The sequence below is a fragment of the Neobacillus sp. KR4-4 genome (assembly GCF_042136325.1).
Classification (GTDB): domain Bacteria; phylum Bacillota; class Bacilli; order Bacillales; family Cytobacillaceae; genus Neobacillus.
Genome location: NZ_JBHHJU010000004.1, coordinates 1 through 56,937, shown reverse-complemented (window position 1 = coordinate 56,937; position 56,937 = coordinate 1). Strand labels below are relative to the sequence as shown.

62 protein-coding genes, 1 rRNA gene and 1 riboswitch (1 of these 64 only partly in view) are annotated in these 56,937 nt (G+C 37.3%); of the genes, 41 read left to right on the top strand and 22 right to left on the bottom strand.

From position 1 onward, the window contains the following. Positions 1–452, top strand: partial view of a nitroreductase family protein gene (locus ACE198_RS05375; protein WP_375374903.1) — the 3' portion only. The gene continues 34 nt to the left of window position 1, outside the view; 452 of the gene's 486 nt are visible here — the last part of the coding sequence; its start codon lies off the left edge, out of view; it ends in the stop codon at positions 450–452. 47 nt (positions 453–499) lie between these two features. Here ACE198_RS05375 and ACE198_RS05370 read toward each other — a convergent pair whose 3' ends face one another. Further along, positions 500–1,471, bottom strand: a complete 972-nt coding sequence (locus ACE198_RS05370; RefSeq protein WP_375374902.1) for an NAD(P)H-dependent flavin oxidoreductase — start codon at positions 1,469–1,471, stop codon at positions 500–502. Between the two features lie 205 nt (positions 1,472–1,676). Here ACE198_RS05370 and ACE198_RS05365 point away from each other — a divergent pair, with 205 nt between their 5' ends. Then, positions 1,677–2,918 (top strand): DHH family phosphoesterase, encoded by a 1,242-nt coding sequence (locus ACE198_RS05365; protein ID WP_375374901.1) that lies wholly within the window; start codon positions 1,677–1,679, stop codon positions 2,916–2,918. A gap of 299 nt (positions 2,919–3,217) precedes the next feature. Beyond that, complete coding sequence (locus ACE198_RS05360) at positions 3,218–4,204, top strand: acyltransferase family protein (RefSeq protein WP_375374900.1); 987 nt, start codon at positions 3,218–3,220, stop codon at positions 4,202–4,204. A 55-nt stretch (positions 4,205–4,259) separates the two neighbouring features. On the opposite strand, the gene ACE198_RS05355 is transcribed toward ACE198_RS05360, so the two are convergent. Together ACE198_RS05355 and ACE198_RS05350 are read right to left on the bottom strand one after the other, a co-directional pair. Next, positions 4,260–4,784, bottom strand: a complete 525-nt coding sequence (locus ACE198_RS05355; protein WP_375374899.1) for a MerR family transcriptional regulator — start codon at positions 4,782–4,784, stop codon at positions 4,260–4,262. Positions 4,785–4,824: 40 nt separating this feature from the next. Beyond that, positions 4,825–5,691, bottom strand: a complete 867-nt coding sequence (locus tag ACE198_RS05350; protein ID WP_375374898.1) for a MerR family transcriptional regulator — start codon at positions 5,689–5,691, stop codon at positions 4,825–4,827. Between the two features lie 244 nt (positions 5,692–5,935). Between ACE198_RS05350 and ACE198_RS05345 the strand changes: the two genes are divergently transcribed. Next, positions 5,936–6,772: a DMT family transporter gene (locus tag ACE198_RS05345; RefSeq protein WP_375374897.1), complete on the top strand. Its 837-nt coding sequence runs from the start codon at positions 5,936–5,938 to the stop codon at positions 6,770–6,772. Between the two features lie 59 nt (positions 6,773–6,831). On the opposite strand, the gene ACE198_RS05340 is transcribed toward ACE198_RS05345, so the two are convergent. Next, positions 6,832–7,623, bottom strand: coding sequence for a Cof-type HAD-IIB family hydrolase (locus ACE198_RS05340; RefSeq protein WP_375374896.1), 792 nt, complete (start codon positions 7,621–7,623; stop codon positions 6,832–6,834). Positions 7,624–7,771: 148 nt separating this feature from the next. On the opposite strand from ACE198_RS05340, the gene ACE198_RS05335 reads away from it, so the two are divergent. From ACE198_RS05335 to ACE198_RS05320, 4 genes are all read left to right on the top strand, one after another. Then, the gene (locus ACE198_RS05335; protein WP_375374895.1) at positions 7,772–8,506 is read left to right on the top strand and encodes a polysaccharide deacetylase family protein; all 735 of its coding nucleotides are present in this window, start codon (positions 7,772–7,774) and stop codon (positions 8,504–8,506) included. 103 nt (positions 8,507–8,609) lie between these two features. After that, entirely contained in the window at positions 8,610–8,957 is a 348-nt protein-coding gene (locus ACE198_RS05330; RefSeq protein WP_026563700.1) for a hypothetical protein, read from the top strand. A gap of 135 nt (positions 8,958–9,092) precedes the next feature. Next, positions 9,093–10,595: an aminotransferase class V-fold PLP-dependent enzyme gene (locus ACE198_RS05325; protein ID WP_375374894.1), complete on the top strand. Its 1,503-nt coding sequence runs from the start codon at positions 9,093–9,095 to the stop codon at positions 10,593–10,595. 60 nt (positions 10,596–10,655) lie between these two features. Continuing rightward, positions 10,656–11,144 (top strand): L,D-transpeptidase family protein, encoded by a 489-nt coding sequence (locus tag ACE198_RS05320; protein WP_375374893.1) that lies wholly within the window; start codon positions 10,656–10,658, stop codon positions 11,142–11,144. Between the two features lie 42 nt (positions 11,145–11,186). Here the strand turns inward: ACE198_RS05320 and ACE198_RS05315 are convergent, their stop codons facing one another. Continuing rightward, positions 11,187–13,562: an immune inhibitor A domain-containing protein gene (locus ACE198_RS05315; RefSeq protein WP_375374892.1), complete on the bottom strand. Its 2,376-nt coding sequence runs from the start codon at positions 13,560–13,562 to the stop codon at positions 11,187–11,189. 320 nt (positions 13,563–13,882) lie between these two features. Here ACE198_RS05315 and ACE198_RS05310 point away from each other — a divergent pair, with 320 nt between their 5' ends. Next, positions 13,883–14,824: an ATP-grasp domain-containing protein gene (locus ACE198_RS05310; RefSeq protein ID WP_375374891.1), complete on the top strand. Its 942-nt coding sequence runs from the start codon at positions 13,883–13,885 to the stop codon at positions 14,822–14,824. 68 nt (positions 14,825–14,892) lie between these two features. Here the strand turns inward: ACE198_RS05310 and ACE198_RS05305 are convergent, their stop codons facing one another. After that, entirely contained in the window at positions 14,893–15,426 is a 534-nt protein-coding gene (locus tag ACE198_RS05305; protein ID WP_375374890.1) for a YceI family protein, read from the bottom strand. A 417-nt stretch (positions 15,427–15,843) separates the two neighbouring features. Between ACE198_RS05305 and helD the strand changes: the two genes are divergently transcribed. Continuing rightward, on the top strand, positions 15,844–18,183 hold the full coding sequence (gene helD, locus ACE198_RS05300) for an RNA polymerase recycling motor HelD (protein WP_375374889.1): 2,340 nt from the start codon (positions 15,844–15,846) through the stop codon (positions 18,181–18,183). A 122-nt stretch (positions 18,184–18,305) separates the two neighbouring features. Then, positions 18,306–18,926 (top strand): DUF2238 domain-containing protein, encoded by a 621-nt coding sequence (locus ACE198_RS05295; protein WP_375374888.1) that lies wholly within the window; start codon positions 18,306–18,308, stop codon positions 18,924–18,926. A 44-nt stretch (positions 18,927–18,970) separates the two neighbouring features. Here ACE198_RS05295 and ACE198_RS05290 read toward each other — a convergent pair whose 3' ends face one another. Next, positions 18,971–19,105, bottom strand: a complete 135-nt coding sequence (locus ACE198_RS05290; protein WP_375374887.1) for a BA3454 family stress response protein — start codon at positions 19,103–19,105, stop codon at positions 18,971–18,973. Positions 19,106–19,291: 186 nt separating this feature from the next. On the opposite strand from ACE198_RS05290, the gene ACE198_RS05285 reads away from it, so the two are divergent. Then, entirely contained in the window at positions 19,292–19,756 is a 465-nt protein-coding gene (locus ACE198_RS05285; protein ID WP_375374886.1) for a GNAT family N-acetyltransferase, read from the top strand. 14 nt (positions 19,757–19,770) lie between these two features. Here the strand turns inward: ACE198_RS05285 and ACE198_RS05280 are convergent, their stop codons facing one another. Beyond that, positions 19,771–20,001 (bottom strand): hypothetical protein, encoded by a 231-nt coding sequence (locus ACE198_RS05280; RefSeq protein WP_375374885.1) that lies wholly within the window; start codon positions 19,999–20,001, stop codon positions 19,771–19,773. A 198-nt stretch (positions 20,002–20,199) separates the two neighbouring features. Here ACE198_RS05280 and ACE198_RS05275 point away from each other — a divergent pair, with 198 nt between their 5' ends. Both ACE198_RS05275 and asnS read left to right on the top strand, forming a co-directional pair. Then, positions 20,200–21,111 (top strand): alpha/beta hydrolase, encoded by a 912-nt coding sequence (locus ACE198_RS05275; RefSeq protein WP_375374884.1) that lies wholly within the window; start codon positions 20,200–20,202, stop codon positions 21,109–21,111. Between the two features lie 142 nt (positions 21,112–21,253). Next, positions 21,254–22,645, top strand: a complete 1,392-nt coding sequence (gene asnS, locus ACE198_RS05270) for an asparagine--tRNA ligase (protein ID WP_375374883.1) — start codon at positions 21,254–21,256, stop codon at positions 22,643–22,645. A gap of 236 nt (positions 22,646–22,881) precedes the next feature. On the opposite strand, the gene ACE198_RS05265 is transcribed toward asnS, so the two are convergent. After that, positions 22,882–23,055 (bottom strand): hypothetical protein, encoded by a 174-nt coding sequence (locus ACE198_RS05265; RefSeq protein WP_180230150.1) that lies wholly within the window; start codon positions 23,053–23,055, stop codon positions 22,882–22,884. Positions 23,056–23,214: 159 nt separating this feature from the next. Between ACE198_RS05265 and ACE198_RS05260 the strand changes: the two genes are divergently transcribed. After that, positions 23,215–23,439, top strand: coding sequence for a helix-turn-helix domain-containing protein (locus ACE198_RS05260; protein ID WP_375374882.1), 225 nt, complete (start codon positions 23,215–23,217; stop codon positions 23,437–23,439). An 84-nt stretch (positions 23,440–23,523) separates the two neighbouring features. Here ACE198_RS05260 and ACE198_RS05255 read toward each other — a convergent pair whose 3' ends face one another. Next, on the bottom strand, positions 23,524–25,005 hold the full coding sequence (locus tag ACE198_RS05255; protein WP_375374881.1) for an amino acid permease: 1,482 nt from the start codon (positions 25,003–25,005) through the stop codon (positions 23,524–23,526). 102 nt (positions 25,006–25,107) lie between these two features. Further along, positions 25,108–25,298, bottom strand: a riboswitch (Lysine riboswitch). A gap of 205 nt (positions 25,299–25,503) precedes the next feature. Here ACE198_RS05255 and ACE198_RS05250 point away from each other — a divergent pair. Then, positions 25,504–26,316 (top strand): YitT family protein, encoded by an 813-nt coding sequence (locus tag ACE198_RS05250; protein WP_251462827.1) that lies wholly within the window; start codon positions 25,504–25,506, stop codon positions 26,314–26,316. A gap of 42 nt (positions 26,317–26,358) precedes the next feature. Here ACE198_RS05250 and ACE198_RS05245 read toward each other — a convergent pair whose 3' ends face one another. After that, positions 26,359–26,718, bottom strand: coding sequence for a winged helix-turn-helix transcriptional regulator (locus ACE198_RS05245; RefSeq protein ID WP_251462825.1), 360 nt, complete (start codon positions 26,716–26,718; stop codon positions 26,359–26,361). A gap of 133 nt (positions 26,719–26,851) precedes the next feature. Between ACE198_RS05245 and ACE198_RS05240 the strand changes: the two genes are divergently transcribed. Beyond that, positions 26,852–27,484 carry a nitroreductase family protein gene (locus ACE198_RS05240; RefSeq protein ID WP_251462823.1) on the top strand — a complete coding sequence of 211 codons (633 nt, stop codon included), beginning with the start codon at positions 26,852–26,854 and terminating at the stop codon, positions 27,482–27,484. A 39-nt stretch (positions 27,485–27,523) separates the two neighbouring features. On the opposite strand, the gene ACE198_RS05235 is transcribed toward ACE198_RS05240, so the two are convergent. Then, positions 27,524–28,138 (bottom strand): PH domain-containing protein, encoded by a 615-nt coding sequence (locus ACE198_RS05235; protein WP_375374880.1) that lies wholly within the window; start codon positions 28,136–28,138, stop codon positions 27,524–27,526. 193 nt (positions 28,139–28,331) lie between these two features. On the opposite strand from ACE198_RS05235, the gene ACE198_RS05230 reads away from it, so the two are divergent. Beyond that, the gene (locus ACE198_RS05230; RefSeq protein WP_375374879.1) at positions 28,332–29,315 is read left to right on the top strand and encodes a DMT family transporter; all 984 of its coding nucleotides are present in this window, start codon (positions 28,332–28,334) and stop codon (positions 29,313–29,315) included. A 60-nt stretch (positions 29,316–29,375) separates the two neighbouring features. Here the strand turns inward: ACE198_RS05230 and ACE198_RS05225 are convergent, their stop codons facing one another. The 3 genes from ACE198_RS05225 to ACE198_RS05215 all read right to left on the bottom strand — a co-directional run bounded on the left by ACE198_RS05225 (position 29,376) and on the right by ACE198_RS05215 (position 30,739). Then, a complete protein-coding gene (locus ACE198_RS05225; RefSeq protein ID WP_098576715.1) occupies positions 29,376–30,236 on the bottom strand; it encodes a DUF421 domain-containing protein in 861 nt (286 codons plus the stop codon). An 18-nt stretch (positions 30,237–30,254) separates the two neighbouring features. Then, positions 30,255–30,461 carry a DUF1657 domain-containing protein gene (locus ACE198_RS05220; protein ID WP_098576716.1) on the bottom strand — a complete coding sequence of 69 codons (207 nt, stop codon included), beginning with the start codon at positions 30,459–30,461 and terminating at the stop codon, positions 30,255–30,257. Between the two features lie 74 nt (positions 30,462–30,535). Continuing rightward, positions 30,536–30,739 (bottom strand): DUF1657 domain-containing protein, encoded by a 204-nt coding sequence (locus ACE198_RS05215; RefSeq protein ID WP_098576717.1) that lies wholly within the window; start codon positions 30,737–30,739, stop codon positions 30,536–30,538. A 192-nt stretch (positions 30,740–30,931) separates the two neighbouring features. Between ACE198_RS05215 and ACE198_RS05210 the strand changes: the two genes are divergently transcribed. Then, positions 30,932–31,537: a hypothetical protein gene (locus tag ACE198_RS05210; RefSeq protein ID WP_375374878.1), complete on the top strand. Its 606-nt coding sequence runs from the start codon at positions 30,932–30,934 to the stop codon at positions 31,535–31,537. A 42-nt stretch (positions 31,538–31,579) separates the two neighbouring features. Here the strand turns inward: ACE198_RS05210 and ACE198_RS05205 are convergent, their stop codons facing one another. Continuing rightward, complete coding sequence (locus ACE198_RS05205; protein WP_375374877.1) at positions 31,580–32,833, bottom strand: erythromycin esterase family protein; 1,254 nt, start codon at positions 32,831–32,833, stop codon at positions 31,580–31,582. A gap of 218 nt (positions 32,834–33,051) precedes the next feature. Then, a complete protein-coding gene (locus tag ACE198_RS05200) occupies positions 33,052–33,180 on the bottom strand; it encodes a hypothetical protein (RefSeq protein ID WP_257148652.1) in 129 nt (42 codons plus the stop codon). 209 nt (positions 33,181–33,389) lie between these two features. Between ACE198_RS05200 and ACE198_RS05195 the strand changes: the two genes are divergently transcribed. Continuing rightward, positions 33,390–34,259, top strand: a complete 870-nt coding sequence (locus ACE198_RS05195; RefSeq protein WP_098576742.1) for a YitT family protein — start codon at positions 33,390–33,392, stop codon at positions 34,257–34,259. A gap of 270 nt (positions 34,260–34,529) precedes the next feature. Here ACE198_RS05195 and ACE198_RS05190 read toward each other — a convergent pair whose 3' ends face one another. Further along, on the bottom strand, positions 34,530–34,781 hold the full coding sequence (locus ACE198_RS05190; protein WP_098576720.1) for a sigma-G-dependent sporulation-specific acid-soluble spore protein CsgA: 252 nt from the start codon (positions 34,779–34,781) through the stop codon (positions 34,530–34,532). A gap of 135 nt (positions 34,782–34,916) precedes the next feature. Beyond that, entirely contained in the window at positions 34,917–35,630 is a 714-nt protein-coding gene (locus ACE198_RS05185) for a class I SAM-dependent methyltransferase (RefSeq protein ID WP_375374876.1), read from the bottom strand. Between the two features lie 244 nt (positions 35,631–35,874). Between ACE198_RS05185 and ACE198_RS05180 the strand changes: the two genes are divergently transcribed. Then, positions 35,875–36,144 carry a hypothetical protein gene (locus ACE198_RS05180; protein ID WP_098576722.1) on the top strand — a complete coding sequence of 90 codons (270 nt, stop codon included), beginning with the start codon at positions 35,875–35,877 and terminating at the stop codon, positions 36,142–36,144. 31 nt (positions 36,145–36,175) lie between these two features. Here ACE198_RS05180 and ACE198_RS05175 read toward each other — a convergent pair whose 3' ends face one another. Beyond that, complete coding sequence (locus tag ACE198_RS05175) at positions 36,176–37,063, bottom strand: VanW family protein (protein ID WP_098576723.1); 888 nt, start codon at positions 37,061–37,063, stop codon at positions 36,176–36,178. A gap of 175 nt (positions 37,064–37,238) precedes the next feature. Here ACE198_RS05175 and ACE198_RS05170 point away from each other — a divergent pair, with 175 nt between their 5' ends. From ACE198_RS05170 to ACE198_RS05110, 13 genes are all read left to right on the top strand, one after another. Next, positions 37,239–37,796, top strand: coding sequence for a helix-turn-helix domain-containing protein (locus ACE198_RS05170; RefSeq protein WP_375374875.1), 558 nt, complete (start codon positions 37,239–37,241; stop codon positions 37,794–37,796). Between the two features lie 354 nt (positions 37,797–38,150). Beyond that, positions 38,151–38,348 carry a hypothetical protein gene (locus ACE198_RS05165; RefSeq protein ID WP_098576725.1) on the top strand — a complete coding sequence of 66 codons (198 nt, stop codon included), beginning with the start codon at positions 38,151–38,153 and terminating at the stop codon, positions 38,346–38,348. Between the two features lie 123 nt (positions 38,349–38,471). Then, complete coding sequence (locus ACE198_RS05160; protein WP_375374874.1) at positions 38,472–39,038, top strand: TetR/AcrR family transcriptional regulator; 567 nt, start codon at positions 38,472–38,474, stop codon at positions 39,036–39,038. A gap of 194 nt (positions 39,039–39,232) precedes the next feature. Beyond that, a complete protein-coding gene (locus tag ACE198_RS05155) occupies positions 39,233–39,934 on the top strand; it encodes a response regulator transcription factor (protein ID WP_098576727.1) in 702 nt (233 codons plus the stop codon). Continuing rightward, a complete protein-coding gene (locus tag ACE198_RS05150) occupies positions 39,924–41,324 on the top strand; it encodes an ATP-binding protein (RefSeq protein ID WP_375375056.1) in 1,401 nt (466 codons plus the stop codon). The genes ACE198_RS05155 and ACE198_RS05150 overlap by 11 nt, the downstream gene beginning before the upstream one ends. Positions 41,325–41,487: 163 nt before the next feature. After that, a complete protein-coding gene (locus ACE198_RS05145; RefSeq protein WP_375374873.1) occupies positions 41,488–42,927 on the top strand; it encodes a S1C family serine protease in 1,440 nt (479 codons plus the stop codon). A 47-nt stretch (positions 42,928–42,974) separates the two neighbouring features. Beyond that, positions 42,975–43,832 (top strand): peptidylprolyl isomerase, encoded by an 858-nt coding sequence (locus ACE198_RS05140; RefSeq protein ID WP_375374872.1) that lies wholly within the window; start codon positions 42,975–42,977, stop codon positions 43,830–43,832. 27 nt (positions 43,833–43,859) lie between these two features. Then, positions 43,860–44,273 (top strand): hypothetical protein, encoded by a 414-nt coding sequence (locus ACE198_RS05135; RefSeq protein WP_098576731.1) that lies wholly within the window; start codon positions 43,860–43,862, stop codon positions 44,271–44,273. 225 nt (positions 44,274–44,498) lie between these two features. Further along, positions 44,499–44,660 (top strand): RAxF-45 family protein, encoded by a 162-nt coding sequence (locus tag ACE198_RS05130; RefSeq protein WP_375374871.1) that lies wholly within the window; start codon positions 44,499–44,501, stop codon positions 44,658–44,660. A 136-nt stretch (positions 44,661–44,796) separates the two neighbouring features. Continuing rightward, positions 44,797–46,800, top strand: coding sequence for a ribosomal protection-like ABC-F family protein (gene abc-f / locus ACE198_RS05125; RefSeq protein ID WP_375374870.1), 2,004 nt, complete (start codon positions 44,797–44,799; stop codon positions 46,798–46,800). Next, a complete protein-coding gene (locus ACE198_RS05120; RefSeq protein WP_375374869.1) occupies positions 46,797–48,122 on the top strand; it encodes a Na+/H+ antiporter NhaC family protein in 1,326 nt (441 codons plus the stop codon). Before abc-f ends, ACE198_RS05120 begins: the two co-directional genes overlap by 4 nt. 110 nt (positions 48,123–48,232) lie before the next feature. Next, positions 48,233–48,817 carry a YitT family protein gene (locus ACE198_RS05115; RefSeq protein ID WP_375374868.1) on the top strand — a complete coding sequence of 195 codons (585 nt, stop codon included), beginning with the start codon at positions 48,233–48,235 and terminating at the stop codon, positions 48,815–48,817. Positions 48,818–48,879: 62 nt separating this feature from the next. Next, positions 48,880–49,386 (top strand): mismatch-specific DNA-glycosylase, encoded by a 507-nt coding sequence (locus ACE198_RS05110; protein WP_375374867.1) that lies wholly within the window; start codon positions 48,880–48,882, stop codon positions 49,384–49,386. Positions 49,387–49,423: 37 nt separating this feature from the next. Here the strand turns inward: ACE198_RS05110 and shc are convergent, their stop codons facing one another. Beyond that, the gene (gene shc, locus ACE198_RS05105; RefSeq protein WP_375374866.1) at positions 49,424–51,289 is read right to left on the bottom strand and encodes a squalene--hopene cyclase; all 1,866 of its coding nucleotides are present in this window, start codon (positions 51,287–51,289) and stop codon (positions 49,424–49,426) included. Positions 51,290–51,417: 128 nt separating this feature from the next. Between shc and ACE198_RS05100 the strand changes: the two genes are divergently transcribed. The 6 genes from ACE198_RS05100 to ACE198_RS05075 all read left to right on the top strand — a co-directional run bounded on the left by ACE198_RS05100 (position 51,418) and on the right by ACE198_RS05075 (position 56,210). Beyond that, on the top strand, positions 51,418–52,500 hold the full coding sequence (locus ACE198_RS05100; RefSeq protein ID WP_375374865.1) for a DUF2515 domain-containing protein: 1,083 nt from the start codon (positions 51,418–51,420) through the stop codon (positions 52,498–52,500). Further along, entirely contained in the window at positions 52,427–52,879 is a 453-nt protein-coding gene (locus tag ACE198_RS05095) for a CBO0543 family protein (protein WP_375374864.1), read from the top strand. Before ACE198_RS05100 ends, ACE198_RS05095 begins: the two co-directional genes overlap by 74 nt. Positions 52,880–53,123: 244 nt before the next feature. Then, a complete protein-coding gene (locus ACE198_RS05090) occupies positions 53,124–53,564 on the top strand; it encodes a peptidylprolyl isomerase (protein WP_251462790.1) in 441 nt (146 codons plus the stop codon). 95 nt (positions 53,565–53,659) lie between these two features. Continuing rightward, complete coding sequence (locus ACE198_RS05085; RefSeq protein ID WP_375374863.1) at positions 53,660–54,460, top strand: divergent polysaccharide deacetylase family protein; 801 nt, start codon at positions 53,660–53,662, stop codon at positions 54,458–54,460. A 116-nt stretch (positions 54,461–54,576) separates the two neighbouring features. Then, a complete protein-coding gene (locus tag ACE198_RS05080) occupies positions 54,577–55,329 on the top strand; it encodes an exodeoxyribonuclease III (RefSeq protein WP_375374862.1) in 753 nt (250 codons plus the stop codon). Positions 55,330–55,439: 110 nt separating this feature from the next. Further along, entirely contained in the window at positions 55,440–56,210 is a 771-nt protein-coding gene (locus ACE198_RS05075; protein ID WP_375374861.1) for a class I SAM-dependent methyltransferase, read from the top strand. Between the two features lie 51 nt (positions 56,211–56,261). Here the strand turns inward: ACE198_RS05075 and ACE198_RS05070 are convergent, their stop codons facing one another. Beyond that, positions 56,262–56,405: a hypothetical protein gene (locus tag ACE198_RS05070; protein WP_180230280.1), complete on the bottom strand. Its 144-nt coding sequence runs from the start codon at positions 56,403–56,405 to the stop codon at positions 56,262–56,264. 437 nt (positions 56,406–56,842) lie between these two features. Here ACE198_RS05070 and ACE198_RS05065 point away from each other — a divergent pair. Next, positions 56,843–56,937 (top strand): 16S ribosomal RNA (locus ACE198_RS05065); the annotation flags it as partial.

The window sequence follows — 56,937 nt, the reverse complement described above, 5'->3', positions numbered from 1 at the left end:
ACATAAAAAAATTTAAATCCATGGAGATTGACCAAAATTTAATCGATACATGGTTAGAGGCTGCATCAATGGCACCCAATCACCGCATGACGGAACCATGGGAGATTTTTTTTATTGGAGCAGAAACGAGAGAAAAGCTAAACCATAAAACAAATTTTGGAAACGCACCAATGGTTATGATGGTCTTATCAAAGCGTGGAGCAACAACAGTAGAAACTGAGGAAAACGCAATGGCAACGGCGTGCTTTATTCAAAATTTTAATTTAGCTGCGTGGTCAGAAGGGGTTGGGACCTTTTGGTCATCTATCGGCATCACACCAAAAAACAGGGCTATCCTTCAAGTACCGGACGGATATGACATAATAGGCGTACTTGGAGTAGGATATCCCGAAGTGATTCCAGAGCCAAAACCACGGACACCAATTAAGAATAAAATAAGTAACTTGCCTTGATAGGAAAAGAAAGAGCCAACCGATGAATGGTTGGCTCTTAATATAAGCTAGATAGCCTCATTGTATTCTAATGTAAGAGTGTCGATAATTTCTTGAACAGGGAGAATATCTTGAATTTCGCCGACTCTCGCTCCAGCAAACACAAGCCCATTTTCGACGTCACCTTCCATCGAAACCAATAAAGAATCCATAGTACAGAATCGATAGGAACAGTTTTTTAAGCAATCAATGCATTTAGTGATTTTTAACTTGTCCTTTCCACTAATTAATTTAGCAAATTGATTGTTTATTGCCCTTCCATGAAGACCTACTGTAGTTTTAACTAAAACCAAATCATCTTTTCTTGCATCAACATATTTTTGCTTAAAAGCTAATGGGGCATCACATTCTTCGCTGGCGACAAAACGTGTCCCCATTTGAACTCCTGAGGCGCCCATAGCAAGCGCTCTTGCAATATCTCCGCCAGTCAGAATACCTCCTGCAGCAATAACCGGTATGGAAACTGCTTCAACCACTTCAGGTAGGATATCAAACATTGGGCGGTCGGTGCCAAGGTGACCACCTGCTTCAAAGCCTTCAACGACAACCGCTGCAGCCCCAAGTCTTTCGGAAATCCTAGCTAATTTAGCAGATGAGACGATTGAAATAACTGGAATTCCTGCTTGTTTTCCCCATGCATACATATCTCTTGAAATTCCAGCACCCGAGATAATAAAATCAACTTTCTCTTCAAGGGCAGCTTTCATTTTTTCAGCAAAGTCATTCATCGCGAATAGAACATTAACACCGATGTATCCAACATCTTTAACCAGACTTTTCGCCTTTCTAATATGTGTTCTCATTTCGTCCGTGGAAATCCCTGTTCCAGAGATAATCCCAATACCGCCAGCATTTGCCACAGCTGATGCCAATTTACTAAGTGATATACCTACACCCATACCGCCTTGCATAATCGGAACCTTTGGCATCATATGACCTATTTTAAGTTGTGGAAAGTTCAATTTATTACCCCGTTTCATTGTTTTTGTAGAAACTTCTCATGCATCATACCATTTCATTTTAGAGATGTCTGTGATTACTATCACCAGGTCATAATGGCAGGTGGTATGATTTTCTAATATGTTACAATAAACTTGATGTTAATTCATAACAACATTCCGTATAAAAAAATTGTTGAAACCAAACGATACGAAATGAAGTTAAAAATGGATGGTGGTAATTGTCATGATTTTATTTACTGATATAGACCTTGATGGGCTTGGATGCGGGCTAATCGCGAAACTTGCTTTTGGAGAAAAAGCGAATGTATTTTACTGTTCTTATAGGAATTTAAATCAAAGAGTGGAAGCAGTGATTAAAAACCCTGAGAATAATAATGTAGAAATATATATTACCGACTTGGCAGTAAATGAGCATGTGGAAAAAAAACTCGAGGAGCGGTTTAAACAAGGCAAACCTGTTCAAATGATTGATCATCATGTGACAGCCTTGCATTTTAATGAATATAAATGGGGAAGCGTTATTCCCGAGTATGAAACGGGCAAGAAGACATGTGCCACTTCATTATTTTATGATCACTTGATTTCAAATGGAATCATGGAGAGAAATAAGGCGCTTGAGGAATTTATTGAGTTAGTCCGCCAATACGATACGTGGGAATGGGATGAAAACAATAATGTAACGGCGAAACGCCTAAATGATTTATTTTACATACGGAATAGAGAGCAGTTTGAAGAAGAAATGCTAAAAAGGTTAAGGGAAAATACGGAATCGTTTATGTTATCTGAAACGGAGAATATGCTTCTAGATATTGAGGAACAAAAGATTAATCGATATATTTATTCAAAAAGCCGACAAATTGTTCAAACCTTTATTGATGATTATTGTGTAGGGATCGTACACGCAGAACAATATTTATCGGAGTTAGGAAATGCGCTAAATAATTTATATCCGCATATGGATATGATTATTCTATTGAATATGAGTGGAAAGAAAATGGGTTTTCGAACCATTCATGATGAAGTAAATGTCGCAAAATTTGCAAAGAGATACGGTGGAGGTGGACATCCAAAAGCATCTGGTTCTGAAATGACAAGTGAGGCGTTTAAGCAATTTGTGGTGGATGTGTTTGGAATTCTGCCACTTAAACCAGATGCGGATCGGAATGAATATAACGTGAAGACTTCTCATTCTGGGACAGCTTTTCAAAATCAAATGGGTGATATTACATACATCATCCCCAGCAGTGAGAGTGAATATTTTATTGTGCACAATAAGAAGAAACTGGATCAAACCTTTGCTACATTTGAAACTGCTGAGCGTTATCTCAAAAGAAATTTTTCTTCTTGGCTTCAGTATGATCAAGATTATCTCTATCAGTTATCTGCCACACTAAAGATGCCAATTGATAAGATAAAGGATAACCATGCGGAGATTATCAGCAATTACTTAGTCGATATAGTTTAGGAGTAAAAGAGAGCTTGGGATTCCCAAGCTCTCTTTGCGTCATAAATTGGGGATTATTAAAAATTAAGATTCCGTTAAGGCATGAATGGTAGTATAATCGTAGGTATTTGTTAGTGCTATTTCAGTATCGTAATTATCGTGAAACAGAAAGTAATTCCGTTAACATCCTCCTGTAATATTCAAACGGTATAATGGTTTTAGACACTATATTTTATGGTTTGGATAAGGGGAATTAATGGAGTACCAAATTTAACATTATTTCAAAATACCTTTTTGATAAAAAATAATGGGGTGATAGGATGGCTTCAACTTCAAAAAGGAGTAAGTATTTTGACAATGCCAAATTTATCTTGATTTTTCTGGTTGTCTTTGGGCACCTAATAAGTCCGTTAAAAGAGGAAGACGGGATTCTATTTACTTTATATACAGTCATTTTTCTCTTTCACATGCCAGCATTTATTTTTATCTCTGGATACTTTGCAAAGGGTTTTAAAAAGAAAAGCTATATTGTAAAGTCAATTAAAAAAATATTATTGCCTTATTTCATTTTCCAAATCATTTATTCGGTTTATTATTATTTAAATGGTCAGGAAGCTAGTCTGGAGTTCGATTTTTTACATCCACATTGGTCACTATGGTTTTTGCTGAGTTTGTTTTGTTGGAATTTATTACTTTATGTTTTTGCCAGATTTAGATGGGGCGGATTTTGTTTCTCCATCGGATTAGGAATAGCCATTGGATTTATTGATGATGTGGGTAGCTATTTAAGCTTGTCTAGAACATTTGTCTTTTTTCCGTATTTTTTATTGGGTTTTTTACTAAATGGCGATCAGTTGAAAAAAGCGATTCGTTCAAAATATTCACGTCATGTTGGATTAGTTATTATTCTCGGAACGCTGTTTTCTTTTGGGTTCAGTTTACCGCATAACGTCGTTCCATGGCTTTTGGGAGATACTTCCTATGCCAATATGGGACAAGAGGAATGGGTGGATGGACTTTATCGAGGCTTCCAATATCTGCTGACATTAATTGTCGTCTACGGATTTCTCACGGTTATACCTTCCAACCCACTAAAGGTATCGAAAATAGGTGAAAGAACGTTGTATGTCTATTTGTTACATGGTTTTATAATCAAATCACTTGAAGTAGCCGTTATTGACCAAAATTTATTTAATTTCTCAGGACAATATCTTTTACTGATTATCCTATCTTTCGTCATCTGTTTAATCCTTGGCAGCTACGTCACTAAAAAATATACGCGTCCTATTGTGGAATTAAAGATTTAAGTAATTAAGGGAATCGTAAAGAGCCGAACATATACCTGTTCGGCTCTTTTTAATGTTATAAGAATCCAAATAATGAGCTGACAATATTTTTCTTTTTTCTTTTACCCTTACTTGAATCAAATACCATAGGGTCATCTAATTGAGAAGGTATATTCACTTTACTAAGAAGCTTTTGGAATTGTTCAAGTTGCCTAGTTAATTCATTTACTTGAGATTGTAATTCTTCTATTTCACGCCGGTGCTGTAAGAGTTGATATGAAACAACAGAATCTGCCTTGGAATGAAGGGCAATTTCTAATTTACTAACTTTTGCAGTCAATTCTTCTAATGCGTTATTGTTTTCTACGGCCTTTACAGCACCTTTTCTAGGAATTTTGTTCTCTTTGATTGGTGTGATTTCCTGGATTAATGTTCCATTTTGGAGTTGTTCATGGATTTTTTTTAATACTTCGATATCCTCGTTGTTAAAATGATAATGTCCGCGCTCATTTCTTTCCATTGGTAACTCGAGCTGTTTGACCCAGCGTTGAATAGTACTGGTAGAAACACCTAATAATTTTGCTACTTCACTAGTATTCATTTCGAATCCCTCCAATGAATTAATTAAATCTTAACCCAAATTAAGACCAGAATTTCCACCATTTCTTTTCTTTTGTTGCTGCTACATCCCGATAGCTGTTCAACATTTGTTGAAAGGCAATTTCTCGTTGTGTAATTTCTTGTCGGTATTGATCTCGCTCTTCAAGGAAGAATTCGCGCTCTTTGTTCATGGCCTCCGTTAAACTTGAGATTTCGTTGTTTGTAACATCTACATAGTGGGATAATTCTTCTGATGTTTCTGATAACTGTTTGGAGAGTGTATAAATTTCCTGAGAAGTTTCGATTGCTGCGTTGGTAATATTGTTAGAAAGGTAGTGTAAGGAGTCTGCCGAGAGTTCAGATGCTTTTTCTAAACTCTTTGATAAATCTTGAATTTCTGCCTGTGTGTTAGCAGATGATTTATATATAGAGTCAGAGATTGACTTAACGGTTGTATAGGTCCCTTTGTTTATTTCCTTCTTTACTTCTTCCACTACTTCCTTTCGCACAACATTACGTATTTCATTTTTTACTTCGCTTAAGAAAGTTTCCTTATACGTATCCATTGCTTCGAAAAACTGATGCGCATCAATGGCATCCTGTATAGTAATTTGCGCGGAGGGTTCTGAAAGGACCTCGAGTGAAACTTGAGTAATCTCTTGTATTAATTCACTTTCGGGATGTAATTTCTTATGCATAATTTCTCTAATTTCTTCCTTAGTTAATTTATTTTCATACATTCTTTTAATTTCTACTAGTTTTTCAATTTCTAATTCTGTATAAATCCTTGCCCCTTGCTTTGTTCGGGGAATCTCGAGTAATTCCTCTAAATCTTTTTCCCACTGACGGACAACGCCTGGTTTGATATTTATTTTTTTTGCCGCTTCTTTTAAGGTATAGGTCTTCATTAGAACAGTCATTCCTTTCTATTTATCTAGGAAATAATTCATCTTCTGTAAGTTATTCACCATTTGGTATTACTTTTTCCTGCAAGATGACAAAAGCTATCAAAACAAGACGGAAACCATGAAATAACAACATTTTTTTTGCGAAAAGCATTTTCTAAAATAAATATTTGCAAAAAAACAATTGAGAGAAATGATATAGAGGTTTATTATATGAAGTGAAAAAGATAAAGAAAGAAGGAGCAACATGTGGATTGCAGCGGCCTTTATTACTATGGTTTGCTTCGGGGCAAATAATACGATTTTTAAGTGGAGTACGGGGATGAGGGTCTCGAAGGTACATATACAGTTCTTTTTTTATTTTGTTGCCTTTGTCTTAACATTAGGATTTGCGATTGTTAATGAAACCGTTCATCTAAACGTAATGACTATTCTGCTGGGAGCTTTAATTGGTATACTAAATGCAAACGGCAATATCCAAATGTCAAAGGCTTTTGAAAAAGGGCCTGCTAGTTTAACCTCACCATTAATAGGCACGAATACTATATTTCCAATCATTTGTGCAGCCTTTGTTTTTCATGAACAAATTACATTGATTCAGTGGTTAGGGATTGTATTTATGCTAGGGTCTGCCATGGCAATTCAATATTCAACGGAAAAAAAACGAAGGACCAATTATCTTCCTTGGATGATTCGTGTGGGCCTAGCGATTGTATCCTTTGGAATATTAGGGATTTTAATGAAAACAACCTCTTATATGCATCTCAATTCATTGAATATCCTCATCTCTATGTATGGTGGCGGAAGTATTTATTTAATTATTTGTAGTGTCCTGACAAAGGAAAAATGGCAGAGATCAGAAGTCAATGTGGGTTCGATTGTAGGTCTAATTAGTATTTTAGGCTATAGTTGCTATTTCTACGCACTTAAAACAGGGACAGCTAGTATCGTCTTTCCAGTAGTAAGTCTAAATTGTCTAGTCGTTGTTCTAGCTGGATTTCTGCTTTATAAAGAAAAACTTAAAAGGTATCAAGTTATTGGCGTTCTTACTGCCATAGTTGGGATCATTTTTACGAAGTTATAAAAAAGTGCAGGCCTTTCAGTTTAATTGAAAGGTTCTGCACTTTTTTTCTAGCTCAAACTTTAGTTAATGAGACCAAGCTTTTTCAATCCATTAAAAATACCAGAATTAGTGACCTCTGTCGTTTTATGTTTGGCATATTGAAAAAGATCAGGATGTCCGTTTCCCATCGCAAAACCTTCCCCGACAGTTTGAAGCATTTCCTTATCGTTCATTCCATCTCCAAAGGCAATTGAACTTTCCTTATCGATTCCAAGTCTCTCTAATACTACTTGAACTCCAAAACCTTTGTTCACACTATCTTGAATGACATCATAACAATGGCGCATTCCGTCGACATTGACTTGTGATAAGTGGATTTCCTCTTCATTTTCCTGATAAAGGGCAGGATCGTCTTTTTTTAAATTCACCAGTGTCATCCCTAAGACAGCGTTATTGACTGCCGGTGAATACGGTTCATTTTTGTGTAAGTGAAATTTGTGCATAAATTCAGTGCTAATCTCTGCTTCTATATTGGTAAAAACGTTCTTACTATTTGTATAAAGGACAACTTCATGCTGATTTTCCTTTGCAATTTCTAAGAATTTTGTAACGGTTGAGCTGTTCATTGGTTTCTGGTAGAGGTCCTTCCCTTTATAAATGGCATAGGCTCCGTTATAACCAATGAATGAATGAATATTCAACTCCTTGCCAAGTTCATCTATTTCATGAAGCGGCCTCCCGGTTGCTAAGAAAACCTCCACCCCTTTTGCTTGAACTTGTGAAATGGCTTCTTTGGTGGAATCCTCGATTGTATCATCAGGTCTCAGTAGTGTTCCATCAATATCTAAAAATAAAACTTTGTAATTGGTCACGTCCCTAGCTCCTTCTTCAAAAATTATTGGTTTTAGTCTACCACTTTTCGATAATGGAAGTCACATTTATCTAATTGTGTTGTTTTCCAAGCTTGGAGGAATAATAAAGGGAATAGACATCAATATGAAAAAGTGAGGCAAAAAAATTATGAAAAAGATGTTCCTTCTATTCCTGTCTCTTCTCATTTTAGGACTTCCAAAAAATGTGGCAGCAAAGCAAAAGGTTCCGATTCTAGTCTATCACTCCATCGACCAATATAGTGGGACTGGCTCTAAGGAGCTATATGTGACACCAGAAAACTTCGAGAAACAAATGACCTATTTAAGAGACCATGGGTATACCTTATTAACTTTCGAGCGTTGGCAGGATATAAAATCAGTCCCAAAGCCAATATTTATCACCTTAGATGACGGGTATAAAAACAATCTTCATGCATTTTCAATTTTACAAAAGCTGTCAAATAGAAATTTTCATCCGACTGCTACCTTTTTTGTGATTTCCGATTTTATCGGTAGAACGAACCGCTTAACAAATTCGGATCTAAGAATGCTAGTAAATACAGGATTAATCTCAGTTCAGTCACATACATCGACACATCCTGATTTAACCAAAGAGAATAACCTAGAATACGAACTGAAGGAATCGAAAGAAAAAATTCAGAAAATAACAGGGAAACCGGTAATTGCAATCGCATACCCGTTTGGAAATACGAATGAACATGTGGTGGCAGAAACAAAAAAATATTATCAATTTGGACTCACGACCACGCCAGGTCCATTTTCTCTGACGGGCTTTAAAAACGAACTCTACTATTTACCACGTATTTATATAAAATATTCAACTATACTCGCTGATTTTGAACAAGCGGTGAAGGTGGAGTAAGTAGATAATGAAAAGACACTGTAAACTGTCCGAAATCTGTATGTAATCAAACAACGCTATAATAGTAAAACATAACTATGACTCTATTAGGGCGGGTGTTTATATGGAAGAGACAATGGTAAAATCCTACTTACAAAAATCACTAGATGAGTGGAAGGATGATATCTCACTAGTTTTAACTGAGATTGCAAATGAGTACGATGAGGTAGCACAGGAATTAAAAGTATATTCCTACAAATATGGAATCACCAAGCAAGTGATTCAATCGACAGTAAACGAAGAAATCATTGAAAAAATTCGCGATATGTATCATAAACCTTTTGAAGAAAGCTATAATCAGCTTAAAGAATACATAAAGGACTTAGAAGAAAAAAGGCGTGTTTTTCAAATGTTTATTCAAAAGATTGAGGAAGTAACTAAAAAAGAATCAGCGAAAATTACTACTTATTAACAATAACTTCATCCTACAATTAGCAGCCTGATCATTTTGATTAGGCTGCTTTTTTATTTGGCTCTAGTTAAAGGACCAGTGTATCCATGTCATGCATATATTGAAGCAAGAGTTTAATTGTGAGGTGTGAAACAAATGATTACTGCTACGATTGGCAGCAAAACCTATCGAATCCCAGATAACCTTGAGGAATATTTTCAACCGTTTCGCTCACAAGTAATTGGGATAAACCAAGAATTTGAATCTCCTCTTGGAAAAAAGAAAATTGTCTATGCGGATTGGACGGCCAGCGGGCGTCTTTATCGTCCCATCGAGCAGAAGATTTCAGAGGTATTTGGCCCATTTATGGCCAATACACATACAGAATCAAATATTACCAGTTTAATGATGACAGGAATATATAATCAATCCAAACAAATTATTAAGGACCATGCAAATGCCGACGAACATGATGCCCTGATCCTCGATGGATTTGGAATGACATCTGTTATGAATAAGTTTCAAAGACTATTGGGAATTAGAGTACATGAACAGTGGAAATCGCGGCTGGCACTTCCCGAGAGTGAGCGACCCATTATTTTTATTACGCATATGGAACATCATTCCAACCAAACATCGTGGCTTGAAACAATAGGGGATGTAGTTATTTTACCTCCAGACCATGATGGTAATGTGGACTGTAATCAGTTGGTCCAGATGCTTCAGCATTATAAAAATAGAAGAATGAAGATTGGTTCGTTTACAGCATGCTCGAATGTTACAGGGCTTCAAACTCCCTATCATCAATTAGCCAAAATCATGCATCAACATGGCGGGATCTGCTTAGTGGATTTCGCAGCATCAGCTCCGTATGTTAGGATTAATATGCACCCAGAGGATCCCTTGGAAAAACTTGATGCCATCTTTTTCTCTCCTCATAAGTTTCTAGGAGGACCGGGTACTAGTGGGGTATTGGTTTTTGATACTCGACTGTATTCAAATCATGTTCCAGACCATCCAGGGGGTGGAACGGTGACATGGACAAATCCATGGGGAGGGCACCAATATTATTCTAACATCGAGTTGCGGGAGGATGGCGGGACACCCGGTATTCTTCAAGCGATTCGGACCGCCCTATGCTTGAATTTGAAAGAACAAATGGGTGTAGACAATATATTGAAACGTGAGAAAGAGCAGTTAAGTATTCTATTACCTAAATTAGGTGACATACCGGGTGTTCATATATTAGCTGGACATAAAAGCGATCGTCTCGGGATTGTTTCGTTTTATATTGAAAATATCCATTACAATTTAATTGTTCGCCTGCTCAATGACCGGTTCGGAATTCAGGTAAGAGGAGGGTGCTCTTGTGCAGGGACCTACGGGCATCATCTCCTTCATATTGATAAAGAATCCTCTTTACAAATTACTGAGAAAATTAACCAGGGGGACTTGTCGCAGAAACCAGGATGGGTACGGTTCTCAATCCATCCGATTATGACCAATGAAGAAATTATGTTGTTTGTAAATGCGATAAGAGAAATTACCTTAAACATTAATGAATGGAAGAATGATTATCTTTATGATAAGGCAAGTAATGATTACTTTTATGTCCACCACCAAAGAGAGGACATGGCTCCGCTATTTCGATTTGAATAATGAATAAGGTTACCCACAAACTTGTTTGGGCATATGCTGTCAAGAGAAAGGTGGGGTCATATGATTCACACAGTTAAGCCAGGGGAAACGCTGGGGATTATCTCTGCAAATTATAGGGTAAGTCTCCAAAGCCTTTATGCAGCTAATCCTGGGGTCGGGCATTTACATGTGGGACAAAAAATTCAAATTCCAGGTCTGCCAGAGCCTTCTACGATTCCATATTCCATTCAAATCTCTGTTGGTAAACGAAGACTTTCATTATACAATAATGGCAGACTAGTGAAAATTTTTCCCATCGCCGTGGGGAAGATGTTGACAAATACACCAACTGGGGATTTCGTGATTGTTAATCGGCAATATAATCCCGGGGGACCTTTCGGTGTATTGTGGCTATCGCTATCAAAACAGGGCTATGGTATTCACGGTACAAACAACCCAAGTTCAATCGGGAAAGCAGTCTCTCATGGCTGTGTAAGAATGTATAATCGGGATGTCTTGCAGCTGGCTGATATAGTCCCAAACGGTACGAGAGTTACAATTCGACCCTAAAAAAGTCCCACCTTCTAGAGTAAGAAGGTGGGACTCATTTAATTACTTATAGATTACGATAGATCCAACGGATTTATCCTTGGATTGTCCATTAACGCGAACTTTTAGTCCGTAGTGTGGAATATCACGTCCAGCATCCGGTACAAATGTATTATTGTATTCTTTGCTGTCATCAAATACAGATACGGCTGGTTGGCTTGGAACATTCAAGGTCTGAATTCCCGGGTAAGTGATATTTAATTCAGAAGTAGGATCTAACCCAAAAGCTGCATCGGCAATTTGGAAACGAGTGCTTGCCTGTGCAGTTTTTCCGTTAGCTAGAATCCATAGTAATTCCTTGTCTAGATGGGAGTCTACTACACCTAGGAATCCATTTCCAGGGTGAGTGCCTGTCCAGTTATCAGTGTAGCTATCATCTACGTACCATACAACCAATCCGCCATCATAGCTCATTAATGAACTTCCACGTTTAATGTGAGCTAAACCTTGGTCAACTCCTTGATGGTTACGCCATTCTAGTAAATAATAATGATCAGCGTAAACATTTCCATCAAACTTGTTAAAGCCGTTATGTGTAATAGTTGAAGTTGCGCCTTCACCGTCTTCATTTAAAATACTAGAACCGTCAGCAGTAACCTTTACATTATCAACAAAGAAACCAGTGTCGTTATATCCCCAGTCAGTAATGTAACGGAACTTAACTTGGATCTTTTTGCCAGTATAAGCAGATAAATCAAATGATTGTTTAGTCCAGCCATTGGAGTCCCCAGTGAAGCCTGGAAGATTTGCCGGAATTGTTGGATAAACACCTGATACTACACGGGAAGTCGTGTTCGCGTTTGAAAGGGACTTCCAAGTTGTTCCGTTATCTTCTGAAACTTGTACGAAAGCATAATCCCATTCATCTTCAATTTTATAGTAAGCGTCGAAATCCAATGTAGCAGAAGTCTTACCAGTTAAATCTACTGACGTTATCATGTTGTTGTCAGACTCATCGCCAGTGCCACCCCAGAAAGAGAATTTGCCTTCAAACGGATTTAATAGGTGCTTTACTTTTTGTGGAAGATTTATTCGAATTGCTTGGTTATTCTTTCCAAGCGGAGAATTTGCTTGGTCTAGTAAGAACTGTGTTCCTTTTGAAGTAACATCTTCTAGATTGACAACTGTTGGATTAGTCCATTTTCCTCCAAGTGTTGCTTGGAAGTACTGCTTGGCATAAGGGGAGAATCCTGTTGGTTCTGCTCCAGGAACCTTTCCAGCCCATGATCCGCTTGACATAATGGACCAATATTGATTTGGCTCGTCAGCACCAGAGTAGTTTGTATCATATTCATCAGGAAGGCCTAAGTCATGACCATATTCGTGAGCGAATACACCAGTAGCACCGTCTTCTGGCATTACAGTATAGTCATAGAATCCTGGCAATCCTTTGCCTAGACCATCTGGATCATGGAATACTGCAGAACGATGAGACCAAATTGCGTTATTACCAAGGGAACCGCCACCAGCTTCTTGTCCCATGCCGGCATGGATGATTTGGAGGTGATCAACTAATCCATCTGGTTCCCAAAAGTTTCCATCACCGTCTAAATCATGTGGGTCTTCTAAATCATAATCTTGTAAAGGTATACCAGCTGCAATTGCAGCTGCGTATGTGTCTCTTACTAATTGTGCTGCACCACCTGGTGTCACGTTATCGTGCCCTGTACCTTTATCGGCGCCGTAAAACTTAGCAGTTCCAGGTACTTTTAACCACCCGTATGCCTTACCGTTAATAGTGTAGGTACCACCAGATTGCTGTTCATAAAATTGCCTTTGAGAAATGAAGTTTTCTCCATTTGGTCCTGTTACTCCGTTAGCACCAAAAATCATTTCTTCAAAGTGATCAATCGTATAATCTTTGTAATAGTTATCTGTTTGGCTTGGTTGAATTTGGTTGTGAGCAAAATCGGAGTACTCTACTACAAGCGTTAAAAGTTTTCCTTGTTTAACGACTCCTGGAGATTTCCCTTCCTTTACGTTTTGTCCGTTTTTGTTACCGTTCCCTTTCATCATTCCATTATTATATTCCTTAAACTTTTTATGCTTTTTCGCGTCACCAGCTTTTACCTTTGCTGCGATTGGGTCATTTGTTTTTACAGTATTCTCTTTACCTTTTTGCACTAGATAATTATGTAAAGCTTTTTGTTTCTCGGTTTGAGTTGCATCCTTCGAGATCACACCATCTCTAATTAGTAACTCTATCAATTTCTCTTCATTTACTACCGATAAGTCTAGTGACCCATAAGAATGCGAAGCAGTAGTCGGACTTTTTGGTAGAGATCCAACTGATGTACTAGCATAGTTGCCCGGGAATCCGGCAAACAATGTTCCAGCCATTATTGCGGTGGAAAGACCTGTTTTTAATAGTTTCTTCATAAAACTCCTCCTAATTTTTATAGCTTGCTAGTAAATAATATTTCGAAAATTGAAACAAAACAATAGGGATTTCTCCTTATTTTTCTATTTATTCTGACAATTTGCATATTGATTCACATATATATATCGACCGCGAATGTAATATTTTTGTTAAATTTTATCGAACTATGTGAATATATTTGGAAACTGAATTCCTACTTCACAAATTGTTAATAGAATTCTAAAATTATAGTAGTAACAAACTTTATAATATGATAGATTTTCAGCAAATTAACGCACAAAGTTAATAGAATATAATCAGTACGAGGGGGTCTTTTCATATGAAAAAAGTATATATCATCCATGAAAATAGCGACTGGACCATTCATCTTACAAAGCGGTTAGACGAATTAGGTGTGCCTTATGAAGAATGGCACTTAGACAGCGGCCGTCTGGACCTTTCAAAAGAACCGCCTGAAGGGGTTTTTTATAACCGGATGAGTGCGTCCTCACATACAAGAGGTCATCGGTTTGCGCCCGAATTTGCTGGACAAGTCCTTTCCTGGCTAGAAGCGCACGGCAAAAAGGTTATTAACGGGTCGCGAGCACTACATTTGGAAGTTAGTAAAGTAATTCAATACTTGGAACTTAATAAATACCGAATCGAAACACCTCGAACCATTGCAGCAGTAGGGAAGGAGCAAATCCTTGAGGCGGCAGTTGAATTTATGGGTAAACCTTTTATCACAAAACATAACCGAGCGGGGAAAGGGTTGGGTGTACAGCTTTTTCAATCTTTAGAGGGATTAAAAAATTATGTAGAGGGACCTTCTTTCGAAGAACCAGTGGACGGGATAACATTAATTCAAGATTATATACAATCACCGGAAAGTTTTATTACTCGCTGTGAATTTATTGGTGGGAAATTCGTATATGCAGTTAAGGTAGATACGTCGGAAGGATTTCAATTATGCCCGGCAGATGCCTGCCAGATTGGTGATTTATTTTGTCCAGTTGGCGAAGAGAAGGAAGAGAAACCAAAATTTGAAATCATTGCTGGTTTTTCAGACCCTATAATTAAAAAGTATGAACAGGTACTTGCTGCAAACCAGATTCAAGTAGCCGGCATTGAATTTATCTGTAATGGAGCAGGAGAAATTTATACGTATGACATCAATACAAATACGAATTATAATTCTGAGGCGGAAGCACGGGCAGGAAAATTTGGAATGTTAGAGCTTGCTAAGTTTTTGAAAGAAGAGCTAGAACGATTGAAAGTATAGCTAATATAAAAAGTATAAGGATAAGGCGTGAATTTCTTCACGCCTTATCTTAATGTGACCAATTGGGATTATTCTGCTTTTGATGCCTGAATTTGAAGGTTGATTTTTACTTTATCAGCAACAAGGACACCGCCCGTTTCAAGAGCAGCATTCCAAACGAGGCCATATTCAGAACGATTAATCGTACCTTCTGCACTAAAACCAACTTTTTCATTTCCCCATGGATCTTTTCCTTGACCCTCAAAAGTAACTGCAAAGGTTTCTGGCTTTGTTACACCGCGAAGTGTTAAATCACCAGTAACATTGTATTCATCATCGTCCGTTTTTTCAATTTTTGTGGAACGGAATGTCATCGCTGGATGATTGGCTGCATCAAAGAAATCTGCAGAAACTAAATGTCCGTCACGATCCTGATTTCTTGTATCTACACTTGCTGTATCAACGGTAAATTCAATATTTGCTGTTGTTAAATCTGTTGGATCTGCTTCGATTGTCGCATCAAATTTGTTGAAAGTACCTTTCACGTTTGCGATCATCATATGGCGAACAGAAAAATCTACACTACTGTGTGATGCATCAAGAGCCCATTTTGTTTTAGTCATTTTTAAATTCCTCCAGTATGTTTATTTTTAATTATTTTATCTTGAAATCGAAATAACTTAATTCAAGGTAAATTATATGTTGCTGACAAACATATTGTCAATTATATTTTATTAATTTTTTTAAAGCTTTTTCTCATACTATCTTTATAAGTTAAATATGGCAGATTGAATTTTATAAATGGGAAAGGTTGGAGGTTATTGATTGCGGTAGAAGGAAAATAGACAATAAAAAAAACGCCCAAAAGGCGTTTTTGATTCATATTAATAAACTACTTGAAAATGTAAAGGGAGCATGATAAAATGACAGTTGGCATAAATTGAATATTATGCGATAGTTTAAAAATTACCTATTATAACATTAACACAATTCAATTCAATTGTCAACAATTGACCAAAACTTACCTGGAGAGTGGTTGGATGAGCGATTTACTTAGCAAAGACTGGCAAATGGAACAAACAAGAGTCACTTCAGTGGTAAATGAAATTGATAAAAAAATAAATAAACTAAAATTAAATGCAGGAAAAGTAGGTGCTGATGTCCTTGAGATTCGCAAAGAATTTTGGGAAGATGTAACTGTCAATTTAGATGAACCTGATGATGTAATTGAGACAGCGGCGAGTATCAAACAACAGGCTGAACTCCTCTCTGAACGTGAGCGGACACATAAACAGTTGGATAAACAGTTGAACACACTTTCAAGGTTAAAGTATTCCCCATACTTTGGACGGATTGATTTTTTAGAAAAAGGGGAAACAGCCACGGACCATGTGTACCTTGGAATTGCGTCCTTGATGGATGAAAATGATGAAAATTTCTTAATTTATGATTGGCGTGCACCCATATCGAGCCTTTATTATGACTATTCACCAGGCCCAGCTCAATATAAAATCCCAGAAGGTACGATTGAAGGGGATATGAACTTAAAACGTCAATTTATTATTAAAGCCTCAGAGATTAAAGGGATGTTTGATACGGGGGTAACGATTGGAGATGAGATGCTTCAGGAGGTCCTTGGAAACAATGCGAGCACTCAAATGAAAAGCATTGTTGCTACTATTCAACGGGAGCAAAATGAAATCATTCGCAATGAACGTGCAAAAATACTGATCGTTCAAGGGGTTGCCGGGAGTGGTAAAACGTCAGCAGCCCTGCAACGGGTTGCCTACCTGCTCTATCGTTATCGTGGGACCTTAAATTCAGAAAATATTTTGTTATTTTCTCCCAACCCACTATTTAATAGCTATGTGGCCACAGTTTTACCGGAGCTTGGGGAAGAAAATATGCAGCAATCCACCTTTCAGGAATACCTAAATTCTCGATTGGGGAAGGAGTTTGATGTGGAAGACCCATTTACCCAAATGGAGTATTTGCTAAGTGGCAAGGATGATAGGGGGTATGAGGAAAGAGTAGAGGGGATTCGCTTTAAATCAAGTTTGGACTTTAAGAATATCATCGATCAATACGCAAAAGGATTATCGCAAAAGGGACTAATTTTTAGGGATTTAAAATTTAGAGGAGATGTATTAATTTCTAAAAAGGAGATTCATGATTATTTTTATTCTTTAGAGGATCACATTACCATTCCTAATCGAATGAAGCTTGTTAAAGAATGGTTGTTAAGAGATTTAAAGAGAAAGGTTAGACAAGAGCGTTCAAGGAGTTGGGTGGAGGATGAAATCCAATACCTCGAAAAAGAAGATTTTATGGAGGCATTCAAAAAGCTTCAGGAAAAGAATCAATTTTCCAGTAATTCATTTGATGATTTTGAGCAGGAGCAAAAGTTTCTTGCAGAAATGGTCGTAAAAGAGAAGTTCAAGCCTTTATTTACACGAGTAAAAAGTTTGCGGTTTGTCGATGCTCCACGCGTTTATTGCCAGTTATTTAAACAAGTTGAATATATGGATAAAAGCCTGCCGATTGATTGGAAGAATATTTGCAGACAGACGGTGGATAAATTAAATGAGAAAATCATTCCATATGAAGATGCCACTCCATATGTGTATCTCCAGGATTTAATTGAAGGCCGTAAGTCTAATACAGCGATACGGCATATTTTTATTGATGAAGCACAAGATTATTCACCATTTCAGTTTGCTTTTATTCAAACTCTATTTCCTTATAGCAAAATGACTTTGCTTGGGGATTTTAATCAAGCAATATTTTCTGGGGCTACTGGTGCGGAAACTGTTCTATCCCACCAAGTCAAAGCAGAGGATGAGGTCGAATCGTTTGTCCTTACCAAAACCTATCGATCCACAAAAGAAATTGTTGACTTTACCAGTACGTTAATTGAAGGTGGAGAAAATATTGAACCCTTTAATCGCAGAGGCAGGAAACCGTTAGTTTCAGTCATTGATGAGGATGGCAGAACAGGAGTAATTGTAAGAAAAATAAAAGATTTTCAAAATGAAGGACATCGTACCATTGCAATCATATGCAGGACGTCTGATGAAAGCATAAGGGCCTATCATGCACTTAAAAACGAGATTCCATTGCATCTAATTGAGAAGGGAACAATCTCATATGAAAAAGGGATTCTTGTCATTCCTTCGTATCTAGCGAAAGGGATCGAATTTGATGCAGTAATTTTGTATGATTGTTCTGGGTACAAGGATGAAAGTGAACGGAAATTATTTTATACCGTCTGCACAAGGGCCATGCATGAGCTGCATATGCTTACCACGTCAGGGATTAGCACCTTAATGGAGAAAACGCCAAACGATACCTACTTATTCGAAAAAACCAATGTAATCTAACAATAAAGAAACTGTATGTCTCGTTGTAGAAACATACAGTTTCTTTTAGATTATAAAAGAAGTATTTTCTTACCAACTTTTATACATGCTATCTACAACAAACTTGGAAACGAGGTATTCACTTGCTAAAGGAACATCGAAGTCTTATTATTTTTCTTCTGCTTTTCTCTATTGTCCTTATTTGGTCAGCGATTCATCCGCATGATCGTTTCACGTGGTGGCTAGAGGTGATTCCGGCACTTTTAGGTGTATTTATCTTATTATTAACCTATCGTTTCTTTCAATTTACAACACTGGTTTATTTTTTAGTCCTTGTTCATGCGTCAATCTTATTTATTGGCGGTCACTATACATATGCAGAAATGCCGTTGTTTAATTGGTTTAGAGATATTTGGGATTTGGACCGCAATTATTATGACCGTCTTGGTCACTTCGCACAAGGGTTTATTCCAGCAATTATTATCCGTGAATTATTGATAAGAACTTCTCCGTTGCGAGATTCCAATTGGCTGCCCGTTACGGTAATCTGTATATGTTTAGCTATTAGTGCAACCTATGAATTAGTCGAATTCACTGTGGCTTTGTTGACAGGAGAAGCAGCAGAGGCTTTCCTTGGAACCCAAGGTGATGTTTGGGATACCCAATGGGACATGCTGTTAGCATTAATTGGCAGTATTATTTCCTACATTACTTTACGTATCATTCATTCGCGGCAGATTCAAAAAATTGTAACGAGTGAATAATCTGAAAAAATCAAAAACCAGCAGAATCAATCTGCTGGTTAATTTTATTTCTTCCATTGTTTTTGAACTTGTTCTAATGCAAGTTGGAATATTTCATCCTCTGAAGTTTCACGATTGGTGATGACGTTTGTTAAATAGCTTTTTCCTTCGAATGTAACAGTTACTTCAACTTGTACCATAAATAAAATCTCCTTTTCAATATATAAAATTTATTGGTTTAATATGTAATTAAAAATTACACAACGATTAAACCTATTTTGCTATTTGAAAAATTATGACATGAATTGTTCATCGAACATTTCTAAAGTATTTAGTTTTGATATAATCATATTAGAGTATCTATAAAATGGAGGTTTCTAATTTCAATGTATTTTGAAGAGGTTAAAAAAGAAACGTTATATATTGCACTCGAAATGATTAACTCGAATCCCCAATATAATATGTTTGAAAATGGTAAAGAGGCCAGAACACTTGCTGATATGGAAGAAGAATTCTTAAATCCTAATTCAATCAGTGCCTTTATTAAGCTTGATGACACGTATATTGGGATAATTGATTACTTACTTGAAAACCCGAAGGACAATTACCCGTGGTTAGGGCTATTACTGCTGCATGGTGATTATCAAGGATATAGGTTCGGTGCACAGGCATTTGCAGTCTACGAAAATGAGATGCTGAAACGGGGTAAGAAAATCGTTAGAATTGGTGTATTAAAAGAGAACTTAAGAGCACAACGCTTTTGGGAAGCATTAGGATTTAATTATTATAATTCAACAACCATGCAAAATGGAAGTGGTATTTTTTGTTACGAAAAATCAATCGGACAATAACATCTTATTGAATGTTACACCTCTAAATACATGTATTGCTCGGCAAAGTGCTGAACTTGATCTTTGTCGATTTGATTTTTTTTCAGCAGTGATTCAGCAATGATCACATGTGCCTGAATAGACGCATCTTTTTTTAAATCTCGTATGGACAAATCGCCGTTTAATAAAAGGATTGCTTTTTCTCTAATGTCTTGATTCTTGGATGACTTGTATAATAGATAGGCAATACATGTTACCTTATCCACAATTATCACTCCTCTATAATCAAAAATAACATTTTTTTACTATTTCGACGAGAAGCAACTTTTTTCCTGCTAATATTCTGAAAACTTATTAAAACTTTAGAGATTTTGTTTTTATATAAGAATCTTGTATGAAAACGGTCTATTAATTAGAAAATTCAAATAAATTATAATAAAGAATCTTCGCGGGGGCGGTTGTTAATGTTTGAATATAAGGAAGAAAAACTTTCTGGTTTTGCAGTGATTAAAACAATTACCAAAGATGGATATCATATTAATGACGTAAAATATGAAAGCCCTTTCAAAGGAGAGGTTTCAGCCTACCTATTCATACCAGATCAACTAGGCCCTCTACCTGCAGTCATTTATATGCACCCAAGTCAAGGAGATAGAAAAACATTTTTCTGTGAAGCCCAAATGCTAGCAACCCAGGGCTATATAACCCTGCTCATTGAAGCCCAATACTTAAGAGGGAATAAACAACTAGAGTTGCGAGGAAAGAAAGGGTTTACAAAAACGATTGAGGAAATGGCAGATATTCAAAAATATATTCAAACAGTAATGGATATAAAAAGGGGAGTCACGTTGCTTAGAGAACTAGGAAAGGTGGATGAATCCAAGATCGCCTTTGTCGGCCAAGGCATGGGGGCAGCATGGGGTGGTATTCTTTCAGGTATTGAAAATCGCATAAAAACATTTATTCTGATCTCAGGATATGGACAGGTGTCAGAGATGCAAATGACAAGTGAGCATCCATTAGCCGTGCTAATTCGTGGTTTCCTACCACCTGAACGCTTCGAATTTTTTATTTCGAGTCTTAAGAAATTGGATGCGATTCATTATGTTAAAAATGCTTCGCCAGCATCGATCTTTTTCCAATTTGCTGAAAATGACGAATATATCGGTCGAAACCATGCTAATTCTCTTTATTCAATTGCTAGTTCTCCCAAAAAAATCAGTTGGTATGATACGAATCATGAATTTTCCGACTGCGAAGATGCCTTCTATGACCGGATAGAATGGCTGAATGTGCAATTCTCCATGCAAAAATCCAAGCTTTTAAAAGAATCGACGCTGACTAAAAAATTACTTTTAAAACGGAAATCTTGTTGAATATTGCTAATTTGATATGATTTTTATATAATATTGAAGGGATAAAAGAAAAACGATGATAGTATTATGGAATATTACCTTTCGTCCCAATGGGATGGGAGGTTTTTTTTACCTTTTTACATAAGATTTAGGAGGAAAACCAATGAAACAGGCCTTAATCAAGGATTTATACAGAAATACCGAAAGCTATATTGATCAAAAAGTAGAATTAACTGGGTGGATTCGGACCATTCGTGATTCCAAAACTTTTGGGTTCATTGAATTAAATGATGGCAGCTTTTTTAAAGGTGTACAGATTGTTTTTGATGAGCAGTTAGCGAACTTTAAGGAAATCGCGAAACTTCCTATCAGCTCATCCATTAGGGTAAAAGGGGATTTTATTCATACTCCTCAAGCAAAGCAGCCTTTTGAAATAAAAGCGACTGACATTGTGATTGAAGGTACGTCAAATGTGGATTATCCATTGCAAAAGAAGAAGCATTCGTTTGAATACTTACGAACAATTGCCCATTTACGGCCAAGGACTAATACATTTTCAGCAGTTTTTCGTGTAAGGTCGCTTGCGTCCTATGCGCTTCATAAATTTTTCCAAGATAAAGGGTTTGTGTATGTTCATTCACCAATTATTACCGGAAGTGATACAGAAGGTGCAGGGGAAATGTTCCGAGTAACTACCTTAGATATGGACAATCTTCCGAAAAATGAAGAGGGCAAAACAGATCTTAGCAAGGATTTCTTCAACAAAGAAACCAATTTGACCGTAAGCGGGCAGTTATCGGCAGAAGCGTTTGCGTTGGCATTCCGGAATGTCTATACCTTCGGCCCAACATTTAGAGCAGAAAACTCTAACACTGCGCGACATGCGGCGGAATTTTGGATGGTTGAGCCTGAGGTTGCTTTTGCTGAATTGCCGGATATCATGGATTTAGCAGAAGAAATGGTGAAATATGTAATTGGCTATGTATTAGAACAGGCTCCTGAAGAAATGAATTTCTTTAACAGCTTTATTGAAAAAGGTTTACTAGACCGGTTAAATAATGCCTATACGGCAGACTTTGGCCGTGTGACCTATACAGAAGCGATTGATATTTTACGGGAGTCAGGTGAAACGTTTGCCTATCCAGTTGAGTGGGGCCTTGACTTGCAAACCGAGCATGAACGCTATTTAAGTGAAAAGGTATTTAAACGACCTGTATTTGTTACTGATTATCCAAAAGAAATCAAAGCTTTCTATATGAGACTAAATGAAGACAACAAAACAGTTGCTGCAACAGATTTATTAGTACCGGGTATTGGTGAATTGATTGGCGGAAGTCAGCGTGAAGAACGTGAAGAAATCTTAGCAGGTAAAATAAATGAACTTGGCATGACTGAAGAAGATTACTGGTGGTACCTGGAATTAAGGAAGTATGGCGGTACGAAACATTCAGGATATGGTATTGGTTTTGAGCGTTTAATTATGTATTTAACAGGAATGACTAATATTAGAGACGTAGTTCCGTTCCCAAGAACAACAGGGAATGCAGAGTTTTAATTAAAAAGAGAAGACCAGTTTTCGAATTGGTCTTCTCTTTTTTGAAATGACAATAAAGTATAAGTTTTTGAAATTAGATTACTGTCTAGCTCCAGCGCCCTAGCGGCTAGTGTCCTTCGCTCTCCACCTTTCGATAAGTCAAGCACGAATGCGCCTCCGGCTCTTCGTGTTTCCTTTATCTCAGTTGGAGCGCTCCAGGCCATACGCCGCTGACCAGGGGCTTACGCTTTTCTAATTTATTGATCCTTTAATTCCTCTTCGAAAAAGAATGTTTCCGGGTGTTCCTTAACGATATAAGAATATCTTTTCATGTTTTTTACATATTGTGATTTTAGAATGGTGACGACTTCGCCAGTTTCAATAATATTTACTGATTGTCCGTTTTTGTATAGATTGGTTGAGTTTTTCACTTTAACACCCCTTTACCTATTCCTTATTTAGTATATCATAAAATCCTTAATCCCATTGCTTTCTTATTGGATAATTAAGCTCAATTGGAAATCTTAAAGCCCACTTCCTTTCAAAACAAAACGTAATGTGTTATGCTTTAATGAAAGTGAGGTGTCATTTTGACAAATTATAAGGCAAGAAAAAGTAACCTCAAAGTATTACTATCCAAAAACGGTATGGACTTGGAAAGTTTGGGAAGGAGTACAAATATTCCCCAAGCTCAACTCAACGACTACTTGTCAAAGAAAGTAATGAACCTAAATACTGCAATGACCATTTCCAAAGAATTGAATTGCCGCATTGAAGATTTATATATTTGGTCTTCAGAGGAGAAAGAAGCATAGAAGCATAAAAAACAGACTCAACATAGAGTCTGTTTTTTTGTATGAAAAAAATAGCACGCATTTTTGCGTACTATTTCTTTGGAATTAAGGGTTTAAGTCACATTCCTTTAAAGGAATTACTTTCGTTTTCTTTGTTAATTTATATCCCACCCAAACAAGTAAGAATAATGGCAGGCCGATGTAGGAGACTAATACTCCATTCCAATCGATATGTTCACCCATAAATGCTGAATAGTTTTGTCCTAAGACAACAAATCCACATACAAGAAAAGCAAAGATAGGGCCAAATGGGAAAAGTTTTGATTTATATGGTAATAAGCTCAAATCTTTGCCTTGGGCAATAAAAGCCTTTCGGAAACGATAATGACATACTGCAATCCCCAGCCAAGCGATAAAGCCGGACATGCCTGAAGCGTTTAACAACCAGATATACACTGTTCCATCACCAAAGAATGAGGCAAGGAAAGCAAGTGTCCCCACCAAAGTTGTTGCAATTAAGGCATTTACTGGAACGCCTCTTTTGTTTAATTTTCCAAGGAATTTAGGAGCTTTACCTTGTCGGGCCAAATCCCAAAGCATACGAGTTGATGCATACATTCCTGAATTTCCTGCCGATAAAACGGCGGTTAAGATTACTGCATTCATGATTGATGCAGCGAAAGCAATTCCTGCCTTTTGGAAAACCAAAGTAAACGGGCTTACAGTAACGTCGCCATTTGCTAAATTGTCATTTGTATAAGGAATAAGAAGCCCGATGACTAAAATCGCCAATACATAAAATAATAAAATACGCCAGAACACCTGCTTCACGGCACGTGGGATGGCTTTTTTTGGATCCTCTGTTTCACCAGCTGCTACACCTAAAAGTTCAGTTCCTTGAAAGGAAAAGCCTGCAGCCATAAAGATGCCTAGCATTGACAAAAATCCACCGTGGAATGGTGCATCACCAATCGTGAAGTTCTTGAAGCCAGGTGCTTCATTACCCATGATACCGAAAATCATTAACGTACCAGTAACAACAAAAATAAGAACTGTTACCACTTTAATTAAGGAAAACCAATACTCTGCTTCTCCAAATCCTTTAACAGAAAGGTAGTTTAAGAGAAACATAATCACTAAAAAGATACCGCTCCAGATAAATGAAGGAGTATTTGGGAACCAGAATTTCATGATCATCGTTACCGCAGCTAATTCTGCAGCAATCGTTATGGCCCAGTTATACCAATAGTTCCAGCCGAGCGCAAAACCAAGGGAGGGATCGACAAATTTGGTGGCATACGTACTAAAGCTTCCTGCAACGGGCATATAGGCACCCATTTCAGCTAACCCTTGCATCAAAAAGTAAACCATGACACCAATAACAAGGTAGGATAGGATGGCTCCGCCAGGTCCTGCGCTATGGATTGCGCCGCCGCTAGCAAGAAAAAGACCCGTTCCAATCGTTCCGCCAAGCGAAATCATGGTGAGATGACGAGATTTTAACCCTCTTTTTAAGTCCGATGGAGCTTTTTCTAGTGTTAAATCACTGGTATATTCAGATTCTTTTAATACTCTAGCATTTTGCATAGTCTTGACTCCTCTTTTTTCTTTTTTTCGTGAAGGAGTTTGGAATACAAAAATGCCATCGAGGAATAATCGATGGCATTACAATACCCCGCATCATACCTTCCGAAAGATAGCTCAACACGATTAGCTGGTAGAAATAATCGTGACAGTTCTGTTCCTATTTGAAGACAGACCCAGCATGCTTTTTGAAGAGTAAAAGCACACTTCGGCAGTTTTTCCTTTTAAGTAGAGTCATGAATGTCTCTCACATCTCGTCCACTTTACTAATAAAAACCGCGACCTCTACCTCATCGGTTTGATGAGGATTTATCATATGAAATTAAATATATTAATATAGTAAATGAATTTTTATAGATTTGTCAATATGTAATTTTCTAATCAGCAATAAACAGATAATTTGTTTTTTTTAAATTAATTTTTTTATTTTACTTTAAGTGAGAGTATCGGTATTATTTTGAATTAGAATTGATGCCTGTTCGTATTAGGAGGATTTTTACCATGCAGATTGTTGGAATGATATTGGGATCTCTAATTATTGTGGTTGCCTTTAACCTTTTCTTAATCCCACATGAAGTATTGAGCAGTGGATTAAGTGGAATTTCAATGATATTAGGGATGATCTCACCGGTGAATACAGGGGTGGCAAATTTCCTTTTGAATTTTCCTTTGTTAATTATTGGATATAAAATGTTAGGAAAAAGATTTATCGTGAATTCGATCTTTTCGGTTATTGTTATCTCGATAGGATTATATGTAATTCCCGTATTTGCGATCGCAGATGATAGAATTCTTTCATCTATTTTTGGTGGTGCGTTAACGGGCTTAGGTGTCGGAATCGTTTTCCGTTGTTCCGGATCGACTGGGGGATTTGACATTATTGGCATGATCGTAGCAAGAAAAAGGGATTTTCCAATTGGTACTTTACTTTCAGGCATGAATGCGGTAGTTATTATGATTAGTGGATTTTTGTTTGATTGGGATTCTGCACTTTATACCTTAGTATCTATTTTTGTGACAGGTAAAGTAGTCGATGCAATCTATACGGATCATGCAAAATTAACTCTAATGATTATTACAGATAAAGGCGAAGAGATGAGGAATCATTTACTAAAGAATTTGTATCGAGGCTTAACTGTTTTGGACGGTGTTGGCGGATACTCAAATAACCAGCGGAATGTATTGATAACAGTCATTTCCAGATACGAACTTAATGAAGTGAAACACTTAATCACGGAAGTCGATTCGCGTTCCTTTGTTAATATTACAGAAACGATTGAAGTAATGGGGCTGTTTCATCGGCCAAGTCCATAAATAAAGGGTTGCATCTATTAAATGGATGTAACCCTTTTTGTTTCATCGGGATTTTCCTCGTTTTTTTATCCATTTCAATAACACATGGATAACTTCTTCAAGATCCTTCCCAGCTGGAGTTAATTCATATTCCACTTTCTTAGGTGAAGTGGCAATCACCCTTTTAATAATCAATCCTTCATTCTCTAAATCACGCAAGCGTTCGGTTAACAATCGATCAGAGATTCCAGGAATGGAAGTAACAATTTCATGGTATCGCTTCGGGCCCTCCATAAGTGAAAAAATAACGGAGCCCATCCAACGTTTACCAATAAATTCAATCGCATTATGAAAATTGGTACATATATGCTTAATTTCCTCTTCAGAAGGAGTCATACACTTGTGGTTGTTCGGTTCATTCATATAATATCCCTCTTTTTTACTTTTCTAACGATATCATATCATAGTTTATTTTCTTGACGAAAGGTACTTACTAATAGTAAGATGATTTTGCACTTACTATTAGTAAGTTAAATTGATTAGGGGGAAATCTCTCATGCAAACTACTTTAACGAAAAGTTTATCTGATGTTATCAAAGAACGTCACTCCGTTAGAAAATATGATTCAACATATAAAATTTCTCAAGAAGAAATAAAAGAAATGTTAAAAGAAGCAACACAAGCACCATCCTCAAGTAATCTACAACCATGGCGTTTTATCGTGATCCAAGACCAGGAGTTAAAAAAGGAACTTAGAGCAGTAGCCAATAATCAAGAACAAGTCGAAACAGCTTCTGCTGTTATTGCTGTCTTAGGTGATAAGGAAATGTATAAAAGCGTGGAAAAAGTATACCAAAGTGCCTTTGAAGCTGGTTTTATGGATGAGGCTAATATGAATAGATTAATTGAAGGTACCAATAAAACCTATCCATTTGCTTCAGAAGAAGTCTTAAAAAATATTGCTTCATTTGATGCTGGTTTAGTGTCAATGCAATTGATGTTGATTGCAAAAGATCGAGGATATGACACCGTTCCAATGGGTGGATTTGATAAAGAAAAATTTGTGAAAATGTTTAATGTTGAAGATCGACTATTTCCAATTGTCCTGATTTCAGTGGGGAAGGCGGCAGCACCTGCTTTTAATACTACTCGTTTGCCTTTGGAAGATGTTTTAATAGAATATAAATAAAAAAGGAGGCGCATGAAAAATTTTCATGCGCCTCACGGTTTAGTTATTGATATACTTTTCAAATACATACCCAAAATCTTTGACTATATATTGCTTTTTGCTGTCTTCTAACCATTGAAAAGCCGCTTGATTAAGCATTTTGAATTGTACAACCAAATTACTGTCTGCACTTGTCACACGACCTAAAGTAGTGGAGGCAACATCTAAGCTTTGTTTAGCGAACTGAAGGGAAATTTCATTTTCATGTGATATTTCTGAAATTTTAATTAGGGCTTTATATAAATCCTTAATTTCCTCAATATGTTTTTTATGTACATCAATGGAAAAGGGCACTGAGCCGATTCTAAATTTAATTTCGACGTCAAGGTCTACCGTACCAGCGGTTTCGAGATATACGTCTGAGATTCGGTTGGTAGCATAACTATAACGATGGAGCATCCGTTTTTTGCTAGTTGCACTTGTGCCATCTAAATGGATAAGAGCATTATTGGTAAAGCAATATTCATCTGATTTGGATTTAATAAGAAAATAAATTTTTTCATTGTCTTCATGCATGACATAATCGTCTGCGTCTACCTTGTCATAATTCTCGGGTTTAATAACAGAGCCCACATCACTTAATCCTAAAATATCGGCAGCTACTTTTCCAAACATGAATATCACCCTCACTTTTTTAATTCTCCATCCTTCTTACGAATGGGGGACAATAAAGTTTCATCACTACTCCAAAAACTTTATACGTTAATATTCACATATATAGAAAAAAATTACAACTTGATACTTCCCCTATTATAATGGAAAATACACTATATACATATTAATAATGTAATAGAAGGAGTTGAGGTTATTGCGGCCGATTATTTTAGGGATCTTAGCGGCTTTCTTTTTTGCATTTACGTTTATCCTCAACAGATCGATGGACCAGTCAGGTGGCAGCTGGATTTGGAGTGCTTCTTTAAGGTATTTCTTTATGGTCCCTTTTTTACTTATTATTGTCATTGGAAGAAAAAATCTTAAACCCTTGCTTTGGGATTTGAAAAAAAATCCAGGTGGCTGGCTATTATGGAGTTCGGTTGGCTTTGGATTATTTTATGGTCCTATTTGTTTTTCTGCAGCATATGCCCCAGGGTGGCTCATTGCGGCCACTTGGCAGGTAACCATTATCTCAGGGTCTTTGCTTGCTCCCTTTTTTTACGAAAGGGTTATGACTAAAAAAGGTCCAATCCTGCAAAAGGGAAAAATCCCATTTAAGGGCTTGGGTATGTCATTAATAATCCTACTAGGAATTATCTTGATGCAAATGGAACAAGCCAATCAAATTTCAATTGGTGTGATTTCCCTAGGTATACTTCCCGTGTTAATTGCTTCATTTGCTTATCCGCTAGGAAACCGAAAAATGATGGATATATGTGGTGGACGGCTGGATGTCTTCCAACGTGTATTAGGGATGACCTTAGCCAGTCTTCCATTATGGATTGTTTTATCGATTTTTGGACTATTTACGATTGGTACTCCAAGCAAAGGGCAAATAATCCAATCCGGACTTGTAGCTATAACTTCAGGAGTCATTGCCACGATTTTATTTTTTAAAGCAACTGATCTTGTTAGAGGAAATATGCAGAAACTTGCGGCTGTTGAGGCGACACAATCTGTGGAGGTATTATTCGCTGTAATTGGAGAATTATTATTACTAAACAGCGCCTTCCCGACGCTGCTATCTTGGTGGGGGATGGGATTGGTCATGGTTGGTATGATCCTGCATAGCTTTTTTTCACATAAAAGTAACCAAAAAATTATTCAAAATGGTCAATCGATAAAAATGAATAGTTAGAAATGATTAATCCTTATCAAATAAGCTTGATAAGGATTTTATATTGGTTTTTTAGTGTTATTACCCATTTAAATAGGGACTTAAGACATCAATGGTTTCTTGAATCTTCTTAGCATTTCGCTTATACATTGCTTTTGATTTTTCGCAATCGGTCTCAAGCGAAAAAATCTCTAAATCAGCCTGAATTTTTTTTAAGGTAGCCAGAAGTAGTGGACGTTGTGCGGGAGCTGGAACTTGAATTTTATCATCGTATAGATCTACCGTAAGTTCTCCGTATGAATCCACTTGTCCTAGGAATACATTATCAAGGGTTACGTCTAGTTTTTCTAACTCTGTATATAACCAGCCTCTGCCTTTTCCTGCACATCTTAACGATTCATCAACAATATTTCCATCCATGATAACCGTTTGTGGTTCTTTCTCATTCGGCATTTTCATTTGTAAATCTTTGGGTGTGAGTGGTTGGTTTTCTCTTTTTAATAATGCACTTAAATTTCCGCGCGGTTCTAACACTGCAAATTCTACATCAGCAAATTTAAAAATATTCTTCTGTCTTAGAAGAGCCGATAATTCATCGATGGTATATCTTTCTTTTTTCAAGTTTTCTTCTAAAATTTTTCCGTCCTTAATAACAACAGTACTTTTTCCCTCAGCAAAATCACTAAACTTTTTACTTTTTATAGCTAAGAAATTCACTAGAAAAGTTACGAATCCAAAAACAACAAGTGCCAGTGCACCATGGAACATATTACCTTCTAAACCCGTTACGACTTCTCCAGCAATACTTCCAATGGTAATACCTGCAACATATTCAAAGAATGACAGTTCAGATATTTGTTTCTTACCTAGTACTTTGGTGGTAATAAATAAGAGTACCAAGAAGACTATCGAACGGACTATTATAAAAACCCAATCTGGCATCATTTCTCACCTCAAGATTTATGACCCTTTGTATTGGGGTTCATGTCGTTCAAGTTCTAATACACGATACTGGAGGTCTTTTTTTACTTCTCCAACCGTTAACATGGCTTGATTAAATGTAGCTTGTGCTTCACTATCTAAAGAATTTAGCGCGAAGGAAGCAAGTTGTGCTTCGATTCCATTCATAGTAGCTAGACATTGCTTAACATTTGAAGCGATAGTCACAAGTAAACTTCCTTTCATAAGGGATTCAATATATCAAAAAGGGGTTGGCAAAAATGCCAACCTAAAACTGCATTTTATTGATTATACTGAGGCTCTTCCTTGAGAATCTCTTGAAGGCGCGGTTCAACGCTATCAAGAACAGATTGAGTCTGTTGTGCCGCTTGTTGATAAAGTTGCTTTGCATTTTGGTTATCTGTGGCTAGTGCAAAAGTTTCAAAACTTGCCTGAGCACTTTTTAGTCCTGCCAATGCTTGTTTTACTTGTGTTCCAACTGTCATAAGTAATCCTTCTTTCGTGAAATAATTGAAATACAAAAATAGTATGCGGATAATTCCAGTGGTTATGTATTAATATAATCGAAAAAAATTACCATTTAGCTAAAAAAGGTTATAGAAAAATTCATGATGTTTATGAAACTTTTTGGAAGAGTTCTCGTCAAAAGTATACAGGAAAATAATGGAGGGATATTTTTGCTATCGATAAAGAGAAGTGAGTCGACTGAGGAAAAACATGTAAAACTGGTCGCGTATACGATTATCTTGTACATATGCAGTATTTTTGTGCCGTTTATTGCGGTGCCATCATACCAAAGTATGGTTTATTATTCTCGGTCGCAATGGTTTTTTTCAACGCCATTTTCTGCTTATATCACTTTTATGGATGGGATGATTTATATCGCAGTCATTTTAACTCTCTACCTTATTTTTAGACAGCGATGGCAAGGTATTTGGTTTAAAGTGGTTTTAGGGGCAATGATTCTAGCTAGTATCCCCGCATTTATCTCAAGCTTAACCAACTATTATTATTTGGATAACGAGGGTATTCATTATAATACAATGAAAAGCCTAAAAGAAAAGGAATATAGATGGGATCGTATTTCAAAAGTACATATTCTATACAGAAACCACCAAGGTACAACCAGTTTTTATCAATATCGATTTGAGATGCCAGATGGCAGTGAAATAACGATTCCTAGTAATGATAAATTGGTTGAACATAAATGGCGAGTGGAAAATAAAATAAAAGAAAACAAAATTCCTACTACTGATAATTTTAAAGATCCAATAGTGGATTAATAAAAAAGTCTTCCTTCAAAACCTCTGAAGGAAGACTTTTTTTCATGTAAGCACATGTTCTAAAATAAGTGGCTGCAATGCTTTTGTTTGATCAAAGAAGATAAAACTGTCGTACCGCTGCCCCATGTTCGAGGGAACATAATTACCGAAATGTTCGTATTCTGGCCTGTAAACTACACCGATTGCACGGTGACCAATGGTGGTCGAAAACTCCTGACGGTTCTGATCAGTAAAAAGTAAATATTTATTAGCCGGACTGGTCTTATGCATTAGTGATTCCCAACTGCCTAATTGAGCAGGGGGTACCTGCATGATTTGAACGTCGTTACCCCATTCAGTCGATGCAACTACCGTACCGCTATAGGTTCCAAACCCGACGATGTACACATTTTCCGATCCTTTTTGTTCCCTAATTATTTGTCCGACATTTACCATTCCTTCTTCTTTCATGTCCGTTGCCCTGGCATCACCGACATGGGTATTATGCTCCCAGATGATTGCTTTTCCACGATCTCCATAAAAGTTCATCACGGAGTTGAGCGCTTCTACCATGTGGTGGTCACGGACATTCCAGGATTTAGAGTCACTTTTTACCATTGTCCTGTAATATTCTTCAGCATTTGCAGTAACAAGGGCGTTTACCTCCATATTTAAGCTGCTCTCCTGATTGTCTTCAAATTTCCATTTGTTTTTCTGGATGGAGGCGAGAAGTTCGAGTGCTTCTCTCGTACAGTCTTCAGAGAGATATCCTGCCGAAACAGCATAGGATTCATGATTGCGGTTGAAGGGTTCAAAACACGAAAAAGCTTTTTTCGCGGCTTGCAGGCTCCTGGAATTCGTTTTTTCTAAATAGCGAATAATTTCATCCATACTTTCCCAAAGACTATAGACATCCAAACCATAAAAACCAACTTTTTGAGAAAGATTAGTTTGTTGATTATAATCCTTCAGCCACTCAATAAGTCCGGTCATTTCTTGGTTTGCCCACATCCAAGTAGGCCAGCGATTAAAGCTTTCCAGTACTCTCCGTACGTCGTTCGTCAAATGGTTAAATCCCTTAATGTATTGATTGATACTCTGGCATGAGGGCCAATCACCCTCAACTGCAATAAAAGAGAAGCCTTTTTCTTTAATTAATCTTTTGGATAGCTCTGCTCGGAGTGAATAAAACTCAGAGGTTCCGTGAGAAGATTCCCCAAGGAGGACATATTTTGCATCACCAATTGCATCAATTAATGGATCGAGATCATCAGTTGTGTTAAAAGGTTTCGCATATTTATTAATAGCTTTAAGCATAAGATGTTAAGCATCCTTTCCATTTTACTTAAAGATAAGTTACCCCTCACTTCAAACACTTACATATCCAAAAATTCACATATTTGACACTTCTAGTCCGTAAATTAAAAAAGTCCCGTGTTATAATATAAGTGTAAAAGATAGAAATAAACATTCACATCTTAGGAGGCTCAACCATACGTGTTCGTTCCGATTGTGAACGAGTAAGTAATGAGTCTCTATCGATAAACCGAAAATTTGTTTCTTTTGGGAATTTGAATTCCATTAATTCCATGTGAATTAATTCCTTCAACGGAACAAACACACATTAGCTGATTGATTATTGGATCTTGATATACTAATGTCATGGTTGGGTCTCCTAAGATGTAAATTAAATTCAGGAGTTACTTCATACATTGAGGTAACTCTTTTTTCATTTTGTAAGGAAATAAATAAGCATTTGATTATAATTAGCAGGATGAATCCGATATAATGGAAGTAGGAAATTATTTTTGAAAGGGGCCAGATAATGTCGGGAACACAAGAATTGACTTTAATCGAACAGCAGGAAGCAATTATGGCAAAAATTCAGCATCGTAGATTAACGAAGAGGAAGATCTTTCAAAGAATTCTTTTAATTACACTTGGTGCAGCCTTAATGGCCGTAGGATTAGAAATATTCCTTGTTCCTAATAATGTAATTGATGGTGGTATCACGGGAATCTCTATTATGCTTTCGTACGTAACAGGTTGGAAATTAGGGATGTTCCTCTTTATTCTTAATATACCTTTTTTCTTTATTGGTTATAAACAAATAGGGAAAACCTTCGCCTTATCCACTCTTTATGGAATCATCATACTTTCGATTGGAACCACTTTACTGCATCCCGTCCCAGCTTTTACACAAGATATTCTACTTGCAACGGTATTCGGGGGGATTGCTCTTGGTATTGGAGTCGGATTAGTCATTCGGTATGGAGGCTCGTTGGATGGTACCGAGATTCTAGCGATTCTATTTAATAAAAAGCTCCCTTTTTCTGTTGGGGAAATCATTATGTTTTTTAACCTCTTTATTCTAGCGTGTGCAGGTTTTGTATTCACTTGGGACCGCGCAATGTATTCGCTTATTGCCTATTTTGTAGCTTACAAAACAATTGATATTACCATTACAGGGCTTGATGAATCCAAATCGGTGTGGATCATAAGTGATAATGCAAAACAAATTGGAGACGCAATCATGAATCGTCTCGGTCGTGGTGTAACATATATTAATGGTGAAGGTGCATATTCAGGTGATGATAAAAAAGTTATTTTTTGCGTGATCAATCGTCTTGAGGAAGCAAAATTAAAGGAAATTGTGACTGAAAATGATGATAGTGCCTTTTTAGCAGTAGCGGATATTGCGGAAGTCCGTGGTGGAAGATTTAAGAAAAAAGATATCCATTAGATGCTGCAATCACAATTTCATTCGAATAATCTGATGGAAACAAAGAGCGAAGTATGTATTTTGTCGTTATGGGGAGATTTTTAAGAAGAACTTATGTAGTTTCTTATTGTATTATGTCGGTTATTGCGGAATCGGCGTGGTGATTAGTCGGCGTTTTGTCGTACCTTGCGCTTACCTAGGAAATAAAATTACAAAATATGAATTATTTCCAGAAAAGATGGCAGAAAATCCTGCCATCTTTTTGTGTGGAAAGCGCTTTCTTTGCCAGTTTTAGAATAAAAGCTCGAAAACTTCATTCAATTCATATGCTCTTTTTTCATCCTGCTCTTCTTTAGCATAACTAATTTCTTTCGGAAGTATTTTATTTAGAAAATTGATTTCTTTTTGATTTAAATCTCGAACAAAGGACCCTTCAGAGGTATATTGGCCTTCGGTTAGTTTACGGTAAATATGACCGCCTTCCGAATGATCATCTGTGTAATTTGACAAAATTTCTCGTAAGTAACCCAACGTCTTATCCATTATTTCACCGTTCCTTTCACCTCATATTTTTAGGGCGAGACCTTATTAATATTCATCTGATAAGAAAAAAATTATTAACCGTATTTCTTCAAATAAAAAGCCACTTCACCATTAGAGGAGAGAGGCTTCAATAAATTAAAGTTTTGAGCAGGTTATTATTCGATGGCTTAAAACATCCTGATACTTTAATATGATATTCCCATGTTCATTTAAAATTTGAAATAATTCAGGTTCAAAATTGTTCGAGAAATGAAATTCAGTGGTATTATTACCATGACTTATATTCGTTTTTTCTGTTTTAATAACAATATCTTTGAATCCTGCCTGAATAAATAAATTTCGCCAATCATCTTCCAACAATAAAGAATCCAGAGCATAAAACTTCATTATTTCAGATTCCTCTTGAGGACTTATTTTTGAGTTAATGGTCATTTCATTGGCAATCAGCCGTCCGCCTTTTTTTAAAACCCGAAAAAATTCACTAATCGCAACAGGTTTGTTAACAAAGGCTAATACAGATTCTGATAAAATAAAATCAAAAGTATCATCTTTAAAGGGAAGTTTTTCAACAGACCCTTGGATTAACTTGATTGGTAAACCTAATGACTGAAATCGATTTTTTGCTTTTTCAATCATGATTGGATTAATCTCCACACCAACTACCTTTGCAAAATAATGCTGATAAAGAAATGCTGCTGTTTGGCCTGTGCCGCAGCCGGCATCTAGGATACGTGACTTATTTGTAATATCTTCATTGGACAAAATATTTTTTGTTAATGGAATTCCACCAGGATGTGCTCCACCCACCCCAAATTTGGCTAAGAAGTCAAAATAAGTTAAACCTCCCATAAATAAAGACACCACCTCATTTATCTTGTAGCAGTTTATGTAAAATATAGGTGAGAGGTTCTTTCAAATTAGTCTGAATAATAAAAGGATAAATAAGTGTGTAATGTAAACTGAAAAGGAACCGACATACCAGTAAATAACTAATTAAGTTCTTATTTCTTGCTATATTCTCTTTTTAATAAGCGCAAATTAAAGAAATGGAAGGGCAGGATCCTTTCCATTTCAATTTGAAGGAGTGCTTTAGATGAAAAAAATGAAAGCTCAACCGTTTCTCAAAATGTTTGCAAGAAAACGTAAAAGTAGAGGAGCAATGTGGGCCTCTCTATTAGGCATTGGTTTAAGTGCTGCTGTTTTTGGAGTGACAAAGGGAAAACGTAGAGACGTTGCACTTCCTTTTAAAAATATGGTAAAAAATTTCACACCTAAAACCAATCTTAATCTAATGGATAATGCTGCATTAACAGAGTTTTCAGAGGAGCTATTAATGAGTGCATTAAATAATAAAAAACAATAAGAAAAAAGTCCGCACATTGGCTGCGGACTTTTTAATATGGTGGAGCTGGGACTTTTTTCGGTATGTAATTAATATTTTCAGAAGAGTATACACTTATTATTAACAGATGGCCTAATGTCCTTGCTCGAATTAATACGGGTTGATTATAGGTATTCTTAAACTCGAAATCGGCTCCATACCAACTAACCGTTGCGTCACGTCCAGGTGGAATATAAGGGACCTTTCTGGAATGAGAAAACCGCTCTACAATCTTGATGCCTGCATTATCTACAGCGTTATATAGGGTTGAGGATACTTGGCAAATCCCACCGCCAATGTCTTCTGAGAATTCTCCTCTTACGATGACCTTGGCACGTAAATAGCCCTTCGCAGCTGTTCTTTTACCAACTACCCTGTTAAAGGAAAATGTTTCACCCGGAAAAACCACCTGGTTGTTAATTGCTTTTGTTGCCAGTTCTATATTGGTAGATCTTTTTTTATTACTGGGATTAAAAGACGTAACATAACGCCCAATTCTCATACTGCGAATATCACTAAGTAATTCGCTATCCACCTTTGGATAAACTGCATGGAAAGGTAATTCCATGACCTTTGCTTGTCTAGAACTAAAAATATAAGCATAAAATTTCTCTGTAAATGCTTGATGATTGATTTGAGACCCGGCTTTTTCTGGAATAATACCACCATATTGATCCAAGCTGGCATTTTTTGGTTCAATGGAAAATTGTTTGTTTAAATTATCCAAAAATCTACTGTACTTTCTAGAATTTAATAATGGCAGGCCGGTTTTGGAATAGGTGAAATCCTCACGATTAATCGTAGTTACTGTATGGCCGTCCTTGGTGATAGTTAGACGATCTTGTACATTAGTAACCGGTTGGGTTAACAGGAAATATCCCATTAACAATGATAAAATCATACTTAGCAACCCCCTCACTATAATATTGGTAGAAGTAAGCTAATTCATGTAATCACAAAACAGATTCAATCATTTTTGAAAAATTAAAAAGTAATTTCCTTTTTTTTCTTTACAACAATCAAAGAATATAATATTCTCATTATTGAGAATGATAATATATAGGAGCTAATTTAATATGATAAATGAATCAACTGTTGACGTTATTTTGCATCCTGTTCGAATGAGAATCATCCAGTATTTAATTAACCAACAACTTACAGCGCAGCAATTAAAAGAATTTCTACCAGATATCCCGCAAGCGTCATTGTATCGCAACTTAAAAAAATTAGTTGAAGCAGAAGTCATTCATATAGTAGATGAAATTCCAATAAGAGGAACAGTCGAAAAAGTTTACTCCATTCATAATCCTAACAAGGTATCCATTGGACCTGAAGACTTAAATAAGCTTTCAAGAGATGAACATATGAGCCTTTTTATTAAATTTATGGCCAATTTAATGGGCGAATATGATCGATACTTAGATCAGGACAGCATCGATCTAGTTACCGATGGTGTCACATTCCGACAAGCATCCATCCACTTAAATGACGAGGAGTATGTGGAATTTATAAACGAACTTTCAGCTGTTTATCAAAAAGTTATTAAAAACGAACCAAAAGAGGGGAGGAGAAGAAGGACAGTAGCTACAATCGTGATTCCAGAGAAAAAGAAATTTAAGAAAAATGATATGTAAGTACAAGTTGATTGGAGTGGAAGGCGGCGAAGACTCCTGCGGGAGTACGGGACAGGGGAGACCCCGCAGGCGCTGAAAGCGTTGAGGAGGCTCCCCGAACCGCCCGCGGAAAGCGAAGCCGGCTGGAACGGAAATCAACTGACTAGTATAATGTAGTTAGCCAAACAAAAAAGACTGTCGATTTTTAACCTCGAATCCTTCGAGATTGTCGACAGTCTGAAATGGTCATCATTTTGATGATCATTTTTTTTGTTTCTGCTGAAAAATTTGTTGAAATATAGTATATTAATAGATGATAACAACAGGATAGAAAAGTGCTAGCAGATTGCTAATGGATATATAGGAGTGAATAACATGTCTGAAAACGAAAGAATTCAATTAAATGTAAGAATTACAAAAGACACTTCGAAGTTGCTAGATGAAATCGTTGAATATTACCAACAAGGATTAAAGCTTGGTCGAATCTATAAAGGAGATGTACTAACAGATATCATTGAAAAGTCGTATGAAGTAATGAACAAGCAAAAAAGATCATTAACAAAAAGGTATTAAAGGGATTTTCGTTAGTTGAGAATGAATACTCTAAAACAATTTAGATCCTCGTTGGTGCTTAAGGGGCATTATTGAATATGATATAATTCTCATTAGACATATAAGAGAATGCGAGGACATAATGTGAAGGGAAAAATTACAGCACAAAGCATCAGTCTATTTGAAAAAAAGGGTTTTACCGAAACGTCCATTCAAGACATCGTTGATTCACTTAGTGTTACAAAGGGAACTTTCTACTATTACTTTTCGAGTAAGGAAGAATTACTAATGGATATCCATCTTGGTTATATAGACGGTTTACTTCATAATCAGGACCATATATTAAAGGACACTTCAAAATCATTCAAGGAAAAATTATCTGCGAATGTTTATATGCTAATTACGAATATAACAACCCAAGGTGCGGCTGCTAAAATTTTCTTTCGGGAAATGAATAATTTAAGTCCCGAGCATCTTAAAATAATTGAACAAAAAAGAGACCAATTCCGACTAAACATTGAAGGATTAATTCGTTCCGGTATGAAAAATGGGGAGCTCCGTGCTGATCTAAATGCCCCTATAATTACTATGGGGATTCTTGGTATTACCAATTGGAGTTACCAATGGTTTAATCCAGATGGAAACTGCACAGACGAAGAAGTTGCGGAGATTTTTGTCGAAATGATCTTAAAAGGAATTCAAGACAATTAAAGATAAAAGGTATAGTACACTATATTTTAAGGGGACTTGAAGTGATTCAAGCCTTTTTTTGTGGAGAAATATTAATAAACTATGAACAAACTATTAATTAGTATGGAAGAATGGTGTTTATAGTTGATATGCTTAAATTTTGAGATAAACTTAATAAAAAGAACATTTTAGGTATTAGTAGGAGTTGAATTATTTTGAGAATTTTAGTGATCGAAGATAATAAAAGTGTCTGTTCCATGATTGAAATGTTTTTTGCCAAAGAAGGGATAGATGGTGAGTTTGTGAATGACGGACTCGAAGGATACAACCGCATTAAAGAAGAGACTTGGGATGCAGCTATTATCGATTGGATGCTCCCGGGTATGGACGGAGTAACCATCTGCCGTAAAATTCGTCAAGAAAATTATACGGTTCCAATCATCATGTTAACAGCCAAAGACAGTGAGTCTGACCAGGTGCTTGGTCTTGAAATGGGTGCGGATGATTATGTGACCAAGCCATTCAGTCCGCTGACATTAATGGCAAGAATTAAAGCAGTAACACGGCGGTTCCAACCCCAAGTACCTAAGGAAAGTGGCGATTTCCTTCAGACAGAACATTTTAAAATTAGCAAAAATACACGTGAAGTGATCGTCGACGGTACCCCGGTCACAAATTTAACACCAAAAGAGTTTGATTTACTTTACTATATGGTTGAACATCCCCGCCAAGTATTCTCAAGGGAGCAACTTCTGGAACGAGTGTGGGGCTATCAGTTTTATGGGGACGAACGAACGGTGGATGTCCATATTAAACGACTTCGGAAAAAAGTTGAAACAACTGCACAGCCATTCTTCCATACTGTATGGGGGGTAGGGTATAAGTTTGATGAGTCAATTAAAACGGATGAAGTTTAGATACATTTACCAACAATTTTTCAGTCATATCAGTATTATAATTGTTGCTTTCTTAGTATTAAGTTTATTGTTTGCGCATTATGTTGAAAATTTGGTCTATGAAAATAAAGTAAATGAACTGATATCCTACGGGAAGGCGATTCTTTCCGAGATTGATGAATCTCCACAAGCGGCGGACCAAATTATTAATCGTTATAGTTCGGTGTTGACAACAAGAAAAATGAGCTTTAGTATCTTTGATCAATATGGAAAACTATACGCTGTTGGAAAACAGGGTCCAGCTATTGGAGGTTTGTCTGACAAGGATTGGGATCGGATTTCTAAAGGTCGAACCCTTGTGGTAAATAGTGATTTTAAAAGGTTCGGTCAAGAAGGGGTTACCTTTGTTGTTTTACCGTATCTTAATAATGGAACCTTTATAGGTGGAATTCTATTAACGTCACCGATTAGCGGCTCTAGTGCCATGGTTCATCGTGTCAATCAGTATATTATGTACGCCATTATTATTGCGCTAGTTGTTTCCTTTCTGCTTAGCTGGTTTTTATCAAGAATTCATGTGCACCGGATTAAACGTCTTCGTGAAGCAACCTCACTTGTCTCAGCGGGAAATTATCATGTCCACGTTGCATCTTCGAATTTCGATGAGATTGGTGAATTAGCAAATGATTTTAATCATATGGTTAATAAAATTAATACCTCGATGGAGGAAATTGAAAGTCTAGAAAATAGACGAAGACAATTTTTATCGGATGTTTCCCATGAAATGCGGACGCCCTTAACGACTATTAGCGGCGTCATCGAAGGCTTGAAAAATGATATGATTCCCGAGGAAGATAAAGAAAGAGGAATAAATCTTGTAAGTCAAGAAGCAAAAAGACTTATTCGCCTTGTCAATGAAAACTTGGATTATGACAAAATACGCTCCAATCAAATTCGGTTGTACAGAGAAGATATCCAGCTCCTTGAGGCATTTGAGATTATTCAAGATCAATTAATGCTGCAAGCAGAGGATAAAAATAATCAGATTCTAATTGAGGTTGAACCAGAAGTTATTGTAAATGCTGACTATGACCGGCTGATTCAAATTTTAATTAATATTACCAAAAATAGCATTCAATTTACCACGAACGGGACGATTTGGCTTCGCGGGCGAACGGAAGGGCAGTCGACCATTATTGAAGTGGAGGATACCGGGATTGGCATTGATCCGAGTGAGATAGAAAACATCTGGCGACGATTCTATAAGGCTGATATCTCTAGGACCAGTAATCCTTATGGAGAATTTGGATTGGGCCTTTCGATTGTTAAGCAATTGGTTCTCCTTCATAATGGGGAAATTAATGTTTTCAGTGAAGAGGGAAAAGGAACAAAATTCGTCATTAAACTATAAAAATTGCGAGAAGCTGTGGGCTGGTGCCTGCAGCTTTTTTATTCAATAAAGATAAAAATTCGTAGATATTTCTAAAAGCCGTTATAGTTTGTTAATAATTTCTTAAGATTTGCAAGGTAAAGTAGAGACAAGATAAAGAATGCTTAAAGGAGATTGAATGAAAATGGATTATAAAAATGATAATGAATTTGATAAAGATCAACCAAATACATCTGATTTAACAGAAATTACAAAAGCAAAAGAACAATTAGAGGAGTCAATCAAAATCAACCATACAGAAGAAAATTCCTATGCAGTGGATGCGACCTTCACAGTGGAAACTAATGATTTTGGGAATCGTGAGGAACAAGAAGCACAATCTGAATTTGAACCTGCAACGAAATCAACAGTAACACCAGGAATGGAACCAACGCGTACAACCAATCAAGTGGATCAAAAGAAAATGAAAAAACGGAACGTAAAGGGATTTGCCTCCACACTTGCAGCTGGGGTAATTGGGTCTGTATTGACATTAGCGATTTTGCCACATACAGACTACATAAAAGATCATTTCCCGAAAGTGGAGTCTCAAGAGGCAATTAGTTCTCAACAAGGTACTGCGGTCAAACCTGTAGTAGCTCAGCCAACAGCGACAACTTCTAATTCGATTGCGGATACAGTTGAAAAGGTATCGAAGGCGATTGTCGGGATTGTCAATTATCAGCAACAACAGAATAATTTTTATGGAAATTCTAGTTCTTCGCAAAGTGTGGAAACCGGTTCGGGGTCGGGAGTTATTTTTCAAAAAAATAATAATACAGCCTATATTGTCACCAATAACCACGTCGTCGAAGGGGCTACGAAACTAGAAGTATCTTTGTATGACGGTGAAAAAGCCACCGCTGAAGTGGTTGGCACAGATGCTTTAACGGATCTCGCTGTTTTAAAAATTGACGCCAAATACGTGACGGCAACGGCTGATTTTGGTGATTCGTCAACACTTCGTCCAGGCGACCAGGTCTATGCCATCGGGAACCCGCTTGGACTTGATCTTTCAAGAACAGTCACACAAGGGATTGTGAGTGCAACTAACCGAAGTATTGCCATTACAACCTCTGCAGGAAATTGGGATACCAATGTTATTCAAACCGATGCAGCAATTAATCCTGGGAACAGCGGGGGTGCTTTAATTAACCCACAAGGACAAGTGATTGGCATTAATAGTTTGAAAATTTCAGAGAGTGGTGTCGAAGGGTTAGGCTTTGCGATTCCTAGTAATGATCTAATTCCCATTGTAAATGAATTAATTAAGAATGGTAAAATCGACCGTCCATATCTTGGGGTAGGACTTGCCGATCTTAATCAAGTGGCACAAATGTATTGGCAAAACCTGCCGAGCACAACAAAAGGTGTTATGCTCACAAATATTGAGGCCAATTCAGCAGCTGCAAACGCTGGACTCCAAGTAAAAGATATTATTGTTTCCATGAATGGCACGGAAATTACCAGTTCCTCTGATTTACGAAAATATCTATATACGAAAGTAAACAAGGGGGATGAAATAAAATTGGGAGTTTACCGCGATGGAAAACAAATCACTGTAAAAGTGAAACTTGCGGATTAATTGGAGGGAGTATCAAGAAAAATGTCATTTTTAAAACAAAAAAAATAATGGTAATAATCCTATCAGTACTTATTGTAGCGTCAGTAATTTTACTAAGTTTCACCCTTAAGAAGGAGGATACAGTCGCAACGTTTAATGGAGAGGCCATTAGTAAAGACCAGCTATATAGTGAAATGGTCGAACAGTACGGTCCTGCTACCGTGGATAAAATCATTAGCGAAAAAATTGTGGCTGCAGAAGCTAAAAAACAAAAAGTTAGTGTTAAAGATAGTGAACTGAATCAAGAAATTGAAACTCTAAAAGCATCATATGGCGGCGAAGAAGCCTTTAATAAAGCGCTTGAAACCAACAATACTTCTTTAACATACCTAAAACAAGATCTAAAAAATTACTTGACGATTAAAAAATTGCTGGAGCCGGAAATTACCATTACCGATGAGGAAATGAAGACTTATTTTAATGAAAACAATACATTTGCCCAAGCCGAGCAAATTAAAGCAAGTCATATTCTCGTTGCTGATGAGAAAACCGCGAATGTGGTCAAAGAAAAGTTAAACAATGGCGGAGATTTTGCAAAGTTAGCGAAAGAATATTCGACCGGTGAGAGTACGAAGGATGCTGGAGGCGAACTTGGTTATTTTGCAAAAGGTACCATGGTCACAGAATTTGATGATGCAGCATTTGGCCTTGCCGTCGGAGAAGTTAGTAAGCCTGTAAAGACAAAGTATGGGTACCATATTATTAAAGTAGAGGCTAAAAAGAAGGGAAAAGAAGCAAATTATAATGACAGTAAGGCTAAAATAAAAGAAACATTACTAGATCAGAAAATTGACTCAGAGTACGCAACATGGCTAGAGAAAAAGAAGAAGAGTTATGATATTAAGAATACCTTAGAAAAAGTCTAACCTAAGGGTCACGAGGTGAATAACAAGATGAATCGGGTCGGGAAATTTGCAGCGAATGATACAGTAGATGATCTTGAACTAATGCATATGGTTTTTGAACTTCCTGAAAAGGATAAAATGATTATGTGGTCAGAGGGCTATATTGATCTTGTGATTGAGAAGTTGCCTGAGTATGCCCGAGATGTATTGGAGAATCGCAAGGAAAAGTGGGAAGATACGAAAGCTTATTATGAAAAGAAGATTGAAGATATTATTAACCAGGAAGAGTTTAAATTGATGCAAAAGGGCGAACGAAAGGAGTTCGCCCTTTTCGTCAAGGATCGGTATCCAGAGTACCAATCATTATTATTTTTGATCTATGATGGTAATCTAAAAGAAGATGACTTTAGGAAGTTTGTCTATCGCAGAAGGCAGGGATCTCGTAAAAAGTACCTTCATTAAATGGGGATTGGCGAAAAAAAGTGACAATTAAGCGAAATAACACGAAAAATTGGCGAAATAACTTTTCAATTTGGCGAAATTCACCCGAGGGTCCGCGAAATAACCGCCCCAAGCGGCGAAATCTGAATTCCTAACCTTTAGATTAATCAGAAAAAATAGGCTTGCAATCGGTATCAGAACTATTTACAATGAAACTAACTAATTGGAAACGGAGGTGGAGAAGAGATGAAACGTTCTATTTATGCACGGTTAGTTTGGTTGGAAGCACTCAATATTTATCGTGCAATTTTTCATGGTGTAATTTTCAAAGGGGGTAGTCTGCCCTTTTTTTCAAAATTACAAAATGAATATGGAACGATAACACATCTCTTTACCCACAATAAATAGGCAGAAGAGAGTGCGCATATCTGCACTCTTTTTTCATGCCTAATTTTAACTAGCCGCGGGTCATAAAAGATGCCCGCGGCTTTTTTTATTCGGAAGAGAGTGTTCATCTTAATTTATATAAATAAGGAGAATGAACATGATTATTTGCAGTGTAAACCATATTACCAAATCATTTGGCGGAAATATAATTTTTAAAGATCTATCCTTTGAAGTACAAGAAGGGAACAGGATTGGCTTTGTCGGGCGTAATGGCAGTGGTAAAACAACGTTATTAAAGCTATTAGCTAACCAAGAATTGGTTGATGAAGGGGTTATTCATTGGAAAAGGGGTTTGAAGATTGGTTACTTGGCCCAGATACCTGATTTCAAGGAACTAACAAGTAAAGAAGTACTAAAAACAGCATTTGAGCAATTAACAGCCACCGAAACTAAGCTTCGAGAATTAGAAGTTGAAATGGGAGATGAAGCTGCACCAGGACACCTCCAAAGATTAATGGATCAATATGGAAAGCTCCAGGATGAATTTATCTTAAATGGCGGGTATGAAATGGATGCCCAATTGGATAGGATTGCAAACGGGTTGAATATTACCGACCTGCTTGATAAACCCTTCTCATCATTAAGCGGCGGAGAAAAAACAAAAGTTGGATTGGGTTTGAGTTTATTGAAAAATCCTGAGCTTCTTCTGCTAGATGAACCGACCAACCATTTAGATATGAAAGCGATTGAATGGCTGGGGGCCTTTCTAAAGGAATATACAGGAACGATTATTCTCATCTCACATGACCGTTACTTTTTAGATGAAGTGGTCACGAAAGTGATGGAAATGGAAGATGGAGAAATTGAACTGTACCATACGAATTTCAGCGGTTATGTGAAAGTAAAAGAAGAACGGCTCTTAAGAGAATTTCAGGAATATCAAGAACAACAGAAAAAAATTAAAAAAATGAAAGAAGCAATAAAGCGTCTCCGTGACTGGGCGAACCGCTCCAATCCACCAAGTGCTGCCCTTCATAAACGGGCGACCAATATGCAGAGGGCACTGGATCGAATTGAAAAACTAGACCGCCCAAAAATAGACGTCAAAAAAATGGCGATTGATTTCGAAGCCCATGATCGAAGCGGTAAAGATGTAATCGTCATAGAGGACGTTGCGAAGAGTTTTGGAAGGAAGAACTTGTTTGACAAAGTAAACATGCTCGTACAATTTATGGACCGCACTGCAATTGTCGGGGAAAATGGTACCGGTAAATCCACACTTTTAAAAATGATTCTGAAGGAAATGGAGCCAGATAAAGGTGTTGTCAAGGTGGGCAGCAATGTAAAGGCAGGTTATCTGTCACAACATGTCTTTATGGATATTGGCGAACAACAGCTGATTGACGTGTTTCGGTCTGAAGTCGTCGTCAATGAAGGAGAGGCTCGTCATATTTTAGCCCGGTTTTTATTTTACGGACCAGCCGTTTTTCGGAAGGTCAGTCAACTGAGCGGCGGAGAGAGAATGAGACTTAGACTTGCCCAGTTGATGTACCAGGATATTAATCTTTTGATTCTGGATGAACCGACCAATCATCTCGACATTGATTCTTGTGAGGTGTTAGAGGAAGCGCTAGAACAGTTTAATGGCACCATTTTAGCTGTGTCCCATGACCGCTATTTTCTCAATAAATTGTTTAAGAAAATATACTGGCTTCAGGATGGGACTGTTCGCTATTTCGATGGGAATTATGATTGGGCGAAAAGCAAATTGGAGGAAACAATCGAGGTAAAACAGCCGGAAAGGCCAGTGTTGACGAAAACTTCCCCACCGAAAGCATCAAAGGTGGAAGATGTGGGGGTAGCCTTGATTGAGGAAAAAATTGAGCAAATTGAAGCGGAAATTCAGCTTTTAAAACAAAAACTTAGTGAGGAACGTGAACTTGAATTGCTGCAAAGAATTTATTTTGAGTTAGAGGAGCGGGAAAATAACCGTGACCGTCTCTACCAACAGCTAGAAGAAATAGTTCCCCTTCAACATTTTGGGAGCTGCAATGGAGTCGCAAGTTTGCGGCTTCTTTTTTGTGGTAGAAATTACTTTTCGAAAGGGGTGCTTTTCCTTATAATTAGAGATGTTTCTTTCATAAAGGATGGGTTGGTATGAATATTCATTTTTCTTTAAAGCAAGTATCGCTCCTTTTAATCGTTACCTTGACAGGGGTGGTTTGGTCAGTCATCTTTCATCATCCGCTAGTCATAGGATTTTTTCCAGGCTATCTCGTACTTACTTGGTTGGCTACGAGAAAAAATTTACGTTTAAAACAGATTCTACATATTTGTATTTTGGGTGTGAACAAAACTAGAATCGTCATCTTAATTTTATTTCTGGTGAGTTTTTTACTGCCATCTTGGTATTTAGCAGGGACTATTCAGCAAATGGTGGAAATTGCTCTGCATTTTATTGTTCCAAATCATTTTTTTGTCTTATCCTTTCTCTGTGCTTTGGTATTTTCCATGCTGCTGGGAACAACAGTCGGGACTTTAAGTGCAATTGGCATACCAATCATCGGAACGGCCATCGTTCTGAAACTTCCCGTCGAATTGGTGGCAGGCGCCTTAGTTTCTGGTGCATTTGTAGGAGATAGAACTTCCCCATTTTCAAGCGCCCATCAACTATTGTCACATACAGTTGAATTGCCCTTAAAAAGACAATGGAAAGCGATGCTTTTTACTACGCTAGCCGCTATTTTTCTATGCTTTTGCTTTTATGGAGCGGCGGACTATCTAGTCTCAGGTACGGCTGGTTCAAAGCAGCAACTTGTAAGTTGGAATGATCTTTCTCTCATTAAATTTATCCCACCGTTTATCTTAATTATATTTGTCCTTTTAAGAATTAGTATCGTTTATGCTTTTTTAACAAGTATTCTATCAGCAGCAGCCATTGCACTTTTCAGTGGATCTTCGTGGCCAAAACTCGTATTCTCATTGTGGCATGGAATCGAGTGTCTAGGCGGTGGGTTCCTTCATATGTACGAATTGCTCTTATTTCTAGCTTTAGCAGGAGCATATAATGGACTTTTGGAAGAAATGAATGTCATTCAGCCTTATTTAGATAGATGGTTACAATCATCCCGCACGCTAACTGGCGACACACTAAAAACAATGCTGGCGACATTTTTGATCACGTTAATCGCGGCAAATCAAACGCTGCCGATTATTCTCACTGGCAGATCTTTTCTGCCCCATTGGTCTAGTAAATATGGAAAAGAAGAGATAGCCCGAGTTATGGGGGATTCCACCATGCTGTTTCCGGGGGTGGTGCCTTGGAGTGTTCTTGCCATTATGTGCAGTACCATTGTCGGAATACCAATAATGGCATACCTTCCATTTGCCCTTTTTTTATGGATTTTACCCATTATAACGATTCTAGTATCTTTAGTGAAACAAGCACGAAAATCAAAGGAAAAGCAGGCAGTAATAGCCTAAAATGGAGTCCGATGCGACTCCTTTTCTGCATCCGATATTAATCACTCCGAATGAAGTCCCTAATTCTTTCATATATGTGGTAGTAAAGAATTTGGACAAGGGATGATCAGATGCTGAAAAAGTTGGCGATAATAGGATTCGGGAGCACGATGATCGGGATTGGTATTAATGGGTTTATTCTGCCATTACATATCATTAATGGAGGATTTTTTGGTATCAGCCTGCTGCTAAAATATATTTTGGGTTTTAAAGTTGGGATGACATTTATCTTACTAAATATTCCTGTTTACACGTACGCCTACAAATCAGATCCCGAGTATTTTTTTAATGGTGTGATGGGAGCAATCTGTTCCGGTATTATGATTGAATTGCTGGTGCCATTGAATGGAATGTTTCATTTGTCCGTCCTTAGCAGTGTGATTATAGGAGCGGTAATCATTGGGAGCGGGGTTGGGGTGATGCTCCGAAATCATATTAGTCCAGGCGGAATGGATCTGCTGGCCCTGCTTATTGCTAAATGGTCTAGAATGAATGTTGGGTTAATTATGTTTGTGATGGATGCTGTTATAATTATTACCGGTTTGTTCCTGCTGCAAGATGTGAAACTTTTTTATTCGCTTGTTATCGTTGCAATAGTGGGACTTTTGGCAAGTCTGATTACCACTAGGAACATTGAGCAGAATGTAATAAAGTAAATATTACACATTAGGGGTAAGATGAGTAAATATAAACAAGCTTGTTAATAAGGAGATATACGATGGAACCTCTCAGAGATCTTCTCGAGGAAAATTTAAAGATTTTATTTGTTGGTTTTAATCCAAGCATTCGCTCTAGTGAACTTGGGCATCATTATGCAAGTCCAAACAATCGTTTTTGGAAGATATTGTACGATTCAGGGTTAACACCACGGAAATATGAAGCAATGGAAGATGCGAAGCTTTTAGATTTAGGATTTGGATCTACAAATATTGTAGAAAGGCCTACAAAAGCAGCGGATGAAATTACCAAAGGAGAGTATAGAGAGGGAAGTGAGATCTTAAAGAAGAAGATTGATCAGTTTAAGCCAAAGATTGTCTGCTTTGTTGGAAAAGGAGTCTATCAGCAATACAGTGGGTTAAAAGTAATTCAGTGGGGAAGACAAACCACTAGCATTGTTCCAGGGGTTGTCGATTTCGTAGCGCCATCTTCTAGTGGTCTAGTACGTATGAAGTTGGAGGAAATTATTAATATTTATAAAGGGCTTGTCCCTCTGCTATCAGAATAAAACATCGTCGGGTGATGCTGCTCCCCGGCGATGTTTTTTATACTTCGAATTTATTCTTATAGTGGGACAAGGCGATAAGAGGAAAAATATAGCGATAGCTGTGATAGTGAATGTAAAAACCACCGGCCATACCTTGCCCCTTCGGATAAGCGGTAGTCCAATCTTCTTTTTCGAGGGAAGTTAATAAATAGGTGATTCCGTTTCTTATTTGTTCTGTAGGTTCTTCTGAAGCTGCAATCAAGGCATCAAGTGCCCAGGCAGTGTGTGTTAAGGTGCTAAATCCTAATGGCACATAAGCCTTTTTGCTATCACTATGGCATGACTCACCCCAGCCGCCATCTTTATTTTGAATACCATCTAACCATTTTATGGATTTTTGGATAGCTGCATGATTAGAAGGAATCCCAGCGGCTAGTAACCCTGTAAGGGCTCCCCATGTTCCATAAAGATAGCAAATTCCCCATCTACCATACCAAGAGCCATCCTTCAATTGATTACTTAAAAGCCATTCCACCCCTTTATGGATTGCTTTATGGTCCCTAGATAGATTCGTGTAATTCCCCAAAAACTCTAGCGTTCGCCCCGTAATGTCAGCACAAGATGGATCTGTTAGCAAAAATTCTCCTTTTTCAATGGGGAAAAATTCGAATAATTTTGTATCGGTATTTTTTTCAAACGCTCCCCAGCCGCCATCGTCATTTTGCATCGATAAAAGCCAGTTAAGGCCCCGGTCCCAGACATGCCTTTCAAGAGGATTCATTCTCGAAATAGACCGAAGTGATGCTGTTGTATCGTCCACATCTGGATTCATCGTATTGACATCTGAAAATCCCCATCCTCCTGGCAATGTCTTTGGATTATGAATGACCCAATCACCAAATTTATGATGCTGCCGGTTTAAAAGATATTGATTGGCCATTGTCACCATTGGGTCATCTGAGGCAACCCCAGCGGATTGCAGAGCATAACCAATCAATGAAGTATTCCAGACATTTGCTGTTGTGTACTGCATATGGGGATGGCCGTTGATATCGCATTTCATCGCAAGCAACCCGTTCACAGCCTTGGTGATTACGGGATCTGTTTTCTTGTACCCATGGGACAGCAGAGCAAATATCATTAAAAAGGTGCAACTGTAATAACTATAAAAAGAGCCGTCGGGTTCGAGGTGGTTCAGCATGTAGTTCTTAGCCCGTTCGACCGCTAACTGATGGAGTTGTTCAGGTAAGCCCATTAATCTTTTAACTCCATCCTTGATAAATGAAAGCAGGGAACGGTATTCCGAGGAGCGAAACCAGAGATTTTCCTGCTGCCGGTGTAAATATAGTTCCGAAAGATTAGGGCTCATTGACGTTTTGATAAAAAACTTTTTATCAGCAAGTAGAATAATTGGTGTTAGATTGGCTCGCCCAAAGACAGAAAAGGAATAAAAATTAATTGGAAAATAATGTGGCAGGAGGATAAATTCAATGGGAAGAGGTGAAAAATCTGGCCAAATATATTGTCCTGTTAAAGAAAGCATCACTTTGGTAAAGATACTTACTTCTTCTAAGCCGCCTTTGGATAAAATAAATTTTTTCGCTTCTCGTAAACGCTTGTCATCCTTCTTGGCATACCCTGAATACAACAATGCGTAATAGGCTTCCACGGTGGCGGTCAAGTTGCCATCACCCTCATCGTAGAAAAGCTTCCAAGCCCCATTCTTTTCTTGCTTACTAAAAATCCTCGCCACCAAGCCTCGAATTAATTCTTCATCATTTAATTCCAATGTCCGCAATAAAATGATCATATAGGCATCTGTTGACAATCCTGTTTCAAAAGGGTAATTCCATGATCCGTCGGGAGATTGGTCTGCTCGAAGCCTTTCAATAAGCCAATCGATGCCCTTGCTAGTATTAATCATAGGTATTTCTCATTCCTCTCCCAGAAATCTATTCTCATTCATACATATTCCATTGGTGGAAGGAGAATTCGTATAGGAGGTCATGAGCCATTTTTTTTACGAGAAATCGCCAAAAAACCACACTTGAAATGATTAGAGAAGAATTAAAAAATAAGAGCAAACAAGCAGCGATGCCGCCCAAACTTACGGAAGCAGATGGTGCTCTTTTAGAGCAAATAAGAGGAAAGACAGCCGTGCATAACCTAAATAATGTCACAAGAACAAAGGCCTACTTAGAATTTTACCTTCTCCATCCTGAAATTCATTGGGCATTCCTTGGACATATGGTTTCCCGTAATGGCGGCTGGAACATGACCGACTTAAAGGGAGAATTTCTCACCCGTTTGCTCTCGAAAAAAGATAGTGAAACCTTTTTTGCCTTTTTAGAGCGTGGGAATTGGCTGATTTTCCAAGATGTATACCCGCAATTTTTGCTGTATCAGGAGAGTTTAAGGCAAAATAAACCATTATTTTATTTATGTTCTTATCTCCATATTTCAACCTTCATGGAAACCATTTGGAATCAATTTTGGCATACCCAAGAAGCCTATATCCTTGCCATCGCCCTGGTTATCAATGAACAAAGTTATTTGGAGAAACGAGTAGTTCAAAATCCGCTTTACCAAAAGGGTGTGTTAAATAAATTCGAATTTATCCTCCAAGATTTGCTTTCATTTAACCATATTCTTTTTCCTTATGGAAAAAAGAACCTAGCAGGGCAAACACTCCATCAGTTTGAGTCATTACATGAGCGTATTCTACTTGGAAAAAGATTATATACGATCCTTTTTAAAAACAGGGAGCGGTTAAAACAAGTTTTAGACTGGGCAAAAAACCATCCGCATACCGGATCAAGGAAGGATTACTGGCCGCATATTTTTAATAACGTTAACGAAGGGATTCCGGGATTTGCCTATCAAACACGTTTAAAAGCCTGTCAGCTTAGACCGCGGGCAAGAAAAATATATAGTCCAGCCCTTCAGTACGCTTGGAAGAATGTCAGCCAAACGGAGGCTGAAAAAGGGGATTGGTTTGAAGATGATCATGTGGTGGACTATTTAATTGAGGACCATGAAAAAATAGACGGGGAGATATTACATGAATACTGTAAAACACTTGAACGACTCGAACTCGCAGCCATCGCGAAAAAAGCCATTTCGATTTTGGACTAACCCTTCCGTTGCAACGGTGTTTTTAGCAACCTTGCTTGCGACGTATTTAGATCTATATTTAGTAGGTAAAGGCATATATAAGTTTCCAATGAGGCCAATCTCAAATGTTTTCTCCATTAATATTGGGTTTACACTTGTGGTGATACCGGTGTTTATTTTCGTTTTCCTACGGGTTATGGACCGGTTGAATAAATGGGGGAAGGCAGGAGTAATCTTATTCATCAGTCTTTTAATGCCCATCTTTGAAAGATTTGCGGAATTATTGGGATGGTTTGAACACGCTAAGAACTGGAAACACCTTTATTCGTTTTATGGCTACCTGCTATTTTTAGCCCTTATTTATTCTTTTTACACCTGGATGGCAAAACGAAAAGGTTAACAGACAAAAAGCCGAGATTTTTCATCTCGGCTTTTGCGATGTAACCATTAGTTACACCTTACCCCTTCCGTCCGTACAGTGGTTAAGTGTCCCGCAACAAGCGAATGTTCGGAAGGGGTACTATTATATTACCACTAAAAACTCAGAAATATAACCATTCATCGAAAATTGGGGTGCGAAACTTTCTTTTCTTATTTGAAAAGTGTATGATAATAATGATTTTTACATAAAGGAGTGTTTTTTAATGGCTAAAAAAGGATACATAGTAATGGAAAATGGAGAAAAGATGGAGCTTGAATTTTACCCTAATGAAGCTCCAGGTACAGTTGCGAATTTTGAAAAATTAGCGAACGAAGGTTTTTACAATGGTGTGGTTTTCCATCGTGTCATCCCTGGCTTTGTCAGCCAAGGAGGGGATCCGACGGGAACTGGGATGGGTGGCCCAGGCTACACTATTAATTGTGAAACAGAAGGAAATCCTCACAAGCATGTTCCAGGTTCATTATCAATGGCGCATGCAGGTAAAAATACAGGGGGCAGCCAGTTCTTTATCGTTCATGAATCACAACCTCATTTAAATGGTGTTCACACTGTTTTTGGTCAAGTGACATCAGGACTCGAGACTGCTCTTAAAATGAAAAATGGTGACAAAATGAAAGAAGTTAAAGTATTTGATGAGGAGTAATCCTTAGAAGGGAGAGCAGCTTTGCTCTCTTTTTTTTGTCTAATTTATGATTGGAAAGGGCAAATTAACCTCAAAAGTCAAATTGGGGGTCATTTATGAAGAAATTTGTTTTTATACTCATTCCATTCCTGTTTTTTTCGTTTCAATTAATAGCTAAAGCCGAAAAAGCGGAAGCCAAAAATTTGCAGGCTGCGATTATCATTGATGATTTTGGCGGCGGGACAGGCGGGGTCCGGGACTTCCTTGAAGGAGATATACCGATTACTGCTGCAGTCATGCCATTTACCGAGCACTCGAAAGAACATGCTAAATGGGCACATAAATACGGCATCGAAGTAATGATTCATTTATCGATGGAACCGAAAAGAGGGAAAAGATCCTGGCTTGGACCAAGGCCGATTACGAATGATCTTTCACCAGCAGAAGTAAAACTAATTGTCGAGGATGCAATAAAGGATGTTCCATATGCTGTAGGAATCAATAACCATATGGGCTCCCTTGCCGTTGAAAATGAACAAATTGTTCGCGCAATCGTTGAGGTGGCTAAGAAAAAAAGATTATATATCATCGATAGTGCGACGAGCCCAAATACAAAATTCCCGAAAATAGCCAAAGAGCTAGGTGTTCCCATCCTTAAAAGGGATGTATTTTTAGACGACATCTCCTCCTCTTCACATGTGTACAAACAAATGATTAGACTAGCAAAGGTTACTGAAATTAAAGGTACAGGAATTGCGATTGGGCATGTTGGTATTACAGGAAAGGTATGTTCGATTGGTGTTTTCCAATCGATAGATGAATTCGAAAAACGAAAGATAAAAATTGTCCCTGCTTCCAACCTGTTTACCAGCAAAGCAGCTGAAAAATACTTTATACCATTAAAAAAGGGCAGTTAACCACTGCCTTTTATTTCGCGTTCATTCTACTTTCACAATTGCACCATTACTGATAAAATGTCTCCTATCAAAAACAAATTAATAATTAGTAACTAAGGGAGAAGGAATCGCAAAAAATGAAATTAGTATCATGGAATGTCAATGGGCTTAGAGCGTGTGTTAAAAAAGGGTTTTTGGATTATTTTCAGGAAGTTAATGCAGACATCTTTTGTGTGCAGGAAACGAAACTGCAAGAAGGGCAAATTAATTTGGAGTTGGATGGTTATCACCAATATTGGAACTATGCAATTAAGAAAGGATATTCCGGTACTGCTGTTTTTACAAAAAACAAACCACTTTCCGTTCGGTATGGCGTTGGGACAGATGAATCTGAAGACGAAGGTAGAATACTTACCTTAGAATTTGATGATTTTTTCTTAGTTAATGTTTATACCCCAAATGCACAAAGAGATTTAGCTCGAATTAATTTTAGATTGGAATGGGAAGATCGAATTCTTCAACATATAAAAGATCTAGATCAACTGAAACCAGTGGTCCTATGCGGGGACCTGAATGTTGCTCATCAGGAAATTGATTTGCGCAATCCTAAATCAAATCTAGGCAATTCTGGCTTTACGGAAGAAGAACGCGGGAAAATGACTGCCTTACTGGCTGAGGGGTTTGTCGACAGCTACCGCTATTTTCATCCTGATCAAGAGGGCGCTTATACCTGGTGGTCTTATATGGCTAAAGTCCGGGAAAGAAATATTGGCTGGCGAATTGACTATTTTATTGTCTCTGAAAAGTTACGTGAGCGACTTAAGAATGTGGACATTCATTGTAATGTAATGGGAAGCGACCATTGTCCAATCCTATTAGAAATCAATTGATTTAATACAATTAGGTTTTCTTATGGTAAATCATAAAATACCTGTCATTTTCTTTATGAAGTAGCTGCATTATAGTTGAATTATAGAAAGTTACGGAAAGGGGAAATGACATGGATAGTAAAAAAGATGTAAAACATCAGTTTGGAAAAAGTGCTGATTCCTATGTGAGTAGTGCCATCCACAAGGATGGGAAGGACTTGCAAAAACTTGTCCAATTGGCGACGTTCACTGGCGAAGAAGACTTACTGGATATTGCTACTGGCGGAGGACATACTGCTAATGCGTTTGCTCCTTTGCTTAAGAAAGTCACAGCTTTGGATTTAACTCCGGAAATGTTAAAAGCAGCAGAAAAATTTATTCGAGCTAATGGTCATTTAAATGTCGATTTTATAATAGGGGATGCAGAAAATCTTCCTTTTTCAGATGGAGTATTTGATATTGTTACCTGTCGGATTGCTCCGCACCATTTTCCTAACGTAAATAAATTTGTTCAGGAAGTTCATCGGGTGTTAAAGCCATCTGGTCAGTTTTTACTTGATGATAATGTTGTTCCAGAAGAAGATGACTATGACTTATTTTATAATACGGTCGAAAAATGGCGCGACTACAGTCATTTTCGCGCTTGGAAAAAGAGTGAATGGCTCCACATGCTTGAGGTGAATGGATTTGAGGTTCATGAAATACATCGATTTGAAAAAACATTCCAATATGAGTCTTGGTGTAATCGAATGAATTTACCAGAGAATGAAAAAGATAAGTTATCCAACTACATCCAAAACTCCTCTCAAAAAGTAAAAGAGAAATTCAGGGTGTCAATTGCGGATGATCAGGTCATCTCATTTCAAGGTGAAGCAGTTATTATGAAGGTATTAAAAAGGTAAAAAACCTTTGCAGAAAGAGGGATTTCTCTTTTTGCAAAGGTTTTTTGCCATTTAAACATCGTTCAAAGCTGTTCCAATCACATCAAATTCCGGCATTTTCTCTTCCAAAACCGATTGATTTAATTGCTCTTGTTCACTAGGAGCAACGAATCCATTTTCATCCTCTTTTTTCATGAAGTCCATACTCACTTTCATGTCATCTCCTTTTGCAAAACACAAGTACAAAAGTATTTTTTCCTATAAAAAGTAATCTAAACCTAATTATTTATCTTTTCTATAGGTATGTTATTAACAATGATAATTGCAAGTCCAGTAATTTCTTCAGAACCATTCAATTCAAATTAAAAAGATTGAAAGAAAATGGTTGACGAATAGTTAATGGGGTAGTATGATATTCATTGTCGCTGAAACGAAATAACTAATTTAAAGATTTAAAAAGGTAATTTCGAAATGAAGTTGACGATGTTTAATTGTTATGTTAAAATAACAAATGTCGCTAATCACTCGATTGGCTGACGAAAGATTAATAGACTTGTTCTTTGAAAACTAAACAAACAAAATCGTGCAAACAAACAATAACTTTTAGTTTTGAATATGAAACTAAGCCAACGTAACAAATGAGCTAATCAACTTTCTTGGAGAGTTTGATCCTGGCTCAGGACGAACGCTGGCGGCGTGCCTAATACATGCAAGTCGAGCGAGACTCTTCGGAGTCTAGCGGCGGACG

Excerpts from the sequence above, each read along its gene's own strand:
- ACE198_RS05370 (WP_375374902.1), bottom strand. The coding sequence starts at position 1,471 with ATGAAACGGGGTAATAAATTGAACTTTCCACAACTTAAAATAGGTCAT.
- ACE198_RS05365 (WP_375374901.1), top strand. The coding sequence starts at position 1,677 with ATGATTTTATTTACTGATATAGACCTTGATGGGCTTGGATGCGGGCTA.
- ACE198_RS05360 (WP_375374900.1), top strand. The coding sequence starts at position 3,218 with ATGGCTTCAACTTCAAAAAGGAGTAAGTATTTTGACAATGCCAAATTT.
- ACE198_RS05355 (WP_375374899.1), bottom strand. The coding sequence starts at position 4,784 with ATGAATACTAGTGAAGTAGCAAAATTATTAGGTGTTTCTACCAGTACT.
- ACE198_RS05350 (WP_375374898.1), bottom strand. The coding sequence starts at position 5,691 with ATGAAGACCTATACCTTAAAAGAAGCGGCAAAAAAAATAAATATCAAA.
- ACE198_RS05345 (WP_375374897.1), top strand. The coding sequence starts at position 5,936 with ATGTGGATTGCAGCGGCCTTTATTACTATGGTTTGCTTCGGGGCAAAT.
- ACE198_RS05335 (WP_375374895.1), top strand. The coding sequence starts at position 7,772 with ATGAAAAAGATGTTCCTTCTATTCCTGTCTCTTCTCATTTTAGGACTT.
- ACE198_RS05330 (WP_026563700.1), top strand. The coding sequence starts at position 8,610 with ATGGAAGAGACAATGGTAAAATCCTACTTACAAAAATCACTAGATGAG.
- ACE198_RS05325 (WP_375374894.1), top strand. The coding sequence starts at position 9,093 with ATGATTACTGCTACGATTGGCAGCAAAACCTATCGAATCCCAGATAAC.
- ACE198_RS05320 (WP_375374893.1), top strand. The coding sequence starts at position 10,656 with ATGATTCACACAGTTAAGCCAGGGGAAACGCTGGGGATTATCTCTGCA.
- ACE198_RS05315 (WP_375374892.1), bottom strand. The coding sequence starts at position 13,562 with ATGAAGAAACTATTAAAAACAGGTCTTTCCACCGCAATAATGGCTGGA.
- ACE198_RS05310 (WP_375374891.1), top strand. The coding sequence starts at position 13,883 with ATGAAAAAAGTATATATCATCCATGAAAATAGCGACTGGACCATTCAT.
- ACE198_RS05305 (WP_375374890.1), bottom strand. The coding sequence starts at position 15,426 with ATGACTAAAACAAAATGGGCTCTTGATGCATCACACAGTAGTGTAGAT.
- helD (WP_375374889.1), top strand. The coding sequence starts at position 15,844 with ATGAGCGATTTACTTAGCAAAGACTGGCAAATGGAACAAACAAGAGTC.
- ACE198_RS05290 (WP_375374887.1), bottom strand. The coding sequence starts at position 19,105 with ATGGTACAAGTTGAAGTAACTGTTACATTCGAAGGAAAAAGCTATTTA.
- ACE198_RS05285 (WP_375374886.1), top strand. The coding sequence starts at position 19,292 with ATGTATTTTGAAGAGGTTAAAAAAGAAACGTTATATATTGCACTCGAA.
- ACE198_RS05275 (WP_375374884.1), top strand. The coding sequence starts at position 20,200 with ATGTTTGAATATAAGGAAGAAAAACTTTCTGGTTTTGCAGTGATTAAA.
- asnS (WP_375374883.1), top strand. The coding sequence starts at position 21,254 with ATGAAACAGGCCTTAATCAAGGATTTATACAGAAATACCGAAAGCTAT.
- ACE198_RS05255 (WP_375374881.1), bottom strand. The coding sequence starts at position 25,005 with ATGCAAAATGCTAGAGTATTAAAAGAATCTGAATATACCAGTGATTTA.
- ACE198_RS05250 (WP_251462827.1), top strand. The coding sequence starts at position 25,504 with ATGCAGATTGTTGGAATGATATTGGGATCTCTAATTATTGTGGTTGCC.
- ACE198_RS05245 (WP_251462825.1), bottom strand. The coding sequence starts at position 26,718 with ATGAATGAACCGAACAACCACAAGTGTATGACTCCTTCTGAAGAGGAA.
- ACE198_RS05240 (WP_251462823.1), top strand. The coding sequence starts at position 26,852 with ATGCAAACTACTTTAACGAAAAGTTTATCTGATGTTATCAAAGAACGT.
- ACE198_RS05235 (WP_375374880.1), bottom strand. The coding sequence starts at position 28,138 with ATGTTTGGAAAAGTAGCTGCCGATATTTTAGGATTAAGTGATGTGGGC.
- ACE198_RS05225 (WP_098576715.1), bottom strand. The coding sequence starts at position 30,236 with ATGCCAGATTGGGTTTTTATAATAGTCCGTTCGATAGTCTTCTTGGTA.
- ACE198_RS05215 (WP_098576717.1), bottom strand. The coding sequence starts at position 30,739 with ATGACAGTTGGAACACAAGTAAAACAAGCATTGGCAGGACTAAAAAGT.
- ACE198_RS05205 (WP_375374877.1), bottom strand. The coding sequence starts at position 32,833 with ATGCTTAAAGCTATTAATAAATATGCGAAACCTTTTAACACAACTGAT.
- ACE198_RS05200 (WP_257148652.1), bottom strand. The coding sequence starts at position 33,180 with ATGACATTAGTATATCAAGATCCAATAATCAATCAGCTAATGTGTGTT.
- ACE198_RS05195 (WP_098576742.1), top strand. The coding sequence starts at position 33,390 with ATGGCAAAAATTCAGCATCGTAGATTAACGAAGAGGAAGATCTTTCAA.
- ACE198_RS05190 (WP_098576720.1), bottom strand. The coding sequence starts at position 34,781 with ATGGATAAGACGTTGGGTTACTTACGAGAAATTTTGTCAAATTACACA.
- ACE198_RS05185 (WP_375374876.1), bottom strand. The coding sequence starts at position 35,630 with ATGGGAGGTTTAACTTATTTTGACTTCTTAGCCAAATTTGGGGTGGGT.
- ACE198_RS05180 (WP_098576722.1), top strand. The coding sequence starts at position 35,875 with ATGAAAAAAATGAAAGCTCAACCGTTTCTCAAAATGTTTGCAAGAAAA.
- ACE198_RS05175 (WP_098576723.1), bottom strand. The coding sequence starts at position 37,063 with ATGATTTTATCATTGTTAATGGGATATTTCCTGTTAACCCAACCGGTT.
- ACE198_RS05170 (WP_375374875.1), top strand. The coding sequence starts at position 37,239 with ATGATAAATGAATCAACTGTTGACGTTATTTTGCATCCTGTTCGAATG.
- ACE198_RS05165 (WP_098576725.1), top strand. The coding sequence starts at position 38,151 with ATGTCTGAAAACGAAAGAATTCAATTAAATGTAAGAATTACAAAAGAC.
- ACE198_RS05150 (WP_375375056.1), top strand. The coding sequence starts at position 39,924 with ATGAAGTTTAGATACATTTACCAACAATTTTTCAGTCATATCAGTATT.
- ACE198_RS05145 (WP_375374873.1), top strand. The coding sequence starts at position 41,488 with ATGGATTATAAAAATGATAATGAATTTGATAAAGATCAACCAAATACA.
- ACE198_RS05140 (WP_375374872.1), top strand. The coding sequence starts at position 42,975 with ATGGTAATAATCCTATCAGTACTTATTGTAGCGTCAGTAATTTTACTA.
- ACE198_RS05135 (WP_098576731.1), top strand. The coding sequence starts at position 43,860 with ATGAATCGGGTCGGGAAATTTGCAGCGAATGATACAGTAGATGATCTT.
- ACE198_RS05130 (WP_375374871.1), top strand. The coding sequence starts at position 44,499 with ATGAAACGTTCTATTTATGCACGGTTAGTTTGGTTGGAAGCACTCAAT.
- abc-f (WP_375374870.1), top strand. The coding sequence starts at position 44,797 with ATGATTATTTGCAGTGTAAACCATATTACCAAATCATTTGGCGGAAAT.
- ACE198_RS05120 (WP_375374869.1), top strand. The coding sequence starts at position 46,797 with ATGAATATTCATTTTTCTTTAAAGCAAGTATCGCTCCTTTTAATCGTT.
- ACE198_RS05115 (WP_375374868.1), top strand. The coding sequence starts at position 48,233 with ATGCTGAAAAAGTTGGCGATAATAGGATTCGGGAGCACGATGATCGGG.
- ACE198_RS05110 (WP_375374867.1), top strand. The coding sequence starts at position 48,880 with ATGGAACCTCTCAGAGATCTTCTCGAGGAAAATTTAAAGATTTTATTT.
- shc (WP_375374866.1), bottom strand. The coding sequence starts at position 51,289 with ATGATTAATACTAGCAAGGGCATCGATTGGCTTATTGAAAGGCTTCGA.
- ACE198_RS05100 (WP_375374865.1), top strand. The coding sequence starts at position 51,418 with ATGATTAGAGAAGAATTAAAAAATAAGAGCAAACAAGCAGCGATGCCG.
- ACE198_RS05095 (WP_375374864.1), top strand. The coding sequence starts at position 52,427 with ATGAATACTGTAAAACACTTGAACGACTCGAACTCGCAGCCATCGCGA.
- ACE198_RS05090 (WP_251462790.1), top strand. The coding sequence starts at position 53,124 with ATGGCTAAAAAAGGATACATAGTAATGGAAAATGGAGAAAAGATGGAG.
- ACE198_RS05085 (WP_375374863.1), top strand. The coding sequence starts at position 53,660 with ATGAAGAAATTTGTTTTTATACTCATTCCATTCCTGTTTTTTTCGTTT.
- ACE198_RS05080 (WP_375374862.1), top strand. The coding sequence starts at position 54,577 with ATGAAATTAGTATCATGGAATGTCAATGGGCTTAGAGCGTGTGTTAAA.
- ACE198_RS05075 (WP_375374861.1), top strand. The coding sequence starts at position 55,440 with ATGGATAGTAAAAAAGATGTAAAACATCAGTTTGGAAAAAGTGCTGAT.
- ACE198_RS05070 (WP_180230280.1), bottom strand. The coding sequence starts at position 56,405 with ATGAAAGTGAGTATGGACTTCATGAAAAAAGAGGATGAAAATGGATTC.